The 57,671-nt window shown below is 74.9% G+C and carries 42 protein-coding genes and 3 pseudogenes (1 of these 45 running past the window's edge); 20 read left to right on the forward strand and 25 right to left on the reverse strand.

Translation table 11 applies throughout. From position 1 onward, the window contains the following. Positions 1-73 precede the first annotated feature (73 nt). Both AC1WTP_RS18790 and AC1WTP_RS18795 read left to right on the forward strand, forming a co-directional pair. Positions 74-1,051: a cytochrome ubiquinol oxidase subunit I gene (locus AC1WTP_RS18790; RefSeq protein ID WP_481650564.1), complete on the forward strand. Its 978-nt coding sequence runs from the start codon at positions 74-76 to the stop codon at positions 1,049-1,051. Continuing rightward, positions 1,048-1,818: a hypothetical protein gene (locus AC1WTP_RS18795; RefSeq protein WP_481650565.1), complete on the forward strand. Its 771-nt coding sequence runs from the start codon at positions 1,048-1,050 to the stop codon at positions 1,816-1,818. The genes AC1WTP_RS18790 and AC1WTP_RS18795 overlap by 4 nt, the downstream gene beginning before the upstream one ends. A 51-nt stretch (positions 1,819-1,869) precedes the next feature. On the opposite strand, the pseudogene AC1WTP_RS18800 reads toward AC1WTP_RS18795, so the two are convergent. Together AC1WTP_RS18800 and AC1WTP_RS18805 are read right to left on the reverse strand one after the other, a co-directional pair. Continuing rightward, positions 1,870-2,348: pseudogene (locus AC1WTP_RS18800) on the reverse strand (molybdenum cofactor biosysynthesis protein). A gap of 1 nt (position 2,349) precedes the next feature. Next, the gene (locus AC1WTP_RS18805; RefSeq protein ID WP_481650566.1) at positions 2,350-2,571 is read right to left on the reverse strand and encodes a hypothetical protein; all 222 of its coding nucleotides are present in this window, start codon (positions 2,569-2,571) and stop codon (positions 2,350-2,352) included. A gap of 250 nt (positions 2,572-2,821) precedes the next feature. Between AC1WTP_RS18805 and AC1WTP_RS18810 the strand changes: the two genes are divergently transcribed. The 5 genes from AC1WTP_RS18810 (at position 2,822) to AC1WTP_RS18830 (ending at position 7,181) form a co-directional block, all read left to right on the forward strand. Continuing rightward, positions 2,822-3,553, forward strand: a complete 732-nt coding sequence (locus AC1WTP_RS18810; RefSeq protein ID WP_481650567.1) for a DUF1345 domain-containing protein — start codon at positions 2,822-2,824, stop codon at positions 3,551-3,553. A gap of 312 nt (positions 3,554-3,865) precedes the next feature. Continuing rightward, positions 3,866-4,603 (forward strand): mechanosensitive ion channel family protein, encoded by a 738-nt coding sequence (locus tag AC1WTP_RS18815; protein WP_481650568.1) that lies wholly within the window; start codon positions 3,866-3,868, stop codon positions 4,601-4,603. A 35-nt stretch (positions 4,604-4,638) separates the two neighbouring features. Further along, positions 4,639-5,235, forward strand: a complete 597-nt coding sequence (locus AC1WTP_RS18820; protein WP_481650569.1) for a glyoxalase — start codon at positions 4,639-4,641, stop codon at positions 5,233-5,235. Positions 5,236-5,350: 115 nt separating this feature from the next. Further along, positions 5,351-5,806: a pyridoxamine 5'-phosphate oxidase family protein gene (locus tag AC1WTP_RS18825; protein WP_481650570.1), complete on the forward strand. Its 456-nt coding sequence runs from the start codon at positions 5,351-5,353 to the stop codon at positions 5,804-5,806. 79 nt (positions 5,807-5,885) lie between these two features. After that, positions 5,886-7,181, forward strand: a complete 1,296-nt coding sequence (locus tag AC1WTP_RS18830) for a hypothetical protein (RefSeq protein ID WP_481650571.1) — start codon at positions 5,886-5,888, stop codon at positions 7,179-7,181. Positions 7,182-7,223: 42 nt separating this feature from the next. Here AC1WTP_RS18830 and AC1WTP_RS18835 read toward each other — a convergent pair whose 3' ends face one another. From AC1WTP_RS18835 to AC1WTP_RS18885, 11 genes are all read right to left on the reverse strand, one after another. Further along, on the reverse strand, positions 7,224-12,791 hold the full coding sequence (locus AC1WTP_RS18835; RefSeq protein ID WP_481650572.1) for an amino acid adenylation domain-containing protein: 5,568 nt from the start codon (positions 12,789-12,791) through the stop codon (positions 7,224-7,226). Next, entirely contained in the window at positions 12,788-15,910 is a 3,123-nt protein-coding gene (locus AC1WTP_RS18840; protein WP_481650573.1) for a non-ribosomal peptide synthetase, read from the reverse strand. Before AC1WTP_RS18840 ends, AC1WTP_RS18835 begins: the two co-directional genes overlap by 4 nt. Beyond that, the gene (locus AC1WTP_RS18845; RefSeq protein ID WP_302921344.1) at positions 15,907-16,095 is read right to left on the reverse strand and encodes an MbtH family protein; all 189 of its coding nucleotides are present in this window, start codon (positions 16,093-16,095) and stop codon (positions 15,907-15,909) included. Before AC1WTP_RS18845 ends, AC1WTP_RS18840 begins: the two co-directional genes overlap by 4 nt. After that, positions 16,095-17,048, reverse strand: coding sequence for a TauD/TfdA family dioxygenase (locus AC1WTP_RS18850; RefSeq protein ID WP_481650574.1), 954 nt, complete (start codon positions 17,046-17,048; stop codon positions 16,095-16,097). The genes AC1WTP_RS18845 and AC1WTP_RS18850 overlap by 1 nt, the downstream gene beginning before the upstream one ends. A gap of 27 nt (positions 17,049-17,075) precedes the next feature. Beyond that, positions 17,076-22,547, reverse strand: a complete 5,472-nt coding sequence (locus tag AC1WTP_RS18855) for a type I polyketide synthase (protein ID WP_481650575.1) — start codon at positions 22,545-22,547, stop codon at positions 17,076-17,078. Positions 22,548-22,561: 14 nt separating this feature from the next. Continuing rightward, a complete protein-coding gene (locus AC1WTP_RS18860) occupies positions 22,562-26,074 on the reverse strand; it encodes an amino acid adenylation domain-containing protein (RefSeq protein ID WP_481650576.1) in 3,513 nt (1,170 codons plus the stop codon). Continuing rightward, on the reverse strand, positions 26,071-28,374 hold the full coding sequence (locus tag AC1WTP_RS18865) for a lantibiotic dehydratase (RefSeq protein ID WP_481650577.1): 2,304 nt from the start codon (positions 28,372-28,374) through the stop codon (positions 26,071-26,073). The genes AC1WTP_RS18860 and AC1WTP_RS18865 overlap by 4 nt, the downstream gene beginning before the upstream one ends. A 76-nt stretch (positions 28,375-28,450) precedes the next feature. Beyond that, positions 28,451-31,615: a thioesterase domain-containing protein gene (locus AC1WTP_RS18870; protein WP_481650578.1), complete on the reverse strand. Its 3,165-nt coding sequence runs from the start codon at positions 31,613-31,615 to the stop codon at positions 28,451-28,453. After that, complete coding sequence (locus AC1WTP_RS18875) at positions 31,612-35,082, reverse strand: AMP-binding protein (RefSeq protein ID WP_481650579.1); 3,471 nt, start codon at positions 35,080-35,082, stop codon at positions 31,612-31,614. Before AC1WTP_RS18875 ends, AC1WTP_RS18870 begins: the two co-directional genes overlap by 4 nt. A 331-nt stretch (positions 35,083-35,413) precedes the next feature. After that, entirely contained in the window at positions 35,414-35,815 is a 402-nt protein-coding gene (locus AC1WTP_RS18880; protein WP_481650580.1) for a DUF2267 domain-containing protein, read from the reverse strand. A 123-nt stretch (positions 35,816-35,938) separates the two neighbouring features. Further along, the gene (locus tag AC1WTP_RS18885) at positions 35,939-36,337 is read right to left on the reverse strand and encodes an NUDIX hydrolase (RefSeq protein ID WP_481650581.1); all 399 of its coding nucleotides are present in this window, start codon (positions 36,335-36,337) and stop codon (positions 35,939-35,941) included. A gap of 165 nt (positions 36,338-36,502) precedes the next feature. On the opposite strand from AC1WTP_RS18885, the gene AC1WTP_RS18890 reads away from it, so the two are divergent. Continuing rightward, positions 36,503-36,892 (forward strand): hypothetical protein, encoded by a 390-nt coding sequence (locus AC1WTP_RS18890; RefSeq protein WP_481650582.1) that lies wholly within the window; start codon positions 36,503-36,505, stop codon positions 36,890-36,892. Here the strand turns inward: AC1WTP_RS18890 and AC1WTP_RS18895 are convergent. The 6 genes and pseudogenes from AC1WTP_RS18895 to AC1WTP_RS18920 form a co-directional block, all read right to left on the reverse strand. Further along, complete coding sequence (locus AC1WTP_RS18895) at positions 36,804-38,042, reverse strand: MFS transporter (protein ID WP_481650583.1); 1,239 nt, start codon at positions 38,040-38,042, stop codon at positions 36,804-36,806. The genes AC1WTP_RS18890 and AC1WTP_RS18895 overlap by 89 nt on opposite strands. Before the next feature lie 86 nt (positions 38,043-38,128). Beyond that, on the reverse strand, positions 38,129-39,535 hold the full coding sequence (locus AC1WTP_RS18900; protein WP_481650584.1) for an FAD-dependent oxidoreductase: 1,407 nt from the start codon (positions 39,533-39,535) through the stop codon (positions 38,129-38,131). Between the two features lie 76 nt (positions 39,536-39,611). Then, positions 39,612-40,109: an N-acetyltransferase family protein gene (locus AC1WTP_RS18905; protein WP_481650664.1), complete on the reverse strand. Its 498-nt coding sequence runs from the start codon at positions 40,107-40,109 to the stop codon at positions 39,612-39,614. 18 nt (positions 40,110-40,127) lie between these two features. Continuing rightward, positions 40,128-40,436, reverse strand: a pseudogene (locus AC1WTP_RS18910) (ArsR/SmtB family transcription factor); the annotation flags it as partial. Between the two features lie 18 nt (positions 40,437-40,454). Further along, on the reverse strand, positions 40,455-41,690 hold the full coding sequence (locus AC1WTP_RS18915; protein ID WP_481650585.1) for a M28 family metallopeptidase: 1,236 nt from the start codon (positions 41,688-41,690) through the stop codon (positions 40,455-40,457). After that, positions 41,687-41,959, reverse strand: a complete 273-nt coding sequence (locus AC1WTP_RS18920; protein WP_481650586.1) for a hypothetical protein — start codon at positions 41,957-41,959, stop codon at positions 41,687-41,689. The genes AC1WTP_RS18915 and AC1WTP_RS18920 overlap by 4 nt, the downstream gene beginning before the upstream one ends. A gap of 226 nt (positions 41,960-42,185) precedes the next feature. On the opposite strand from AC1WTP_RS18920, the gene AC1WTP_RS18925 reads away from it, so the two are divergent. Then, positions 42,186-42,557, forward strand: coding sequence for an ArsR/SmtB family transcription factor (locus AC1WTP_RS18925; RefSeq protein ID WP_481650587.1), 372 nt, complete (start codon positions 42,186-42,188; stop codon positions 42,555-42,557). Positions 42,558-42,567: 10 nt separating this feature from the next. On the opposite strand, the gene AC1WTP_RS18930 is transcribed toward AC1WTP_RS18925, so the two are convergent. Then, positions 42,568-43,686 carry a flavin-containing monooxygenase gene (locus AC1WTP_RS18930; protein ID WP_481650588.1) on the reverse strand — a complete coding sequence of 373 codons (1,119 nt, stop codon included), beginning with the start codon at positions 43,684-43,686 and terminating at the stop codon, positions 42,568-42,570. 62 nt (positions 43,687-43,748) lie between these two features. On the opposite strand from AC1WTP_RS18930, the gene AC1WTP_RS18935 reads away from it, so the two are divergent. Both AC1WTP_RS18935 and AC1WTP_RS18940 read left to right on the forward strand, forming a co-directional pair. Further along, entirely contained in the window at positions 43,749-44,099 is a 351-nt protein-coding gene (locus AC1WTP_RS18935; protein WP_481650589.1) for an ArsR/SmtB family transcription factor, read from the forward strand. Between the two features lie 18 nt (positions 44,100-44,117). Next, positions 44,118-44,318 (forward strand): annotated as a pseudogene (locus tag AC1WTP_RS18940) (low molecular weight phosphatase family protein); the annotation flags it as partial. A 43-nt stretch (positions 44,319-44,361) separates the two neighbouring features. On the opposite strand, the gene AC1WTP_RS18945 reads toward AC1WTP_RS18940, so the two are convergent. From AC1WTP_RS18945 to AC1WTP_RS18955, 3 genes are all read right to left on the reverse strand, one after another. Further along, entirely contained in the window at positions 44,362-45,699 is a 1,338-nt protein-coding gene (locus AC1WTP_RS18945; protein ID WP_481650590.1) for an MGH1-like glycoside hydrolase domain-containing protein, read from the reverse strand. A gap of 76 nt (positions 45,700-45,775) precedes the next feature. Beyond that, on the reverse strand, positions 45,776-46,594 hold the full coding sequence (locus tag AC1WTP_RS18950; protein ID WP_481650591.1) for a TIM barrel protein: 819 nt from the start codon (positions 46,592-46,594) through the stop codon (positions 45,776-45,778). Next, the gene (locus tag AC1WTP_RS18955; RefSeq protein ID WP_481650592.1) at positions 46,594-47,631 is read right to left on the reverse strand and encodes a zinc-dependent alcohol dehydrogenase; all 1,038 of its coding nucleotides are present in this window, start codon (positions 47,629-47,631) and stop codon (positions 46,594-46,596) included. Before AC1WTP_RS18955 ends, AC1WTP_RS18950 begins: the two co-directional genes overlap by 1 nt. Before the next feature lie 117 nt (positions 47,632-47,748). On the opposite strand from AC1WTP_RS18955, the gene AC1WTP_RS18960 reads away from it, so the two are divergent. From AC1WTP_RS18960 to AC1WTP_RS18980, 5 genes are all read left to right on the forward strand, one after another. Continuing rightward, positions 47,749-49,143: an ABC transporter substrate-binding protein gene (locus AC1WTP_RS18960; protein WP_481650593.1), complete on the forward strand. Its 1,395-nt coding sequence runs from the start codon at positions 47,749-47,751 to the stop codon at positions 49,141-49,143. Further along, the gene (locus AC1WTP_RS18965) at positions 49,140-50,099 is read left to right on the forward strand and encodes a carbohydrate ABC transporter permease (RefSeq protein ID WP_481650594.1); all 960 of its coding nucleotides are present in this window, start codon (positions 49,140-49,142) and stop codon (positions 50,097-50,099) included. The genes AC1WTP_RS18960 and AC1WTP_RS18965 overlap by 4 nt, the downstream gene beginning before the upstream one ends. Then, positions 50,099-50,965: a carbohydrate ABC transporter permease gene (locus AC1WTP_RS18970; protein ID WP_481650595.1), complete on the forward strand. Its 867-nt coding sequence runs from the start codon at positions 50,099-50,101 to the stop codon at positions 50,963-50,965. The genes AC1WTP_RS18965 and AC1WTP_RS18970 overlap by 1 nt, the downstream gene beginning before the upstream one ends. 225 nt (positions 50,966-51,190) lie before the next feature. After that, a complete protein-coding gene (locus AC1WTP_RS18975; protein WP_481650596.1) occupies positions 51,191-51,805 on the forward strand; it encodes a class I SAM-dependent methyltransferase in 615 nt (204 codons plus the stop codon). 29 nt (positions 51,806-51,834) lie between these two features. Continuing rightward, on the forward strand, positions 51,835-52,437 hold the full coding sequence (locus AC1WTP_RS18980) for a class I SAM-dependent methyltransferase (protein WP_481650597.1): 603 nt from the start codon (positions 51,835-51,837) through the stop codon (positions 52,435-52,437). Between the two features lie 34 nt (positions 52,438-52,471). On the opposite strand, the gene eccB is transcribed toward AC1WTP_RS18980, so the two are convergent. Next, a complete protein-coding gene (gene eccB / locus AC1WTP_RS18985; protein ID WP_481650598.1) occupies positions 52,472-53,860 on the reverse strand; it encodes a type VII secretion protein EccB in 1,389 nt (462 codons plus the stop codon). 124 nt (positions 53,861-53,984) lie between these two features. Here eccB and AC1WTP_RS18990 point away from each other — a divergent pair, with 124 nt between their 5' ends. The 4 genes from AC1WTP_RS18990 (at position 53,985) to AC1WTP_RS19005 (ending at position 57,348) form a co-directional block, all read left to right on the forward strand. Next, positions 53,985-54,254 (forward strand): metal-sensitive transcriptional regulator, encoded by a 270-nt coding sequence (locus AC1WTP_RS18990; RefSeq protein ID WP_481650599.1) that lies wholly within the window; start codon positions 53,985-53,987, stop codon positions 54,252-54,254. 107 nt (positions 54,255-54,361) lie between these two features. Continuing rightward, complete coding sequence (locus tag AC1WTP_RS18995) at positions 54,362-55,762, forward strand: MBL fold metallo-hydrolase (RefSeq protein WP_481650600.1); 1,401 nt, start codon at positions 54,362-54,364, stop codon at positions 55,760-55,762. Positions 55,763-55,849: 87 nt separating this feature from the next. Then, a complete protein-coding gene (locus AC1WTP_RS19000) occupies positions 55,850-56,443 on the forward strand; it encodes a rhodanese-like domain-containing protein (RefSeq protein ID WP_481650601.1) in 594 nt (197 codons plus the stop codon). Further along, positions 56,440-57,348 (forward strand): sulfite exporter TauE/SafE family protein, encoded by a 909-nt coding sequence (locus tag AC1WTP_RS19005; RefSeq protein WP_481650602.1) that lies wholly within the window; start codon positions 56,440-56,442, stop codon positions 57,346-57,348. The genes AC1WTP_RS19000 and AC1WTP_RS19005 overlap by 4 nt, the downstream gene beginning before the upstream one ends. 8 nt (positions 57,349-57,356) lie before the next feature. On the opposite strand, the gene AC1WTP_RS19010 is transcribed toward AC1WTP_RS19005, so the two are convergent. Continuing rightward, positions 57,357-57,671 carry the end of a zinc-binding dehydrogenase gene (locus AC1WTP_RS19010; RefSeq protein WP_481650665.1) on the reverse strand. It continues 690 nt past the right edge of the window, so only the last 315 of its 1,005 coding nucleotides appear in the window; the start codon falls outside the window, past its right edge; the stop codon is at positions 57,357-57,359.

Genomic DNA, 57,671 nt, shown 5'->3' on the forward strand with positions numbered 1-57,671 from the left:
GACACCGGATCCCGACGGGCCTCGACCGCCAATCGAGTCGCACGCTCACGCAGCTCATCGTTGTACTTCTTCGGTGCGGGCATCGCTGGTGTTCCTCCCAGGTTTCGATGTCTCCATCAAACCCGGTGCGGAACACCAGCCCCGCGGGTTCGACCAGACCCTGCACATGATCGTCGCGGCGTTCATGGTGACCGGCTTCGGCATCGCCGGCGTGTACGCGGTGGCCCTGCTGCGCGGCCGTCGCGACCGCTACCACCGGCTCGGCTTCGCCATCCCGTTCACCGTCGCCGCGGTGTTGTCCCCGGTGCAGGTCGTGGTCGGCGACTGGGCCGCGCACTTCGTCGGGGAGTACCAGCCCACCAAGCTCGCCGCGATGGAGGGCCTGGCCCGTACCCAGGCCGGCGCGCCGCTCTCGCTCGGCGGCGTCTACGTCGACGGGGAACTGCGGTACGCGGTCGAGGTGCCCAACGCCCTGTCGCTGCTGGCCAGCTGGGATCCGGACGCCGTGGTCATGGGCCTGGACCAGGTGCCCGACGATCAGGAGCCACCGGTGACGGTGGTCAAGTGGGCGTTCCAGCTGATGGTGGCCATCGGCTTCGGGCTGGTGGCGCTCTCCGCCTGGTGGGCGCTTGCATGGTGGCGGCGCCGGGGTCCGCCGCGCTCGCCGTGGTTCCTGCGGGCCGCCGCCCTGTCCGGGGTCGCCGCGTTCGCCTCCACCCTCTACATCCCGCTGACCCTGGCCGCGCTGGGCATCATCGGTCGTGGCGCAGCCTTCGCCTTCCGCAAGGCCAGTCACACCCTCACCGAGCAACGCCGGGTGACCGCGGCCCTCGCGGTCGCGGCCGTCCTCTGGGCCTGGGGCGCCGCCCAGCACCCAGACCTGCTGCCGCCCGACCTGACCGTCACCGAGGCGGCCGGTGATCCCACCGTGCTCGCCACGGTGCTCGCCGTCCTCGCGGTCGGAGCGCTGCTGCTGGCGCCCTCCCTGCTCTGGCTGTTCGGCATCTTCCAGCGCTCCAAGCCGGCCGCCGGCAACCCACCGCCCCGGTGACGCTCACCCGGGCGGGCAGTCTGTGGGCGGCGCTGGCGGCGGCGGTGGCGCTGGGAGCCCTGCACGTGCTCGCGCCGGCCATCCGCCGGAGACTGCCGGTGCCCACCCACGCGGCGACCTCCCTCGGTGGCGGCATCGCCGCCGCGTACGTGTTCCTCTACCTGCTGCCGCGCCTCGCCGAGGGCAACCAGGCGGTGGCCCACGTCCTGGAGGAGGAGGTCACGGCCACCCCGGCCCGCGGGTTCGTGCTGTTCCTCGTCGCGCTGGTCGGCTTCTTCACGTTCTACGCCCTGGAACGTGTCACCCACCGCTCGCAGCAGCGCCGGCAGGAGCCCACCCGGCTGGTCTTCGGGTTCCAGCTCGGCTTCTTCGCCCTGTACAGCGGCCTGATCACGTACACCCTGGCGACCAAGCTGGACGCGGGGCTCGGGCCGGCGGTGCTGTTCGCCGTCGCCATGGCGCTGCATGTGCTGGCCACCGACGGCGTCCTGGCCGAGCACTTCCCGGTCAGCCTCACCACCGGGTGGCGCCTCGTCCTGGTCGCCGGGGCCGCCGGCGGCTGGGTGACCGCGGTCGCCGTCCAGCCCACCGGCGTGCTGATGAACGTGCTCACCGCGTTCCTGGGTGGCGGGATCCTGCTCAACGTCTTCGTCGACGAACTGGCTCCCGAACGGCACTCCAGCCTCACCTGGTTCACCGTCGGCCTGGTCGCCTACTCCGGCCTGCTCGCCTTCGCGACCTTCACCACCGACGTCGGCGCTGCCTGAGGGCGATCACCGACCGATGCCAGCCGGCCAGTCAGTGGTGGCGGCCGGTTGTCAGCGGCTGACCGTCACGTCGACCGGTCCGGCGCGCAGGGTGCCGTCGTTCAACGGGGTGCAGCGGTCGCCGCCCCTGCGGCGCAGCGCCTTCCAGGCATCGGGGCCGATCGCGACGTCCATCCAGGCGCAGGGGTTCGCCGGGCGGTTGACCCGCAGGCTGGCCGGCCCCGCGCGGAATCCAGGATGAGCACGGCGCCGATCAGCTCGTCCACGGCGATCCCGGTGGTGAGCACGTTGCGCCGGACCTGCCCCAGGTCGGCCCAGGCCGGGAACGACTCCTGCGCGATCACGGTCACGCTCGCCTCGCGGTGGGCCGGCTTGCCGAAGTACCGGTCACCGACGATGCGGAGGCCCGCCCGGAGGCGGATCTCCCCGACCAGTTCGCCGGGTGGGGCCGGCACCGGACCGTCGGCGGGCCGGCCCAGGTAGCGATGCACGGGCGAGGCCAGCAACTGCACGATCTGCGGCTCAGCGATTCTACGGAGCAGCCGGCTGCCGGATCATGCCCTGCTCGGTGGGGTCCTCGCGTTCGGTGGTCGCCTCGGCGCAGATCGCGAGGATGGCGAGGGCGGCCAGGGGGAGGGTCCTGAAGCGGCGCCAGGTGTTCCAGCGGCGGACTTGATGCTGGTCCGGCCCGACCTGGCCCTTGACGGCCTGGAACGCGTCTTCGACGGCCCAGCGGATCCCGGCGACTCGCACGAGCTGGGTGACGCTGGTCGGCTGTGGGGGTCAGCAACGGTAGAAGGCCAGCTCACCAATGGTGGTGTTGCGTCTGATCAGTAGGCTGCGCCGGCCGCCGTCATCGGGTCGGCGTCGGTGGTGACCTCGTCGAGCCAGGCCCAGGCGTAGAGGCGTGGCCCTTCCGACCCGGCACCGGCCGAACGGCGCTGCCACCGCCGTGACGCCGACAACATCGGCGGCTGAGACAGCGTCCCGGGACAGGTCACCGGTGCCGCGAGCCGACCGATCCGAACGGAGCGCGGCATGGCTGGCCGCCCTTTCTCCGACCGCCTGGAATCCTGAGCCCATGGGTCAGGTCAAAATGCGAACGCCGGGCCGGATCCTCTCCGTCCGGCGCCTGTCGATCTCGCTGGCCGCCGGCGCCGTCGTCGCCGTGGCCGTCGCGGTGCTCGGGTTCCCCGAACTGTTTCCGCTGGTCGGTTGGAACGTGGCCGCCAGCGTCGTGCTGGTCTGGGTCTGGCGGATCAGTTGGCATCAGGGGCCGGAGGGCACCGAGCGACTCGCCGAGGAGGAGAGCCGGTCACGCTCCACCGACGGCGCGGTGCTGATCGCCGCGGTGGCCAGCCTCGGCACCGTGGCCTGGGCCCTCGTTCACTCGTCGAGCAACCAGGACGCGCTCGCGGTCACCCTGGTCATCGTGAGTGTGCTCACGGCGATCCTGTCCTGGGGATTGATGAACACCGTATTCGCCTTGAAGTACGCGCGCATGTTCTACCTTGAGGATGGCGGGATCGACTTCAAGCAGAGCGAGCTACCGGCCTACAGCGATTTCGCCTACCTGGCGTTCACCGTCGGCATGTCTTTTGCCGTGTCGGAGAGCGAACCGGCCAGTACGCGGATCCGGAAGACCGCCCTCGGCCATGCGCTGCTGTCCTACCTGTTCGGCACGGTCATCCTCGCCGCGGCCGTGAACCTGGTGACCGGCCTGGGCGAGTCCTGATCAACCTGGCTACACGGGCACGACCCGGCGGCACGGTCGGTCCACGGAGGCGCGACCGTTGGTGATGTGCGCCCCGTCGTCGCCGCTCGGTGTCAAGCTGATGCGGTACCACGAAGTCAGGAGCCGCGAAGGATAGGGACCAGGACCGCAGCGGACGGGATCTCTCGCGCGCAGCGTTGATCACGCTGACCGCGGTCGGCGCGGCCGTGTTGGTGGACCTGTTGACCGGCGTGCTGGTCCGCCGGTTCGCCCGTGGCCACTACCAGTGGCTGCTGACCACCACTGCGCCAGGCCTGCCACCGCCCGACCACGGTGGTGCTGCTGCTCGCGGGGCTGCACGTCGCCGAGGGCGTCGCGTTTAGCCAGCTGCCGCAGGAGACGGTCGCCGACCGCAGAAACCGCCGCGCCCGTACTCAAATCCGCCCGGTACGCCGGCTGACCTCGACTGTCGTCATAGTGGTGGCGGTCGGTCTGATCCTGGTCACCCTCCGGACCGTACGCTCGTTCGGGCTCACTTTCCTGACCTCGGCCGGCGTGATCGGCCTGTCCGCCCGGACCGCGCTCGGCAACGCCTTCGCCGGCATCCAGGTCGCCTTCGCGGACAGTCTGCACGTCGACGACGTGCTGGTGATAGACGGCCACTGGGGCCGGGTCGAGGAGGTGAAGCTGACCAACGTGGTGATTCGTCTCTGGGACGACCCGATGCTCGTCCTGCCCACTACCTACCTCACCGACGCCTTCCAGAACTGGACGCGGCACGAGACTCGGGTGGTCGGCGAGATCCGCATCCAACTGGATCACACCGCCGACCTGGACGACCTCCGGCAGGCGACCAGACGGCTCGTCGAGTCGTCGTCGCGTTCACGGTCGGCTGCTCGTCGCTGGGCACCATCAGCACCTGCTTCACCGAGCTGGTCGGCATGCCGCCGGGCGCCGCCCCGGCGGCGGGCGACAGGCGCTGCGGCGAGGCTGTCGCCGTGTGTCGCGCCGCAGGCGACCAGACCGGTCAGGAATCGAGAAGCACCGGTCGCCGAGCCGCACCTAGCGTGATGGCCATGGCAACCATCGAATCCGTCACCCTCGACGTGGCCGACCCCACGGCCGCCAACCGCTTCTACACCGCCGCGTTCGGTCTGGACACGCAGATCCGCCTGCGGGCCTCGGAGGCGCCGACGACCGGCTTCCGTGGGTTCACGCTGGCGCTCACGGTGTCCCAGCCGGCAACCGTCAACGCCCTCATCGGCGCCGCGCTGGACGCCGGTGCCACGCAACTGAAGCCTGCCGCCAAGTCGCTCTGGGGCTACGGCGGTGTCGTACAGGCCCCGGACGGGACGATCTGGAAGGTCGCGACCTCGGCGAAGAAGGACACCGGCCCGGCCACCCGGCAGATCGACGAGATCGTCCTCCTGCTGGGAGTCACGGACGTGGCCGCGAGCAAGCGGTTCTACGTCGAGCGCGGCCTTGCCGTGGCGCGGAGCTTCGGCCGCATGTACGTCGAGTTCGCCGCCGGGTCGAGTCCCGTCAAGCTGGCGCTCTACCGGCGCCGTGCCCTTGCCAAGGACGTCGGCGTCACTCCCGACGGCACCGGATCGCACCGGCTCGTGATCGGCGGCGACGCCGGCGCCTTCACCGACCCGGACGGGTTCGCCTGGGAGGCCGCATCGCTCGCGCCGACGCCGTGACGCTGCTGCCTGCCCCTACCCGGCCGTCGATCACGGCCGCCGGATGAACCGACCGATGACAGATCAAGCCCCTCCCCTGGAGGAAGGGGCTCGTCACGAAGTGACTGGAGGAAGCATGACGGACGCGCCGCCGCGTGGGCTCGAGGAGAGGCTGCGGGACACTCGCGCGAGACTGGAGAGCGACGTCGATCTCTGGGTCGCGACGTCGGGCTCCCCGGGCGGCGTCCACCTCATCCCGCTCTCGTACCTCTGGGACGGAACGGCGTTCCTGGTCTCGACGCCACGCGCCTCGGTCACCGGCCGCAACCTGCTGGCGGACGGCCGGGTGCGACTCAGCCTGGGGCCGACGCGCGACGTCGTCATCGTCGACGGTGTCGCCGAGCCGGTGGACGTCGCCGACCTGGGCCGGGAGACGGGCGACGCGTTCGCCACCAGGACCGGATTCGACCCGCGCGAGCTCGACGAGCCGTACCAGTACTTCCGGATCCGGCCGCAGCGCATCCAGGCCTGGCGGGAGGCGAACGAACTGTCGGGCCGCGTCCTCATGCGCGACGGCCGCTGGCTCGGCTGACCGCCGTACGGCCCCGCCCCGCCAGTTCCATGGCGAGGTGGTCGTGACGAGGGTGGCGTCGCCCGGGCACAGTGGTGCGATGACTGACATTCGCGGTCCACTCGCCCGCTACGCCGAACGGCTGCACACGGTCGTCGGCGACGGGCACCACGTCGCTTCTCCCCTCGGCGCGTGGCTGCTGCTGGCGCTCGCCGGCCCCGCCGCCACCGGCCCGGACCGTGCCGAGCTGGAGGACGTGCTCGGCACGGACGTGGCCACCGCCGCAGACGCCGTCCAGGCGCTGCTGGAGGCGCCACACCCGCTGGTGGCGGCGGCGACCGCCGTGTGGCACCGCCCGGGGCTCGACGTCGGCGCACTGGACCGCTGGCGTGCCACCCTGCCGGAGCCGACGGCGACCGGCCCGCTACCCGACCAGACGGCGCTGCACGACTGGGCCCGGGAACGCACGCTTGGTCTGATCGACCAGTTTCCGATCTCCGTGACGCCGGAGACGCTGCTCCTGCTGGCCAGTGCGCTGGCCACCCGGATCTCCTGGCAGGATCCGTTCGAGGTGGCGGCGGCCGACGGCCTCGGCCCGGCGAGCCCGTGGGCGGGGCGACTGCGGCGGATCCTGCGCAGCCCGGAACACGGCCACCAGTGCTGGATCGCCACCAGCCGCCGGGCCGGCGACGTGGCGGTACACGCCGCCCCCTCCGGTCAGGTGACGACTGCCGACGGCGAGGCCGGCCTGCTCGTCGTCTCCGTCGTCGCGGCCCCCGACGTCGCCCCCGTCGACGTCCTCGCGACGGCGCACGAGGTGGCCACGGCCGCCGTCGACGGATCGGGCGGGGAGGAACCGCGCGGGAAGCGCCGGCACAAGGCAGCCGGGCCGACGCAACGGCGGTCCCTGTTCGACCTGCCGCTGGGAGACACCGCGCTGTGGACCCTGCGCGAGGAGCCCACCTGGACGTACGCGCCCGACGGTCGGGTGGAGCGGATCTCGGCGGTCCTGCCGTGCTGGTCGGCCGAGAGCCTTCACCGCCTCGACTCGGAGCGCCTCGGCTTCCCCGTCGCCACGTGGGCGTTCGCCGAGTTGCTGGACGCCCCGGACCTGACGGCCGAGGTCGTGCAGAAGGCGGTCGCCCGGTACGGCCGGTACGGCTTCGAGGCGGCGGCGATCACCGGGTGGGCCATGGCGACGAGTCTGCCGCCCGAAGGGGTCGCGCGGGTCGCCGAGCTGCGCTTCGGCCACCCTTACGCGGTGGTGGCGGTCGCCACCGACACCCGGGCCGGCGGCGCGGCCGGGCCGTGGCACGGGGTGCCGGTCTTCTCGGCCTGGGTCGCCGAGCCGGAGGAACTGCCCGAGGCGGACGTCGCCGACCGCCACGAGGCTTGACGGAACGGGGCCTCCGGCCGGTGCCGGAGGCCCCGTCGCGTCTCACACCCCTGCCGGCACCTTCTCCCCGGCGCGGTCGGCGGCGCGGGCGGCGAGGCGCCGCTCCCGCTCCTGCGCGCCGATCAGGTCGTCCGGCAGCGAGTCGGGCACCTCGATGTCGAACCGGCGCAGCAGCCGGATCGCGAACCCGCCGAGGGTGATCAGCACCAGCGCCGCGCCGAAGCAGACGTACGCGAAACCGATGCCGCGGCCCTCGCCGGTGCCGATCACCGCGCCCACCGAGCCGGCCAGCGCCCCGCCCGGGGCGAGCATCGGCTCGAACAGCGCGGTGGCCCCCGGGGCCAGCAGCGCGAAGCCGATCGGCAGGGTCGACCAGGAGATGGTCTGGTTGAGGCTGAACACCCGGCCGTGGAACCGCTGCGGCACCTTGACCTGGACGATGGTGGCGTAGATGGACTGCGCCGTGGTCATCGCCATGGCCAGCCAGAACGCGCCCACGCAGATCATCGCCACCGAGGCGTCCAGGCCGATCAGCACGCAGCCGACCGCGGTGCCCAGGTTGCCGATCAGCACGCCGATCATGCGCCGGTGCCGGGGACCGCCCCAGATCGACATGAGCACGCCGCCGGCGACCGCGCCGCACGCCTCGGCGAGCGCCACCTGGGCCACCTGCGTCGCGGTGCCGAAGGAGAGCACCAGCGGCGTGACGAGCACCAGCGCGGGCGCCAGGAAGATGTTGCCCACCGCGAAGTAGCCGAGCATCAACCGGAAGCCCCGGTGCTGCCAGGAGTAGCGCAGCCCGTTGGCGATGGCGACCAGCAGCCGCTCCTTCGGCCGCCAGCCGAGCAGGTCCGGGAAGCGGACCACCGCCAGCGTCAGCACCGCCACCAGGTAGCTAGCCACGTCGATCAGCAGGATGCCCTTGAGTTCGATGGCGGCCAGCAGCCCGGCGGCGAAGACCGGCATCAGCAGCATCGCGAAGCCGTTGGAGAGCTGGGTGATGCCCATCGCGTGGCCGAGGTAGCGCTTCGGCACCAGCTGCGGCACCGCCGACTGGAACGCGATGCGTTGGAACGACCCGGCGACCTGGCTCAGCGCGACCAGGCCGTAGATGTGCCAGAGCGCCAGGCTGTCGGTCCACAGCAGCGCGGCCAGCACGACCTGCACCGCGCCGGCGCTGCTGCTGGCGATCATCATGATCTTCCGGCGGCTGACCCGGTCGGTGATCGCCCCGGCCACCGGCAGCATCAGCACGCCGCAGATCAGCGCGAGCGCCCAGAGCAGTCCCAGGTTGGCCACCGACCCGGTCTGGGTGAACAGCCAGATCGGCAGGGCGAACGCCGTCAGCGCCGACCCGGTGGTGGAGACCAGCTGCCCGGCGGTGACCGCGACGAACCGGGCCATGCTCGGCTTGACCGCCGTGGCGCCCGCCTGGTCGTCGACGCCGACCCGCTGGTGGGCGGCGAGCACCCAGCCGGCGTCCTCGCCCCGCGCGGCCGGGGTGAGCGCGGCGACGTCACCGGCGGCGACGGCCCGGTGGGTGCGGGTGACGATCTCGGCCAGCTCGTCGGCGCGGTACTTGAGGAAGAAGTGGCCGGCCTGGTCGAGCACCACCAGCGCCAGGGTGTCGCTGAGGAACTGCCACTCCGCGTACCGCTCGGCGTGGTAGTCGGTGACCGGGTCCTCGGAGCCCACCACGGAGATGATCGGGGTGCGCAGCTTCGCCGCCCGCCGGTCGAGCAGGCCGGTGAAGTACTCCTCCGACGCCCGGGAGTCGGCCCGCATGTTGCTGATGATCCGGTCGGCCTGCTCCGGGTCCAGCTCGTCGGTGTCCACGCCCATGGACTTCAGCCAGCTGGCGTAGTGCCGGTTGCTGCGCAGCCGCTCCAGCCGGTTGCGCAGCGCGGCGAACGCGCCCTTCGGCCGGGCGAACGGGAACATCGCGCCGATGTAGAGCGCCTCCAGTTCCCGCCCGGCCGCCTCGACCTTGCGGGCGACCTCGGCGACGATCGCGCTGCCCACGCCGCAGTGGCCGTAGAGGGCGATCGGCCCCTCGATCCGTTCCAGGATCTCCTCGGCGACCCGGGTGGTCAGCTCGTCGAACGGCAGCGCGTCCTCGCTGAGCCCGACGTCGTGGCCGGGGATCGCGAGGGACCAGAGCGCGTGCCCGGCGGGCAGCGCGTCGGCGAGCGGCTGGTAGACGATGGCGCTGCCGCCGCCGTAGGGGACGCAGACGTAGGTGAGCACCCGCTGGGCCGCCGGGATCGGCTTGGTCAGCTCGTAGAGCAGCCGGCGTGGCCCCTCCTGCGCGGCGTCGCCGGACATGAAGGCGGCCAGCTCGCGGATGGTCCGCTGCTGGAACAGGTCCATCACGCCGACCGGCCGGCCGCCGTGCTCCGCCTTGCGGATCTTCGCGACCACCTGGGTGGCGAGCATGGAGTGCCCGCCCAGGTCGAAGAAGTCGTCGTCGATGCCGAGCGTGTCGACGCCGAGCACCTCGGACCAGATCCCGGCCAGCAGCCGCTCGGTGTCGTCGCGCGGCTCGACCAGCGCGACCGACGCCTCCCGGGTGACCACCGGCGCGGGCAGCGCCCGGCGGTCCAGCTTGCCGTTCGGGCTCAGCGGCAGCGCGTCCAGGGTGACGAAGGCGTTCGGCACCATGTACTCGGGCAGCGTCTCCTTCAGCGCCGCCTTCAGCGCCGCGTGCTCGGCCGCGCCGACCAGGTACGCGGTCAGCCGCTTGTCACCGGGGCTGTCCTCCCGGACGATCACCGCCGCCTTGGTCACCCCGGGCTGCTCGCGCAGCGCGCTCTCGATCTCGCCCAGCTCGATCCGCAGGCCGCGCAGCTTGACCTGGTGGTCGATCCGGCCGAGGAACTCGATCACGCCGCGGTCGGCCGCGCCGGGCGCGGTGCGCCAGCGGGCCAGGTCGCCGGTGCGGTAGAGCCGGGCGCCCGGCTCGCCGGAGAACCGGTCCGGCACGAAACGCTCGGCGGTGAGCGCCGGCCGGCGGTGGTAGCCGCGGGCCAGCCCGACCCCGCCGATGTGCAGCTCGCCGGCCACCCCGACCGGGCACTCGTTGCCGGCCGGGTCGAGCACGTGCAGCCGCAGGTTGGCGATCGGCGCGCCGATCGGCACGCTGGTCAGCCCGGCCAGCAGGGCGGGATCGCAGTGCCACGAGCTGACGTCGATGGCCGCCTCGGTGGGGCCGTACAGGTTGTGCAGCCCGCACCAGGGCAGCCGGGCGGTGAAGTCCACCGCCGAGGCCAGCGGCAGCTCCTCACCGGAGCAGATCACCCGGCGCAGCGCCGTCGCCGCCTCGACGCCGTCCTCGGCGAGGAAGACGGTGAGCATCGACGGCACGAAGTGGGCGGTGGTGACCCGCTCGGCGACCAGCAGGTCGCGCAGGTAGCCGGCGTCCTTGTGCCCGCCGGGCTTCGCCACCACCAGCCGGGCGCCCTCGCGCAGCGGCCAGAAGAACTCCCACACCGACACGTCGAAGCTGGCCGGGGTCTTCTGCAGCACCGCGTCGTCGGCGCCGAGCCGGTAGGTCCGCTGCATCCAGTCGAGCCGGTTGACGATGCCCCGGTGGGTGTTCGGCACGCCCTTCGGCCGACCGGTGGAGCCGGAGGTGTAGATGACGTAGGCCAGGTGCTCCGGGCCGGCCGTCGGTGCCGGATCGGCGCTCGGTTGGTCGGCCCAGACGCCCTCGTCGTCGAGGGCGAGCACGGTGGCGCCGGTGTCCGGCAGCACGTCGCGCAGGTGCCGCTGCACCAGCACCACCGGCGCGTCCGCGTCGGTGACCATGAACGCTAGCCGGTCGGCCGGGTACTCCGGGTCCAGCGGCAGGTAGGCGCCGCCGGCCTTGAGCACGCCGAGCAGCCCGGCGACCAGTTCCACCGAGCGCTCGGCGCAGACCCCGACCAGGGTCTCCGGGCCCACCCCGGCGGCGCGCAGCCGGTGCGCGATCCGGTTCGCGGCGGCGTTCAGCTCGGCGTACGTCACCGGGCGGCCGTCGAAGGTGACCGCCACCGCGTCCGGGGTGGCGGCGGCCCGCTCCTCGATCGGCCCGTGCAGGGTCTGCTCGCGGGGGAAGTCGGCGGCGGTGTCGTTCCAGCGGGCCAGCAGTTCCCGCTCGGCCGGCGCGAGCAGGTCGAGCGCGGAGATCGGGGTCTCCGGGGCGGCGACCACGGCGCGCAGCAGCGCGCCGAGCCGATCGGCCATCCGCTCGACCGTGTCCCGGGTGAACAGGTCGGTGTTGAAGACCAGCTTGGCGTAGAGTCCGTCGACGGTCTCCACGGCGTGCAGTTCGAAGTCGAACCGGGTGGCCCGCAGCTCCATCGGCTTCCAGTCGAACGTGACGTCGCTGGCGTCGGAAACCGCGTTGAACCGGCCGATCTCGTAGTTCTGCAGCACGAACATCGCCTGGAACACCGGTGAGCGGCTGACGTCCCGGGGCAGCCCCAGCTCGTGCACCACCTTGGCGAACGGCACCTCGGCGTGCTCCAGCCCGTCCAGCACGCTGCGCCGGGTGCGCTCCAGCAGCTCGGCGAAGGTCGGGTCGCCGGCCAGTTCGGCCCGCAGCGGCACCATGTTGATGAACATGCCGACGACGTCTTCCAGCTCCGGCGCGGAGCGGCCGGCCACCGACGCCCCGACGGCGAAGTCGTCCTGGCCGGCGTGCCGGGACAGAAACACCTGGTACGCCGCGAGCAGCGTCATGAACAGGGTGCCGCCGTAGGAGCGGGTGAGCGCGAGCAGCCCGTCGGTGGCGGCCCGGTCCAGCCGCAGCTCCACGAAGTCGCCGGTGTAGGTCTGGGTGGCCGGGCGGGGCAGGTCCAGCGGCAGCTCCAGCGGGGTGATGCCGGCCAGCCGCTGCTTCCACCAGTCGAGGTGCCGGCGGGCCGCCGGCCCTTCCAGCTCCCGGGCCTCCCAATGGGCGAAGTCGCCGTACTGGACCGGCAGGGCGGGCGGCTCCCCGCCCCGGTAGAGGGTGATCAGGTCGCGCAGCAGCACGTCCACCGACCAGCCGTCGCCCACGATGTGGTGCTTGCCGAGGAACAGCACGTGGTCGTCGACGTTCATCCGGCCCGGAGTGCCGTCCTGCGGCGCGGAGGCCGGACTGTCGTCGTCGGCGGCGAGCCGGATCAGCAGCGCCCGCAGCAGCGGCCCCCGGGCCAGGTCGAACGGCTCGGCCGCGGCCGCCTCCACCAGCGCCTGCGCGGCGGCCTCGTCCGGGGCGTCCACGATGGTCAGCGGAACGGTGACGGCCTCCTCGACCACGACGGTCGGCCGGCCGTCGGCGTCGGCCGGGAACCGGGTGCGCAGCGACTCGTGCCGCTCGGTCAGCCCGGCCAGCGCGGCGCGCAGCGCCGCGACGTCGAGCGGCCCGCGCACCCGCAACGGCACCGCGATGTGGTACGCCGCCTCGCCGGGAGCGATCTGGTCCATGAACCAGACCCGCTCCTGGGCGTACGACAGCGGCACCTCGGCGTCCGCCGGGCGCGGGCCGATCCGGGCCGCGGGCGCGGCGCTCTGCCGCTTGCGCAGCCGCTGGGCGATCAACGCCTGGCGGGCCGCGTCCCGGGCCGGATCCTTCAGGTCGGTCATGAGGGCTTGTCCTTCTCCGCCGCGAGCAGCGCCGCGACCTCGGTTTCGGAGAGCTCGTCGAGTTCGGCGGCGATCCGCTGCTCGATCTGGCCGGCCAGGTCGGCCACGACCGGGCTGCTGAACAGCGCCCGCATCGGCAGGTCCACGTCCACCTCGGCCCGGATCCGGGCCATCGCCCGCATGCCGCGCAGCGAGTTGCCGCCGAGGGCGAAGAAGTCGTCCAGCGCGCCGACCTTGTCCACCTGGAGGATCTCGGCGTACACCTCGGCGACCAGCACCTCGGCGTCGGTGCGCGGGGCGAGGAACCCGTCGGCGGCCGGGACGGCGGCCGGGGCGGGTAGCGCCGCCGTGTCCAGCTTGCCGTTCGGGGTCAGCGGCAGCGCGTCGAGCCGGACGAACGCCGACGGCACCAGGTGCGCCGGCAGCTCCCGGGCCAGGTCGGCGGCGAGCGCCGCCTCGTCGGCCGGGCCGACCAGGTAGCCGACCAGGGTCGGCTCCCCGGAGTCGGTGCGGACCACGACCGCCGCCGCGGTCACGTCCGGCCGGGCCAGCAGCGCCGACTCGATCTCGCCCAGCTCGATCCGCATGCCGCGGACCTTGACCTGGCTGTCGCGGCGTCCGAGGTATTCCAGCGTGCCGTCGGGCCGCCAGCGGGCCAGGTCGCCGGTGCGGTACATCCGCTGCCCGGCCGGCCCGTACGGGCAGGGCAGGAAGCGCTCGGCGGTGAGGGCGGGCCGGCGCAGGTAGCCCCGGGCCAGTTGCTCGCCGGCGACGTACAGCTCGCCGACCACGCCCGGGGGCACCGGGTTCAGCGCCCCGTCGAGCAGGTACGCGCGCGTGTTCCAGGTGGGCCGGCCGATCGGCACCGGCCCGGCCGGCAGCTCCTCCCCCGGCGCGATCCGGGCGGCCACGCAGCCGACGGTCGCCTCGGTCGGGCCGTACTCGTTGATCACCGCGACGTCGCCGTGGGCGGCCCGCCAGCCGGCGAGCTGCTCGCCGGTGAGCGCCTCGCCGCCGATCACCAGGTCGGTGCTGGGCGACAGCTCGGCGTCGAGCAGCGCCAGGTGGCTGGGGGTGACCTTGAGGAAGGTCGGCCGGCCACCGGCCCGCGCGGCCGGCTCGTCGACGGCGGCGAGCCGGACCGTGCCGCCGGCGGTGAGCGGGCCGAGCAGCCCGGTGACGGTCAGGTCGAACGACACCGGCGAGTGCAGCAGCGCCGTCCCGGCCAGCCCCGGGTAGGTGTGCCGGGCCCAGGCCAGATACCCGGTCACCGCCCGGTGCGCCACCACCACGCCCTTCGGCCGGCCGGTGGACCCGGAGGTGTAGAGCACGTACGCCGGGTGCTCCGGGCGCAGCGGGGCGGCCCGGTCGGCGTCGGTCAGGTCGCCGCCGTCGCCCTCGACCGGGCCGTCGAGCACCAGCGCGCCGGCCGGCACCAGGGCCGCGGTGTCCGGGGTGGCCAGCACCAGCGCCGGCTCGGCGTCGGACAGCAGGAAGGCGATCCGGCCGGCCGGGTAGCCGGTGTCCACCGGCACGTACGCCGCGCCGGACTTCAGCACCGCGAGGATGGCGACCACCAGCTCCACCGAGCGGGGCAGCGCCAGCGCGACCCGGGACTCCGGGCCGGCGCCCCCGGCCACCAGCACCCGGGCCAGCCGGTTGGCGGCGGCGTTCAACCGCGCGTACGTCAGCTCGACGCCGCCGTGGACCAGCGCGGGCGCGTCCGGAGTGGCCGCCGCCTGCCGCTCGAACTCCGCCACCAGGGTGCTCGGCGGCACGTCGCGGCCGGTGTCGTTCCAGGTGGACAGCACCAGTTCGCGCTCGGCGTCGGCGAGCAGGGGCAGCGCCGACAGCCGCTGCGCCGGGTCGGCGACGGCGGCGGTGAGCAGCCGGACGTACCGGGCGACGACCGTCTCGGCGGTGGCCCGGTCGAACAGCGCGGTCCGGTACAGCAGCCGGCTGGTGCCGGTGGTGATGTCGAAGGCCAGGTCGTCCTTGGTGGTGCCGAGCGGGGCCGGGTCGAGGCCGGAGTCCGGGATGAAGTTCAGCGCGGTCTGGAAGACCGGCTGCACCGACGGGTCCCGCTGCGGGGCGATCGCCTCGACGATCCGCTGGAACGGCGTGGCGCCGTGCTCGATCGCGTCGACCAGCCGGCCGCGGACCCGGACCAGCAGCTCGGTGAAGGTCGGGTCACCGGCGAGGTCGCAGCGCAGCGCCACCGGGTTGACGAACATGCCGATCAGCCGGGTCAGCTCCGGGGTGTCCCGGCCGGCGGTGGAGACGCCCACCACCACGTCCTCGTCGCCGGAGATCCGGTGCAGCAGCGCGGTGAACGCGGCCAGCAGCACCATGTACGGGGTGGCCGCCGAGCCGGCGGCGAGCTGGCCGACCCGGTCGAGCAGCCCGGCGGGCAGGTCGAAGCGCACCTCGTCGCCGGCGAAGCCGAGCTGCGCCGGCCGGGGCCGGTCCAGCGGCAGACCGGTCACCGCCGGCGCGCCGGCCAGCTGCTCCCGCCAGAACCCCAGCTGCCGGTCCAGCTCCGGGCCGGCGAGCTGGTCGCGCTGCCAGACCGCGAAGTCGGCGTACTGGATGGGCAGCTCGGGCACGTCGGCGGGCGCGCCGGCCAGCGCGGCCCGGCTGAACGCGGCCAGTTCCTCGGTGAACAGCACCGCCGAGTGGCTGTCGAACACCGCGTGGTGCACCACGAACAACAGGCCGAACTGGTCGTCGGTGAGCCGGACCAGCCGCCCCCGCCACAACGGCGGGGCGTCCAGCGGGATCGGCGTGCGGGCCAGCTCGGTCAGCAGCTCGTGGGCGTGCTGCTCCCGCTGCCCCGCCGGCAGGTGCCGCAGGTCGGTCTCGGGCAGCTCGACCGGCGCGGCGGCGCGCACCACCTGGAGCAGTTCGCCGTCGGTCATCCGCAGGTGGGTGCGGAGCGACTCGTGCCGGGCGACGATCTGCCCGAGCACCGCGTCGGCCTGCTCGCGGGTGACGCCGACCGGGAACCGCCACGGGCTGGAGACGTTGTAGACCGGCGAGCCGGCGTCGAGCTGGTTGGCCATCCACACCCGTTCCTGGGCGAAGGAGGCCGGGAAGGTCCACTCGGACGGCTGGGTCATGACGCGGCCTCGCGGACCGACCGCGGACGCATGTCCGTCCAGACCGTGTCGATGTGCGCCAGGCACTCCTCGCGGGTGCCGGCGAAACCGGCCTCGTGCCACCCCGCGGGGAGGTCGCGCTCGGCCGACCAGATCGAGTACTGCTCCTCGTCGTTGCGCACGACCAGGAAACGGGATTCGGCCATCAGTTGTCTCCAGCGCTCTCGGGGGTGTGCGGTTCGGCCATCGCGACGGCGATCTTGCGGGGGCCGGTGAACGGCTCCCGCCCGTGCGCGGCGGTCATGTTGTCCACCACCAGCACGTCGTCGCGCTGGTAGTCGAAGCGGACGCTGGCCGCCCGGTACGCGGCCCGCAGGTGGTCCATCACGTCGGCGGGGATCTCCCCGCCGTCGCCGTAGTAGGTGTTCGACGGCAGCTCGTCGGCGCCGAACATGGCCAGCAGCCCCTCCTGGTAGTCCTTGGGCAGGGTGCTGAGGTGGAAGAAGGTGGCGTGGTTGAACCAGCGCGGCGTGTCCGAGCCGGGCCGGTGGTGCACCACGTCCCGCACCGCCCGGGTCCGCAGCCCGTCCTTGCCGCGCCACTCCAGCTCGATCCGGTTCGCCGCCGCGTACGCCTCGACCTCGGCCCGGTCGTCGGTGTTGAACACGTCCTGCCAGCGGGTGCCGAAGTCGGCATGGAAGTTGCGGACCAGCATCCAGCGCCGGCGCTCGAACTCCTTCCGCACCGCCGGGTCGATCTCGGCGTACACCCGGCGCACGTCGGCAAGCGGGGTCGCGCCCTGCGTCTGCGGCGGGGTGATGCAGTAGAAGAACAGGGTCAGCGGCCAGCGCGCCTGGTACGAGTTCTCGTTGTGCAGGAAGATCTCCTCGTCCGGCGGGTAGTCGGTCGAGGTGTAGACCCGCCCCTTGATGGCGTGCCGGGGCGAGGACCGTTCGGTGTAGACCAGCGGTTCGCCGGACAGCGCCCGCACCACCCGGTCGAAGCCGTCCACCCCGCCCACGTCGAAGCCGCGGAACAGCAGCCCGCCGTGCTCGGCCAGCGCCGCGCGCAGTTCCGCGCGGCGGGCGTCGATCAGTTCGGTCAGCTCCCGGCCGTCGTTCTCGACGACCACCGGCAGGGTGGCGATCGTGTCGCTCATTGCTCTGTCACTCCTGGTTTCTCGTGCTCACGCGCGGGGCAGCCGCGGGATGGCGGGGATGGTGGCCGGGGTGTCCGGCTCGTCGGTGGGCGCGGCGGTGGCCCGCAGCTCCTCGATCCGGGCGGCGAGGCCGGCGACGGTGGGCGTCTCGAAGAGGCTGCGCATCGGCAGCCGCACCCCGGTCGCCTTGCGCATCGCCGCGATCAGCTGCACCGCGACCAGCGAGTTGCCGCCGAGGGAGAAGAAGTCGTCGTCGACGCCGATCTCCGGCACCCCCAGCGCGTCCCGCCACACCCCGGCGATGGTGATCTCCAGTTCGGTGCGCGGTGCGGCCGAGCCGCCCCCGGACGCCGCCGGCGTGGCGACGGTCGCCTCCGGCTCGCTCTCCAGGCTCTCGGTGGTCACCCGGCCGGCCCGGTGGCGGATGTCCGCCACCGTCCGGGTGGCGATGACCACCTGGGCGCCCAGCCCGGCGGTGAGGCTGCGCCGGAACGCCTCCGCGCCGTCCACCGGCCGGATGTCCTCGGTCGGCCCGGCCGGGGCCGCAGCGGCGGTGTCGGCCGGCGCGGCGGCCAGCCCGCCGGTCACCGCGCCCTGGTCGACCCGGCGCAGCACGAAGTCGCTGATCGCGACGAGTTCCCGGCCGGCCGGGTCGCGCAGCGACAGGTCGGCGGCGACCACCTCGTCGGTGGCGCTGGCCCGATGCCGCAGGTGGCTGTGGAACTCCGCCGGCAGCGGCCCGCGCACCACGATCCGTCCGTAGGACAGCGGCAGGTAGGTGCCCGAGCCCTGACCCCGGCCGAACGCGGTCGCCACGTCGAGCAGCGCCGGGTGCAGCCCCCAGGCCGGCAGGTCGCCGACCGCCTCCGCGGGGGCCGCGATCCGGGCCAGTTCCTCGCCGTCGCCGAGGTGGTGCTCGCGCAGCGCGGCCCAGCGCGCCCCGAAGGTCAGCATGCTGGTGCGACCCCGGCCGAACGACGAGTCGTCGTCCACCCGCCGGCCGGCGATGGCCGGCTCCCGGGCCGGTGGCGCCGGCTCCACCGTCCAGCCCGCGGCACCGCGCACGTGGGTACGCGCCTGACCGGCGGCGAGGCTGCGCACCGCGAAGTCGGCGCCGTCCTCACCCGGGGTCAGCTCCACCCGGTACTGGGCGACGCTGCCGTCCGGCACCGAGAACGGCTCCAGGAAGACCACGTCGCGCAGTTCCACGCAGGCGTCCTCGGCCGGGGCGGGCAGCGCGGCGGCCACCGCCGCACGGACCGACTCCAGGTGGGCGGTGCCCGGCACCACCGGCACCCCGCCGATGCGGTGCTCGTCGAGCACCCAGTGGGTGGCCGCGGAGACCAGGCCGTGCAGCACGGTGCGCTCCGGGCCGGTGACCCTGGTGGTGAGCACCGGGTGGTCGACCGGGGTGGTGACGGTGTCCCGGCCGGCGGCCCGGAAACCGGCCGGGGCGTCGGTCTCCACCGCCATGCCCACCTCGGCCCAGCCGCCCCAGTTCTGCGACACCACCGGCGCCCGCCAGCCGAGCCCGGAGCGGGCGTAGGCGTCCAGCGCGTTGTTGGCCGCGCAGTAGTCCACCTGGCCGAACCCGCCGATCACCGCGGTGATCGACGAGCAGAGCACCACGAAGTCCAGCGGTAGGTCGCCGAAGACCTGGGCCAGCGCGAGGGTGCCGGCGAGCTTGGGGGCCAGCACCCGCTCCGCCTCGGCCCGCTCCTTCACCTCGGCCATGCCGCCGCCGGGCAGGCCGGCCGCGTGCACGATGCCGTCGATCCCGCCGTACGCGGCCTCGGCCGCCGCGCGTACCCGGCGCAGGTCGGCCGGGTCGGTGACGTCGGCGGCGAGCACCAGCACCTCGGCGCCGGCCGCCTCCATCCGGCGGATCGCCGCGATCGCCCGGCCGGTGCGGTCCGCGCCGCCGTGCACGCTCAGGTGCGCGTCCCACTCCTCGCGGGCGGGCAGCCCGGAGCGGGCGAGCAGCACCAGCTTCGCCCGGGCCCGCTGGGCGAAGTCCTCGGCCAGGGTGATGCCGATGCCGCCGAGGCCGCCGGTGATGACGTACCGGCCGCCCTCGCGCAGCGCTCCCGGCTCGCTCTCGGCGTCCACGGTGACCTGCTCGTAGCCGGTCACCCAGCGGCGGCTGCCGCGCAGCGCCACCTCGGGGCGCTCGCCATCGACCGGGCGGTGCAGCTCGGCGAGGAGCGCCCGCCCGCCGTCGTCGGCCGGGTCGGCGTCGACCAGCCGGACGGTCAGCCCGGGCAGCTCGACCGGCAGCACCCGGGCCAGCCCGGCCAGCGTGGCGTGCTCCGGCCGGCGCAGGTCGGCGCCGCTGACGTCGCCGATGCCGCTGGTCACCAGGTCCAGCGTGAGTGCCCCCTCGTCGCCGGTCAGGCCGGCGCCGGCCAGCGCCTGCACCAGGTGCAGGGCGCTGAAGAAGCCCCGGTCCTGGGCCGCCCAGGTGGCCGCGATGTCGGTGCCGGCCGGCTCGCCGTCGAGGGTGAACGCGTGCACCAGCCGGGCCGGCACGCCGTCGGCCGCCAGCGCGGCGACCAGCGCGTCGTAGTCGTCCCGGACGCCGGGGCGCAGCCGGTAGCCGGTGCCGGTGGCCGCGAAGGCGTCCCCGGGGCGTACCTCCACCGGGTCGGCGCCGGCGGCGCGCAGGCCGGCGACCAGCGCGTCGCCGCGCGGGCCGTCGACCAGGACCAGGCAGCGGCCCGGCGGCACGGTCCGCGGCTCGGGCGCGGCCTGCCGCCAGACCGGCACCGCGAACCACTCCGGCAGCGGCCGGGGACCGGTCTCCACCGGCCCGGCGACGCCCTGCTCCACCGGGTCCGGGTCGACCCAGTAGCGGCGCCGCTCGAAGGGGTACGTCGGCAGCGGCACCCGCCGGGCGTCCGGGTCGGAGCCCAGCCGCACCGGGGTGCCCTGGCACCAGAGGGCGGCGGCGGCGCCGAGCAGGGTGGCCAGGTCGCCGGTGGCCTCGCCCGGGCCCGGCAGGCTGCCCAGCGGGGTGAGCTTGCGCTGCGCCTCGGACGCCTTGGCCACCTGCATCCGGGCCAGGTTGGCCAGCTGCCTGCCGGGGCCGCACTCGACCAGCTGCCAGGTGCCCTCGGCGAGCAGGGTGGCCACGCAGGCGCCGAAGCGCACCGGCTGGCGCAGGTGCGCCGCCCAGTACGCCGGGTCGGTGGCCTGCTGCTCGGTGATCCAGGTGCCGGTGACGTTGGACAGGAACGGGATCGCCGGCGCCCGCAGCGGCACCCCGGCCATCAGCGCGGTGAACTCGGCGAGGATCGGCTCCATCATCGGCGAGTGGAAGGCGTGCGAGGTGCGCAGCGCCTTGCTCTTGCCCTTGAGCGTCTCGGCGAACGCGGCGACCGCCTCGCTCGGGCCGGCCACCACGCAGGTGCCGGGGCCGTTGACGGTGGCCACGGCCAGCCCCTCCGGCAGCCGCTCGGCGACCACCGACTCGTCCAGCGCGACGGCCAGCATCGCGCCCGGCGGCATGGACTGCATCAGCCGGCCCCGGGCGGCGACCACCCGCAGCGCGTCCTCCAGGCTCAGCACGCCGGCCACGGTGGCGGCGACGTACTCGCCGATCGAGTGGCCGATCATCGCCGCCGGCCGCACCCCGGCGGACTGCCAGAGCATCGCCAGGGCGTACTCGACCACGAACAGGGCGGGCTGGGTGTAGCGGGTCTCGGTGAGCTTCTCCGGCGCCTGCGGGTCGCGGCCGAGGATCAGGTCGCGGATGTCCAGTCCCAGCTCCGCGCGGAGCAGCTCGGCGCAGGAGTCCACGGTGGCCGCGAAGGCCGGCTCCTCGGCGTAGAGCTGCGCGCCCATGCCGGCGTACTGGGCGCCCTGGCCGGAGAAGAGGAAACCGACTCTCGGTGCTGGACCGTCGGTCAGACCGCGGTGTCCGCGCCGCGGATCAAGGAGAGCCGCGGCCGCCGTCTCCAGGTCGGTGGCGACCACGGCGACCCGGTGCGGGTACTCCTGGCGGCCGACCCGCAGCGTGTGCGCCACGTCGGCGAGGTGTTCCGGCCCCCGGTCGGCGGCGGACTCCAGGTGCCCGACCAGCCGCCGCACGGCGGCGTCCAGCGCGGTGGCGGTCTTCGCCGAGACGTGCAGCAGCTGCGCCGGGCGTACCCGGCGGGTGGCGCGGTGCGCCGCCGGGGCCTCCTCCAGCACCACGTGGGCATTGGTGCCGCCGATGCCGAACGAGCTGACCCCGGCCCGCCGGGGCGCCCCGTCGGTGTCCCACTTGGTCAGCGTGTTCGCCACGTAGAACGGGGTGTCGGCGAACTCGATGGCCGGGTTCGGCGTCTCGTAGTTGATGGTCGGCGGGATCAGCCCGTGCTCCATCGCCAGCACGGTCTTGATCACGCTGACGATGCCGGAGGGCTGGCTCAGGTGGCCGATGTTGGACTTCACCGAGCCGATGCCGCACCAGCCCCGGTCGTCGGTGTCCTTGGTGTAGACGGCGGAGAGCGCGGCCACCTCGATCGGGTCGCCCATCGCGGTGCCGGTGCCGTGCGCCTCGACGTAGCTGATGGTGCGCGGGTCGACGTCGGCCATCGCGACAGCCTGGGCGACCGCCTCCGTCTGCCCGTCGACGCTCGGGGCGGTGAAGCCGACCTTGCCGGCGCCGTCGTTGTTGATCGCGTTGCCGAGCACCACCGCGCGGATCGCGTCGCCGTCGGCGATCGCGTCGGAGAGGCGCTTGAGCAGTGTCACCCCGACGCCGCTGCCCCAGACGGTGCCGTTGGCGCCGGCGTCGAACGGGCGGCACCGGCCGTCGGGCGAGGTGAAGCCGTCCATGCCGAGGTAGCCGACGTGCGGCAGTTCGATGTTCACCCCGCCCGCGAGCGCCATGTCGCACTCGCCGTTGCGCAGCGCCTCGCAGGCCAGGTGGAACGCGACCAGCGAGGTGGAGCAGGCGGTGTGCACGGTCAGGCTCGGCCCGCGCAGGTCCAGCCGGTACGACACGTTGGTGGCGACGTAGTTGGGCGAGTTGCTGGTGGCGATGGAGACGGCGCCGTGCGGGCCGCCGCCGACCCGCTTGTTGCGGTACACGTTGCGGTGCAGGTACAGGTTGCCGCCGGTGCCGGCGTACACGCCGATCGACCCGTCGTAGCGGCCGGGGTCGTAGCCGGCGTCCTGCAACGCCGTGTAGCAGGACTCCAGGAACAGCCGGTGCTGCGGGTCGGTGACCTCCGCCTCGCGGGCGGTCATGCCGAACAGCCCGGCGTCGAACTCGTCGTACCCGTCGACCAGCGGCGCGCGGTTGACCCAGCCGGGGTCGTCCACCTCCTCCACGGTGGCGCCCCGGGCCAGCTGCTCCTCCCGGGTCAGCTCGGTGACCGACTCGACCCCGTCGACCAGGTTGCGCCAGAACTCGTTCACGTCGGCCGCGCCGGGCAGGCGGGCGGCCAGCCCGACGATCGCGATCGGCTCGATGCCGTCGCCGGGCAGGTCGGTTGCGGTCGGGTTGCTCATCAGGCTGTCCTTCGTCACGCGGTGCCGCCGGGGCGGCGGGGTGGGTTACGGCGGGTACGGCTGCGTCGGGCGGCGGCGCGCAGTGCGGCGCGGGCCAGCTCCGGCCGGTCGGCGGCGCCGTCCAGGCTGGCGGCGAGCGCCCGGATGGTGGGGTGGCGGAACAGGTCGAGCATCCGGATGGAGCGGCCGGTCGCGGCGGTCAGCCGGGCGTGCACCGCGGCCAGGGCGAGCGAGTGGCCGCCGATGTCGAAGAAGTTGTCGGTGACCCCGACCCGGTCGCGTTCCAGCACCTCCCGCCAGATCTCGGCGATCAGCTCCTCGGTGTCGGTGAGGCCGTCCGGGCCGGCCGGCAGCACGCCGCGCGGCGCCTCGGCGGCCGCCACGGTCATCGCGCCGAGCTGCGGGGTGGCCACGGTCGGCCGGGGCAGCTCGGCGGCCGCCCGGTCGGCGGGGGCGTCCGGGGCGGCGGCCAGCGCGCCGACCAGCGTCGCCAGGTCGGCCAGCAGGCCGTCGACGCGCTCGGCGTCGAACAGGTCGGGGTTGTAGACCACCTCGACGCCGCAGCGGCCGTCCCGCTCGACCACGTAGACGGTGATGTCGAACGGCGACCCGGGCTTGGGCACGGCGACCGGCTCGGCGGCCAGGCCGGTCAGCGCCAGCCGGGGCGGGGCGAAGTTGAGCACGTTGAACAGCACCTGCACCAGCGGGGCCCGGGAGGTGTCCCGGCCCACCCCGAGGGCCTCGACGACCTTCTCCAGCGGCGCTCCCGGGTGGGCGGTCACCTCGTGCAGCTCGGCCGCGCACCGGTCGACCAGCTCGGCGAAGCTCGCCGCGCCGCCGCGTACCCGCACCGGCACGGTGTCGATGAAGAAGCCGACCACATCGTCGAAGGCGGCCAGCCGCCGGTCGGCGACGATCGCGCCGAGCACGTGGTCGTCGCCGCCGGTGAGCCGGCGCAGCAGCTCGCCGAAGCCGGCCAGCAGCACCGCGGCGACCGTGGTGCCGCGCCGCTCCGCCAGCTCGCGCACCGCCCGGTCGGTGGCCTCGGGCAACCGCACGGCCGCCTCGGCGCCGGTGTAGGTGGCCACCGCCGGCCGGGGCCGGTCGCGGGGCAGCTCCAGCACGGTCGGCGCGTCCCGCAGGTGCTCCCGCCACCAGGCGAGGTCCGCCGCGCCGCGGCGGCGGTCCCGCTCGGCGCGCCACACCGCGTAGTCGGCGTACGTGGCGGCCAGCGCCGGCAGCCGCGGGGTGTCCCCGCTGACCGCCTGGGCGTACGCCGCCGCGAGGTCGTCGTAGAGCAGCTTCTCCGACCAGCCGTCGAAGACCGCGTGGTGCAGGGTGATCGCCAGCACGTGCTCGTCCGGCCCGAGCCGGTAGACGGTCACCTGCCACGGTGGCCCGGTGGCCAGGTCGAAGGCGTGCGCCGCGCCGGCCGCCAGCATCCCGGCCAGCTCCGCCCCGGCGTCGGCGCTGCCGGTCAGGTCGACCACCGGGACGGCCACGTCGGTCGGCTCCTCGCAGACCGCGTACGGCACGCCGGCGGTCTGCGGGATCCGCCAGCGCAGCACGTCGTGCCGCTCGGCGACCGCGCGCAGCGCCGCGCCCAGGGCGGCGCTGTCCAGCGGGCCGCGCAGCCGGTGCGCCACCGCGATGTTGTACGGCGCGCTGGACGGGGCGAGCTGGTCGACGAACCAGAGCCGCCGCTGCGGCGGGGAGAGGGTGGGCGGGTTGCCGGTGGTCAGCCCGTCGCCGTCGGCGGGGGCCGCGGCGTGCACCCGGTCGACCAGGCCGGCCAGGGTGCGGCCGGTGAAGACGTCCCGGGTGTCGACCTGCCGGCCCAGTTCGGCGCGGAGGGCGGCGACCAGCCGCATCGCCGCGATCGAGTTGCCGCCGGCGGCGAGGAAGTCGGTCGCCGGGTCGGGGGCGACGCCGAGCAGCCGCCCCCAGATCCGGGCCACCGCCGCGGCCAACGGTTCGTCGGCTCCGGCCGGCACGGCGGGCTCGGCGGCCGGGCGGGCGGTGGCGGCCAGCGCGCGCAGCGCCGCCCGGTCCAGCTTGCCGCTGGTCGGGCTGACCGGCAGCTCGGCCAGGCGGAGCACCCGGGCCGGCAGCATCGCGGCGGTCAACCGGGGCCCGGCGTACGCCCGCAGCCGGTCGTCGTCCGGCGCGTCGGCGGGGGTGAGGAAGGCGACCAGCTCGGCGCCGGCCGGCCCGGGCACCGCCTCCACCGCGACCCGGTCCACCCCGGGCAGGTCGGCCAGCACGGCCTCCACCTCGCCCAGCTCGATCCGCTGGCCGCGGATCTTCACCTGCCGGTCGGCCCGGCCGAGGTAGACGATCCGCCCGTCCGGCTCCAGCCGGACCAGGTCGCCGGTGCGGTAGAGCCGCTCGCCGGGCAGGCCGGAGAACGGGTCGGGCACGAACCGCTCGGCGGTCAGCGCCGGCCGGTTGAGGTAGCCGTCGGCCAGGCCGGGGCCGCCGATCAGCAGCTCGCCGGTCTCCCCCGGCGGCACCGGGCGCAGCTGCCCGTCCACCACGTACGCCCGGTGGTTGGGCAGCGGCCGGCCGATCGGCACCGGGTCGGTCTCGGCGGCGGTCAGCTCGCCGCTGACGGCGAGCACCGTGGTCTCGGTCGGTCCGTAGCCGTTGAGGAAGAGCCGCCCGGGCGCCCAGCGGGCGGCCAGCTCGGCCGGCACCGCCTCGCCGCCGCAGAGCACCACCCGCCAGGCCGGCAGCTGCGCCGGGTCCAGCATGGACAGCACGGTCGGGGTGATGAACCCCCAGTTCACCTCGTGCGCGGCGATGAACCGGGCGAGCCGCACCGGGTCGGCCCGGTCCTCGCTGCCGAGCAGTTGCACCGCCCCGCCGAGCAGCAGCGGGAGGAAGAGGTCCATGGTGGCGGCGTCGAAGCCCAGCGAGGCGATGCCGAGGCTGCGCACCCCGGCGTCGGCGCCGGTCAGCGCGGCGCATCCGGTGACGAACTCGACCACGTTGCGGTGGGTGGTGAGCACCCCCTTGGGCCGGCCGGTGGAGCCGGAGGTGAACAGCACGTACGCCGGGTCGCCGGGGCGCGCCGGGCAGGGCGCGAGGGGGGCCGGGCCGGGCAGCCCGACCGCCGCCACGCCGGCCACGTCGCCGAACTCCGCCCCGGCCGCGTCGCCGACCACCACGGTCACCCCGGCGTCGGCGGCGATCTCGCGCAGCCGCCGCCGCGGCCCGCCCGGCTCCAGCGGCACGTAGCAGCCGCCGGCGAGCAGCACCCCGACCACGGTGACCACCAGGTCGGGGGTGCGGGTGCCGCAGACGCCGACCCGGGTCTGCCGGCCGACGCCGCGCTCGCGCAGCGCGGCGGCCACCCCGGCGGCCCGGGACAGCAGCTCGGCGTAGCTGAGCCGGGTGTCCCACTGGCGCACCGCCACCGCGTCCGGGGTCCGGGCGGCCTGCGCGACGATCAGCTCGGCCAGCGTCGCGTCCGGCCAGGGCAGGCTGTCGGCGTGGACGGCGCTGATGGACAGGATGTCGGTCACCCGTTCACTCCCCGGTGGCTCGCTGGATCGGTGATCTGCAGGCGCAGCTCGCTGACGTAGCCGCGCCCCTGCGCGTCGGTCACCCAGGCGTCGGCCGGGTCCGGCAGCAGCTCGCTGACGGTGACCGTGACGTCCGGGCCGGTCCTCGCGGCGGCGTCGACCATGGCGCAGAGCGACTGGGCGTGCAGCGGGCCGGTGAGGTCGGCGTAGCAGGGCTTGACCTCGGTGCCGACCTTGACGAAGACCCGCTCGGGCAGCCCGAGCCGCGCCCGCCACCGGCGGACCGCGAGGAAGCGCTCGGCCTCGCCGGTGACGCCGGCCAGGCCGGTCTCCGCCACCGTGGTCCGCCAGGTCCGCCGGGCGACGACCAGCCGGTCGATGGTGATCCGGGGCGTGTGCGGGGCGGGAGCGAGCAGCTTGAACGAGTCCAGCAGCAGCGCGCCGAGCAGGTTGGCGAAGATCTCCATCAGTGGCCAGCGGCTCCCGTCGGGCAGCACCGCGACCCACCCGTCACCCTCCGCCTCGACCAGCGCCTCGGTGCCGCGGACCAGCCGGTCGACGTCGGCCCCGCGCGCCGTGTCGATGCCGAACTGCCGGTCGGCGGGGCCGTCCAGCGCGTACGTCATCCGGGTGCTGTGCCGCGGGTAGCTCTCGGGATAGAGCACCCGGGCCCGGGCCGGGCCGAGGTCGGCGTCGAGCGCGGCCCGCAGCGCCGGCCGGTCGGGGTGGAACGGGGTCAGCACCGCGCTGTCGAACGGGACGTAGGCCGGGTGCAGCTCGCCGAGGACGAGCAGGAAGTCGCCCCGGTTGACCGCGTCCAAGCCGGCGGCGCTGAGCTGCACGTCCGGGCTGTGAATCCGGGCCGACGGCCAGCCGGGGCGGTCGGCGGCGAACAGGGCGCGGGCCCGCTCGGCCAGGTCGGCGCTGCGCAGCCGCAACTCGGCCTGGCCCGGGGCCGCCGCGGCCAGACCGACCAGCTCCGCCCAGCGGGCGGTCAGCTCGGCGCCGGCCCGGGCGATCGGGCCGTCCGGGGCGAGCAGCAGCCCCTGCGCGAGGGCCCAGACGTCGGCCAGCCGCACCGGCCCGTCGCCGCGCAGCTCGGCGTGCAGCTCGGCGAGGATCCGCTCGCCGGCGGCGCCGACCTCGGCGGTCAGCCAGCGGGCCGCGGCCAGCACGATCGCCAGCGGCTCGGCCAGGGCGTCCAGCACCCGGGAGCCGACCGTGACGGACAGGTCGCGGGCGGCCTCCTCGTAGCTGACCGTGCGGCCGGCGTACATCTGGCCGGCCTGGCGGGTGGCGGGCCGGCCGGTGACGGCGGTGAACTCGGCGTTCAGCGCGGCGAGCGCGGCGCCGAGCCTATCCGGGTCGCCGGCCGCCGCGGCCACCGCGTCGCGCGCGGCCCGGAGCCGGTCGAACGCGGCGGCCACCTCGGCGCGCACCGCCGGATCGCCGATCGCGGCGATGCGTTCGGCCAGCACACGTTCGGCCGCAGGGCTGACCGGCAGGCCGGCGTCCCAGGTCAGCAGGTCCCGCCCGACCAGCCGGTCGAGCAGCAGGTAGCCGTCGTCGGCGCCGCGCAGCGTCCCGTCCGCGCACAGCCCCCGCACCAGGGTGACCGCCGGGGTACGCCCGTCGCAGGCGGCCAGCAGCCGCGCCTCCACGGCGGTCAGCTCGGTCGGCGGCAGCAGCGGCCGGGTGACCTGCCGGCCGGACAGGCTCAGGTGCGGCGGCAGCGCCGGGGCCCACCAGCGCCGCACCGCCAGGTCGTCGGCGAGCCGGTCGGCGTACGCGATCAGCGCCCACGCCTCGAAGTGGACCTCGCGCCGGGACACCAGTGCCGGACCGGGCCGCAGCCGGGTGGTCGGCTCGTCGGGGTCGAGCCGACCCCAGCAGACCGGGCCGAAGAAGCCGATCGTCTCGGCCTTGCCGCAGTAGCGCTGCCAGTAGCGCAGCAGGCTCAGCTCGCGCTTGCGCCGCCGCACGTTGCGGACCGCCGGGTCGGTGCGCAGCAGGCCGTCCAGCGCGATCAGCATCTCCGGGTTCTGCCAGGTGACCGCCTCGCGCAGCAGCGGGTCGGCGGCGATCTCGCCACACACCGCCGAACTGTCGGCGAGCGCGGTCGCGAGCGCCTTGTCGAACACCTCGGCGGCGCCCTCCCCGGCCAGCAGGGCGTCGGCGGCGGCCGCGGCGTCGGGCGCGGCGAAGGCGTCCAGCCCGGCAGCCGGGAAGCCGGCGGTCCGCAGCACGACGTCGCGCCACACCCACCAGCCGGTGTCGCCGAGCGGGATCCGGTGGCTCATGACGGCACTCCACTTCGCTCCGGGCCGCCATGAGGCACCAACGCGCTGCACCGATGACCCGCTCGCTGACGCTCGCTCATCGGCCGCCCTCCCGCTCGTCGGCGTCCACGATGTGCAGCCGCAGTTCGCTGAAGTAGCGCCGGCCGGCCGCGTCGGGCACCCAGGCGTCCGCGACCGTGGGCAGCATCTCGCTGACCACCAGCGAGGTGTCGTCGCCGCCGTCGGTGCGGGCGGCCCGCACCATGGCGCAGAACATGTTGCTGAACGCCGGGCTGCCCAGGTCCACGAAGCACGGCTTGGTCTCGGTGCCGAGCTTGACGTAGACCTGCTCGGGCAGGCCGAGGCGGCGGCGCCAGTCGCGGACGGCGAGGAACCGGTCCCGCTCGCCGGTCACCGTCGCGAGACCGCTTGCGCCGACCGTGGTGCGCCAGGTCTGCCGCGCCACCACCAGGTCGCCGAGGGTGATCCGGGGGGTGTACGGCGCGGCGGCGACCAGCTTGAACCCGTCGACGGCGTGCGCGCTGAGCAGCGGGGAGAAGACCTCGGTCAGCGTCCAGCGCTGCCCGTCCGGGGCGGTGGCGTGCAGCCGGCCGTCCTGCTCGGTGACGGTCAGCTCCACCGTGGGCAGCACCCGCTCCGGGTCGGCGCCGGGCGCCGGCGCGAAGGCCAGCTGCCGGTCGGTCGGCCCGGCCAGCGCCTCGGCGACCCGGCTGGTGCGCCGGGGCCAGTCGGTCGGGAAGAGCAACCGGATCCGCCGCTCGCCGAGGTCGGCGGTGAGCGCGTCGCGCAGCCGGCCCACGTCCGGGTGCGCCGGGGTGAAGACCTGGCAGTCGAAGGACGCCCAGGCGGCGTGCAGCTCGCCGAGCACGACGGTGTAGTCGCCGCGGGCCAGCGCGTCCGCGTCGGCGGCGCAGATCTGCAGGTCGGGGCTGTGCAGCCGGGCGTTGGGCCAGGCCGGGCGGTCGGCCGGGAAGACCTCGGCGACCCGGGCGGCGAGGTCGGCCACCGGCAGCCGGACCTCGGTCGCCCCGGGCGGCAGCCGGTCCAGGCCGAACAGTCCGGCCCAGCGGGCGGCGAACTCGGCGGCGACCGTGTCGACCGGCCGGGTCCCGTCGCCCCAGAACAGGCCCTGGGCCAGGAACCACAGGTCGGACAGGGCCACCGGGGCGCCGCCCGCCTCGGCGCGCAGCTCGTCGTGCAGCTCCCGGAACGCCGCGTCGTACGCCCGCTCCAGCGCGTCGGCCAGCCAGCGGGCCGCCTGGAGCAGCACCGCGAGCGGGGCGGCGATCCGGTCCAGCAACGGCCTGCCGAAGACCACGTCGAGGTCGCGGCTGGTGTCCTCGTAGCAGAGGGTACGGCCGGCGTACATCTGGCCGGCGCGGCGGCGCGGCGGCTGCCCGGTCAGCTCGGTGAAGGTGGTGTCGAGCGCGTCCAGGGCGGCGCGCAGCCGGTCCGGGTCGCCGGCCGCGGCGGCCACCGCGTCCCGGGCGGCACGGAGCCGGTCGAAGCCGGCGCGGGCCTCCCGCCGGGCGGCCTCGTCCCCGATCGCGTCGATCCGCCGCCGCAGCACGTGCTCGGCTTCCGGGCTCACCGGCAGGCCCGCGTCCCAGGTGATCAGCTCGCGGTCGACCAGCCGGTCCAGCAGCGCGTAGCCGTCCTCGGGGCGACGCAACCCGATCGCCGGGTCGGTGACCAGCTCCCGGGCCGGGCGCCGGCCGTCGGCGGCGGCCAGCAGCGCCGCCTCCACCGGGGTGAGCGGCACCGGCGGCCGGCCGGGCCGGCGGACCGCGCGGTCGGTCAGGCTCAGCTGCGGGCAGAGCATCGGCGCCCACCAGCTGCGCACCGCCAGGTCCTGGCCGATCCGGTCGGCGTAGGCGCTCAGCGCCCAGGACTCGAACCACACCCAGCGGCGGCGAGTCAGGCCCGGGCCGGGGCGCACGTCGGCCGTCTCCGGGCGGGCCGGGTCGAGGGTGACCCAGCAGCTCGGGCCGAAGAAGCCGACGGTCTCGTTCTTGCCGCAGTACCGCTGCCAGTACTTGAGCAGGGCGCGTTCCCGGTCCCGCCGCCGCACGTTGCGGGCCGGGTCGGGTCCGCCGCGCACCAGCCCGTCCAGCGCCACCAGGGCGCCCCGGTTCTGCCAGGTGACGGCCTCCCGCAGCAGCGGGTCGCCGGCCAGCTCGGTGAGCCGGCGACCGGTCGCCGTCATCGCCTCGGCGAACTCCTTGTCGAACTGCTCCGCGCCGGCGCCGGTGGCCAGCAGCTCGTCGGCGGCCGCGGCGGCCTGCGGGGCGGCGAGCTGGGCCAGCCCGTCGGCGGGGAATCCGGTGGTCCGCAGGATGGCGTCGCGCCACACCGACCAGCCGGTGTCGCCGAGCGGCACCCGGTGCCCGCCGGGCACCGGCGCCGCCGCCGCCGCGCCGGCCGTCGCGGATACGGCGTCCGCCGCGGTCAGCGCGACCGGCCCCGCCGCGGGTACGGCGTCCGCCGTCGCGGGCACGGCGTCCCCGGCGGCGAGTGCCGCGTCGAGGTCGGCGCGGATCACCGCGAGCAGCTCGACCAGCCGGTCGTGCAGGAAGAAGTGCCCGCCGTCGATGTCGTGCAGGGTGAAGCCGGCGGCGGTGTGCTCGCGCCACGCCTCGCTCTGCGCCCGGCTGACCGCCCGGTCGTGCCGGCCGCTGAACGCCACGATCGGCACCGGCAGCGGTTCCTCCGGGACGTAGCGGTAGCCGTCCACCCGGCCGAAGTCGGCACGCAGCAGTGGCAGCAGCAGCTCGACCAGCTCGGGATGGTCGAGCAGCTCGGCCGGCAGCCCGCCGCCCTCGCCGAGGCGGCGCAGCAGCTCGTCGTCGTCCACCCGGGACAGGCCGTCGAACACGCTGGGCGCGGTGACGTGCGGGGCGCGGGCGCCGCCGACGTAGAGCCGCAGCGGCAGCGGCCGCCCGGCCCGGCGCAGCTCGCGGACCACCTCGAAGCCGACCCGGCCGCCCATCGAGTGGCCGTAGATGGCGTACCGGCCCTCGGCGCGGTCGGCGATCGCCTGCGCGACGTCGGCCACCCGGAACCGGGGGTCCTCGCTGATCCGGTTCTCCCGGCCGGGCAGCTGCACCGGCAGCACCTCGACGCCCGCGCCGACGCCGTCCTGCCAGCGCCGGAAGGCGCTGGCGCCGGCACCGGCGTAGGGCAGGCAGAACAGCTGGACCGGTGCCGGTTCACGGCGGCCGGCGGAGACGAACCAGTTCACCGCGCGCCTTTCTGAGGGGGGTCGATCCAGTACCGCTGGCGCTGGAACGGGTAGGTGGGCAGCCCGGTGCGCCGGACCGTGCCCTCGGGGTGCAGCGCCGTCCAGTCCACGTCCCGGCCGGCGACCCAGGCCGCGGCCAGCTCGCGCAGCTCCCCCGCCGGGCCGGCGACCCGGGCGTCCGTGGCGAGCAGTTCGTCCAGCGCGGTGACCGCGTCGGCCGGGTCGGCCGCCACCACGGCCGCCCGGCAGCCGAAGGCCCGCCGGCCCAGCGCCAGGGTGGCGGCCACCCCGGCCAGCGCCGGGCTGGCGCCGGCGAGGTGCTGGCGCAGCCGGGTCAGCGCCGCGCGCAGCGCGACCGGGTCCCGCGCCGACACCGGCAGCAGGTACGCCGCGGCGTCCGGGGCGTCGACGGGCTCGGCCGGGGGCGGCTGCTCCACCACCACGTGGGCGTTGGTGCCGCCGACCCCGAAGGAGCTGACCCCGGCGACCCGCCGCGGCGCGTCCGGCCAGTCCCGCGCCTTCGTCGGCACGTAGAACGGGCCGGCGGCCAGGTCGACCTCGGGGTGCGGGCGGGTGAAGTGCAGGTTCGGCGGGATCACCCCGTGCTGCACGGCGAGCACCGCCTTGATCAGCCCGGCGATGCCGGCGGCGGCGTCGAGGTGGCCGATGTTGGTCTTCACCGAGCCGAGCGCGCAGCTCTCCGCCGGCCCGGCACCGGAGTAGACCTCGTGCAGCGCGGCGACCTCGATGGCGTCGCCGAGCGGCGTGCCGCTGCCGTGCGCCTCGATGAAGCGGACCTCGCCCGGCGCGACCTCGGCGGCGGCGAGGGCGCTGGCCACGGCGGCGGCCTGACCGGCCGGCCCGGGCACGGCGAAGCCGGCCCGGTCGCCGCCGTCGTTGGTGACACCCCAGCCGGGCAGCACCGCGTAGATCCGGTCGCCGTCGGCCTGCGCGTCGGCGAGCCGGCGCAGCGCCACCACGCCGACGCCGGAGCCGAAGCCGGCGCCGTTGGCCGCCTCGTCGAACGCGCGGCAACGGCCGTCCGGCGAGGCCAGGCCACCCGGGGTGTGCCGGTAGCGGGGCCAGGTCACGTTCACCCCGCCGGCCAGCGCGATGTCGCACTGGTAGTCGGCCAGGCTCTGCGCGGCGAGGCAGACCGCGACCAGCGAGCTGGAGCAGGCGCTCTGCACGGCGACCGCCGGGCCGGTCAGCCCCAGCCGGTACGCCACCTGCCCGGGCAGGTGGTCGGTGAACTGCCGGCCGACCAGCCGGGCCTCCCAGTCGTCCGGGTCGACGTCGCCGACCACGGCCGGGTTGTCCATGAGGTGGAACAGGAAGTAGCGGTTGGCCGAGGTGGCGACGTAGACGCCGACCAGCCCGGGGAAGCGGGCCGGGTCGTGGCCGGCGTCCTCCAGCGCCTCCCAGGCGGTCTCCAGGAAGAGCCGGTGCTGCGGGTCGGTGCGCGCCGCCTCCTGCTCACCGAAGGAGAAGAACCCGGCGTCGAAGTCGGCCACCCCGTCCAGCCGGCCCGCGGCCTTGACGTGCCGGGGGTCGGCGCGCAGCCGGGGCCCGACGCCGAGGGCGGCCAGTTCCTCGTCGCTGTGGTCGTGGACGGCGTCGACGCCGGCGCAGAGGTTCCACCAGAAGGTGGCCACGTCGGGCGCGCCCGGGAAGCGGCCGGCCAGGCCGACCACCGCGATCTCGTCGCCGGTGTACTCCCGGGCGGCGGTCGTCGGGGCGGCCGGCGGCAGCGCCGGCGCGCGCACCGGTTCCAGCGGCGCGTCGAGCAACCGGGCCTGGGCGGCCACCGTGGGGTGGTCGAAGAGGCGCAGCATCGGCAGACGCACTCCGAACCGCTCCGCCAGCCGCTGCTGCACCTGCCCGAGCAGCAGGGACTGCCCGCCGACGTCGAAGAAGCTGGCGGTGCGGCCGACCGCGTCGCGGCGGAGCACCGCGCACCAGATGTCGTGCACGATCCGCTCGGTCGGCGTGGTCGGGGCCTCGCCGGGTGGCACCTCCCGGGCCGGGTCGGGCAACGCCCGCTCGTCGACCTTGCCGGTCACGGTGAGCGGGAACTGCTCGACCACCACCACCGCGCGGGGCAGCGCGTAGTCCGGCAGCCGCCGGGCCAGCGCCGCGCGCAGGGCCGCCGGGTCGAGCGGCCCGCCGGCGGGCCGGGCGTACGCGAGCAGTTCGCCGTCGCGGGCGATGGCGCGGACCCCGGCGACGCCGGGCTGCTCAGCGAGCACCGCCTCGACCTCGGTCAGCTCGACCCGGAAGCCGCGCACCTTGACCTGCCGGTCGAGCCGGCCGAGGCAGACCAGTTCGCCACCGGGCAGCCGCTCGGCCAGGTCGCCGGTGCGGTAGGTCGGCACCCCGTCGGGGTCGACGCCGAACCGGTCGCTGTGCTGGTCGAGGTAGCCGGGGGCGAGGTGCCGGCTTGCCACCACGAGTTCGCCGTCCGGGGTGAGACGCAGCTGGTAGCCGGGCAGCGCGGCGCCGATCGGCAGCGGCCCGGTGGCGTCCGGGTCCGCCTCGGCCAGCGGCAGCGCGTACCGGGCCGCGAAGGTCAGCTCGGTGGCGCCGTAGCCGTTGACCAGCAGGCAGTCCGGGGCGAACCGGTCGCGGCCGCGGGCGGCGTCGGCGTGGGTGGCCTGCTCCCCGCCGAGCAGCACGACCCGGACGTGGTCGAGCCGGCGCTCGCCGAGGGTGTCCAGCAGGAACCGGTAGACCGTGGGCGTGGAGTGGTAGACCGTGACCCGGTGCCGGGCGAGCTGCTCGACGGCGTGCGCCAGGCCGTGCCGGCGCAGCTCCACCGGGACGACCGCGGCGCCGGTGAGCAGGGCCGGGTAGAGGTCGGGGATGGCCGCGTCGAAGCTGAACGAGGCGAGCAGGCTGAGCCGGTCGGCCGGGCCGAGGCCGAGGACGGCGATCTGGTTGTCGACGACGTGCAGCAGGTTGCGGTGGGTCTGCCCGACCGCCTTGGGCACGCCGGTGGAGCCGGAGGTGAACAGCACGTACGCCAGCGCGTCCGGGTCGACCGGCACCGGGCGCAGCGGGGCGGCCGGCACGGCGTCCACGGTGAGCACCCGGACGTCGGGCCGGTCGGCGGTGAGCCGGTGCGCGGTCTCCGCGTGCTCCGCTCCGGTGAGGACGGTGCCGACCCCGGCGGCGGCGAGCATGTGCCGCAGGCGCTGCTCGGGGAACCCCGGGTCCAGCGGCACGTACGCGCACCCGGCGGCAAGGGTGCCGAGGATGGCCGCGATGCTGGGCGTGCCGTGCGCGGTGAGCAGGGCGACCCGGTCGCCCGGCCGGGTGCCGGCGGCGGTCAGCGCCGCGGCGTACCCGCCGGCCGCACCGGCCAGGTCGGCGTAGCTGAGCTGATCGGCCTCGCCGAGCACGGCCGGCAGTTCGGGACGACGGGCGGCGACAGTGACAAACCGATTGATTACCGTCGATTGATTCATGTCAGACTACGGACGTCGCTCCAGAGCAGGACGGCGCGCAGCATTCGACAAGGCTGATCATGATCCCCCCCAGGACTTCACAATGGAAAGAGCATATGGCTCAATGCCTGGGAAGAGAGATCGTCGATTAGAGTCGGGCCGAAGAGCCGAACTGACCCTCCGACGAGGGACGGAAAAAATCGTCCGATCATCCCTCTAGCGCGTAGAGGAACTACCGCCTAAGCGTTTACCGTCAAGTAATCTTACGGTAGAAGTGGGCTCAGACAGCGAAAGTTCCCGAAATATGGGCGATGTCCACAGTCCGACATGACCCCTGCGGATCCCCGACTGCCTATCCGTCCGACGGCGGCGTCGGCGCGATCGTGCCGCCGAAACCGCGCGGAACCCGGGCCACCATCTCCCGGAACTCGTCGACCGTCACCGCCTGTCGCAGCGTCGCGAATACCGCGCCGGCGCCGGCCCGTGCGGTCGCCTCGTCGACCCCCGCCCGCTCCCCCACCCGGCGCAGGAACTCGGCCGGCCCGAACGCCGCCGTGCGGCCGTCGACCGCGCCGGTGCCGGGTGCCAGGTAGTCACCCAGCGCGTCCGGGAGTTGCCCGGCCAGGTCGTCCGCCTCGCCGCCGGCCACCCGCTCGGCCATCGTCTGCAGCACGGCCCGGGCGACCGCGGCGGCCTGCCCGGGCGGCAGCCCGGAGCGGCGGGACACCGCGTCGACGAAGCGGGGAAACCGCACGGCGCCTCCTGTCGTCACCGGCCCCGCGCTTACCCCCGCCGAGTGCCGGCAAACGACGTGCGCCCGCCGACGGCCGCGCCTGCTGGCCGCCTGGGTGCGGGCCGCACCGCGCCCGGATCGACGTCAGCGCAGCCCGGCGCAGGCCCGCAGGTGGTCGAAGATGAGCTGGTCGACCGGGGAGACCCGGTCGCGGTCGGCATAGCCGAGCCAGGCCGCCTCGGCGATCTCGTTGGCCGGCCGGAGTGCGCCCCGGAAGTCGGCGGCGTAGCAGGTCATCCGCACCAGCGTGCCCGCCGGGTGGCCGTGCGCCTGCGCGGTGAAGGTGCCGAGGTGCACGGCGCTGCCGGGCAGCACGACGACGCTCAACTCCTCGGCGATCTCCCGGCCGAGCGTCTCCAGGTCGGTCTCGCCCGGTTCGCGTTTGCCGCCCGGCAGGTACCAGACATCCTTGCCCCGCGAGCGGGTGCTGAGCACCCGGCCACCCTCGATCCGGATCCAGGCGACCTTGTCGATCTCCGGCACGGCACCTCCTCCGGCCTCCGCTGGGCCCGCCACTATATCCGGCTCGCGGCGACCTGGTCGCGCAGGCGTTTCACCCGCACCCGCCGGCGGGCATGCTGGCTTGGCAGGGCGAGCCAACGCGGCGGTCGGGCCGTCGTGCGGTCCGTCCGGAGGGGACGTGTCGAGATGGGATGGTTGCGGGACCGGCTCGGCCGGGGCCGGCCGGCACAGGACGTGCCCGAGCGGCTGACCAGCCGCGGGCTGTTCCGGGTGACCACCGAGACGGTGCCGCTCACCGATCACGAGACGGTCCGGCGGTGGCTGCGTGACCTGGACCCCGACCTCGGCCAGCAGGTGCACATCCGCCGGTCGTGGGGCGTGGTCGCCGCCGTCACCGACCGCCGGCACCCGGTGGGCGTCGTCATGTCCGACGCCGAGGACCGGTCCTGGGCGGCGTACCCCCCGGGTGCCGACGAGCGGGCGGACCTCACCCCCGACCAGGTCGAGCACGTGATGCTGGACGCGCTGACCGCCACCGAGCGGCCCGCCTGGCCACGGTGGCGCCGGCTGGACTGACGGCGGGACCCGCGAGGATGCCCGCGGCGGCGACGGCGCAGCAGCCGGCGACGGCGACGAGCAGCGGGCCGTACCCTCCCGTCCGGCTCAGCAGCGCCGCCGCGGCCAGCGGTGCGGTGGCCTTGGCCAGCGTGACGGGCGCGGCCAGCACGCCGGCGATGCTGGCGTAGCCGACGGTGCCGTAGCGGGCGACGAGCAGGGCCGGCGTCGCGAGGCTGGCGACGCCGAACCCGAGCCCGAAGCCGATGACACCGACGACGGCCCCCGGGCGGGAGCCGCCGAGAGCGGTGAGGGTGAGTGCGGCGGCGGCCTGGATCGCGAAGATTCCGGCGAGGATCGCCGGCACGGGCAGTCGTCGCCGGGCCCCGGTGAGGACGAGCCGGCCGGTGACCGAGAGGACGCCGAGCAGGCCGGCGACGACGGCGGCGAAGGTGGCGGTGTGGCCCCGGTCGGCGAGGAAGCCGACGAGGTGCACGGCCATGGTGCTGGTCGCCGCGCCGTGCGCGAGCAGCGCCGCCACCAGGACCCAGAACCGCGCGTCGCGGGTCGCCGTCCGCACCACGGCGCGCCGCCGGTCCGGTTGCCGGCTCCGCGCGGGCTCGGCGTCGCCCGGGCGGGCACCGGGCGACCGCCGCACCGTCCCGGCGTGCAGCGGCACGGTGGTCAGGCCGTGCACGGCGGCGAGCACGAGCAGCGCGCCCCGCCAGTCGAGGTGCGCGACGAGCAGGCCGGTCAGCGGCAGGAAGATCGTGCTGGCGAACCCGGCGACGATGGTGACGGCGAGCAGCGCCCGGTCGCGGCGGGGTGGCGGATACCAGGAGACGATGACGGCGAAGGCCGGTTCGTACAGGACCATCGCGCCGGTGGCACCGATGCCGATCATCACCACGTAGAGCTGCCAGATCGTCTCCACCTGGGACCAGGCGAGCAGCAGCGCGGTGGCGGCCAGCGAACCCCCGGTCATCAGGCCGCGCCCGCCGTGGCGGTCCAGCCACCGTCCGACCGGGACGGCGGCGAGCGCCCCGGCGATCACGGACGCGGTCAGCGCGCCGGTCACCGCGGCGGTGGACGCGCCGAGCGCGGTGGCCATCGGCTTCAGCAGGACCGCGTACGAGTAGTAGAGGGTGCCGTAGCCTACGGTCTGGGTCACCGCCAGCGCGGCGACCAACCGGCGCGGCCGCCCGGCGGGGCGCCCGCCGATCGTGGCATCGGCGGGCGCCCCGGTGGCCGCGGGCATCAGCTGCCGCAGCAGCCGGCGTCGCCGGGAACGGTGGCCAGCGGAATCAGGCCGACCGGGGCGGCGAGCAAGCCACCGCTGACGCCGGTGGCCAGACCCCGGCCGGCCGGTGCGGCGGGAGCGGGACCGCAGCAGCTCTCCCCGCCCGCCGACTCCGCGGGGTTGCTGTTGCACACGCCGGTCTCGGGGAGTTCGAGCTGCACGTCCCGGGCCGCCGCCCAGTCGCCGGCCAGCGCGGCGACCACCGAGCGGACCTGCTCGTAGCCGGTGGCCATGAGGAACGTCGGCGCGCGGCCGTAGCTCTTCATGCCGACGGCGTAGTAGCCGGCCTCCGGGTGGGCGAGCTCGTCGGCGCCGTGCGGCGGAACCGTGCCGCAGGAGTGCTCGTTGGGGTCGATCAGCGGGGCGAGCGCCCGGGTGGCGCCGAGCACCGGGTCGAGGTCCAGGCGCAGCTCGGCGGCGATGGAGTGGTCGGGCCGGAATCCGGTGGCGGCGACGATCCGGTCCACCACGACGGACTCCTCGCCGCCGTCGGCGGCGCGTACGACCACGGCGACCCGGCCGTCGGCCGGGGTGAGGGCGTGCACGGAGAATCCGGTGAGCAGCCGGATCCGGCCGGCGTCGACGTGCTCGCGCAGCCGGGAGCCGAGGGCGCCGCGGGCGGGCAGCGCGTCCGCGTCGCCGCCGCCGTAGGTGCGGGCCGGGCTGGTCGAACGGATCGCCCAGGTCACCTCCGTGCCGGGCGCGGCGGCCGCCAGCTCGGCCAGGGACAGCAGCGTGTTGGCCGCGGAGTGGCCCGCCCCGACGACCAGGGTGTGCCGGCCGGCGAACCGGTCCCGGTCGGCGCCCAGCACGTCCGGCAGCGCGTGCTCCAGGTGGGACGCGGCCTCGGGCTCGCCCCGGGCGGGCAGCCCGGACGCACCGAGCACGTTCGGGGTGCCCCAGGTGCCGGAGGCGTCGATCACCGCGCGGGCGAGCAGTTCGTCGCCGTCGGCGAGCCGGACCAGGAACGGGGTGTGCTCGCGGCCGGCGGTGCGCAGCCGGTCCAGGCCGAGCCGGCTGATCGCCACCACCCGGGCCCGGTAGCGCAGGTGCGGCTTGAGCTGCGGCAGTTCGGCCAGCGGCTGGAGGTAGTCGGCGGCGAGGCCGGCGCCGGTGGGCAGGTCGTCGAGGTCGGGGGCGACCCAGCCGGCCGCGTCGAGCAGCCGGCGGGCGGCCGCGTCCAGGTTGTACCGCCACGGGGAGAACACCCGCACGTGGCCCCACTGGCGCACCGCCGCGCCGGCGCTGTCGCCGGCCTCCAGCACGGTGAAGGGCAGTCCTCGCTCGTGCAGGTGCGCGGCCGCGGCGAGCCCGACCGGTCCGGCGCCGATCACCACGACGGGCAGTTCGTCCAGGACGTTCATCAGGAAACTCCTTTGTCTTGACAATTTTCGAAACAACAGGGCGGACGGCGGCCCGCTCCGGCGGGCCGCGCGGCGGTCAGGTGATGACCGGACTGCGGCGTTCCAGCAGCACCACGTCGCGCCACCGGCCGTGGTGCCGGCCGACCCGCTCCCGGACGCCGATCACCCGGAAGCCGGCCCGCTCGTGCAGGGCGAGACTGGCCGTGTTCTCCGGAAAGATGCCGGACTGGATCGTCCAGATGCCGGCCGCCTCGGTCGAGGCGACGAGCGCGTCGAGCAGCAGCCGGGCCACCCCGCGCCCCTGCGCGGCGGGGTCGACGTAGATCGAGTGCTCCACCACGCCGGCGTAGACCGCCCGGGTGGAGGTCGGGGTGACCGCGACCCAGCCGAGGACCCTGTCGTCCCCGTCGACGGCCACGAAGCGGTGCGCGGGCAGCCGGCCGGCGTCGAACGCGGCCCAGGTCGGCGCGACGGTCTCGAAACTGGCGTTGCCCCCGTCGAGGCCCGCCTGGTAGATCGCCAGGACCGCGCCGGCGTCGTCGGGACGCATCGGTCGGAGGGTGAGGTCGCCCATCTCAGCAGGCTCCGTTCGGGCTGGGGCCGGTCGGCCCATGACCACGTCGGCGGCGGACGGGAAGCAGCCGACGCAGGCCTCGTTGACGCGGTAGTGCCGGGCGGTGCCGACCGGCTCGGCGAGCACGAACCGGACCTCGGTGAGGATCTTCAGGTGCTGGGAGACGGTGGACTGGGCCAACCCGATCGCCGCGACGATCTCCCCCACGCTCATCGGCCGGGCCTTGCGGGCCAGGTACTCCACGATCTGCACCCGGGTCGGGTCCGCCAGGGCCCTGAACCACGACGCGTACCTCTGCGCCGTCGCCCGATCGAGCAGCTCGCCCACGATCCGCTCCCTTTATCGTTAATCGCCGATTGACGATGAAAGTCTAGCGGACGACGACGCGGCCAGCCGCACGGTGGCGACCACCAGGCGCGCCAGGGCGGTGAGGGTGGCCGGATCGACCCGGTCGGCGGTGTCGGCGGGGCTGTGGTAGCCGGCCATGCCGGCGCCGATGCCCACGGCGGCGAACCCGGCGGCCCCGTAGCGACGGTTGTCCGAGGCCACCGGCCCGGCGACCAGGGGTACGCCGACGTGTCGGCCGGCCTGGTCCAGCACCGCCAGCAGCCGGTGGGCCGGCCCGCCCGCCTCGACGGCGGCGGCCCGGTCCAGGCGTCCGGCGCCGTCGACGTTGAGCACGAGCGGGTTGGCGCCGCCGGCGCGCAGCCGACGCGCGTGGTGGGCGGAGCCGAGGGCCCCGATCTCCTCGGCGTCGAGCAGGGCGACGGAGAGCCCGGCTCCGGCTTCGGCGGCCAGGATCCGGGTCGCCTCGAGCACCACCGCGACCCCGCTGGCGTTGTCCGACGCGCCCGGCTGCCGCAGGCCGGGATGGTCGCCCACGCCGTCGTAGTGCGCGGTGAGCAGCACGTCGACCGCGCCCGGTGCCGGCCGGCGGACGGTGGCGTGGATGTTGGTGCCGGTGACGTCGAGCCGCCGCAGCGGGGCGTCACCGGCCAGCCAACCACCCTCGGCGGCCGCGACGAGGACCGCGCGGTGGGTGGCGGGGTCGAGGGTGAACACCGGCAACGGCCCCGGGTCCGGGCCGGCGAGGGTGGTGTACTGCCAGCCGTCGGCGTCCACGGGGCGGCTCAGGACCAGCCCCGCGGCGCCGTGGGCGTGCCCGTAGGCGTCGAAGAGACTCATTTCCGCCGGCACGACGAGCCACCGACCGGCCGGGTCGTCCGCGCCGGCCACGCCCAGCGCGCCCCGCCGGACCTCGGTCGTGTGGGCGGAGGCGAGATGGACGCCGACCTCCCGACCGAAGGTCAGCCGGTGGGCGGTGGCGTCGCCACCCCAGGTCACCGTGGGCGCCGCGGACAGGTCGGGCACCGCCCGGACGGGAAACCCGTCGGTGTGCACCGTCGCGCCGAGCGCGGCGAGGTGATCGGCGAGCCGGGCCCGGGCGGCGATGCCGCCGGCGGAGCCGACCCGCCGACCGGCGAAGCCGTCCGCGGCCAGGGCGGCGACGGTCGCGGCCATCCGGCGGCCCGAGACCTCTTCGCGCTGGACCGGGGCGTGGACGGGTGGGTCCGGGATCATCCGCAGCACCCCTGTCCCGCGTCGACGGCGGCGGCCTTCGCCTCGGCGCCGCAGCACCCACCGGCGGCCGCGGCGGCCTCCTGGGTGCCGCAACACGGGCCCGCCGGCACGGACGCCCCGGCGGGCGGCAGGATCGAGCCGACCGCCTGCGCGGGGCTGCCGCAGCAGGCGCCGGAACCGGTGACCGCCAGGGCGGCGGCCGGGCCGCCGGCGAATCCGCCGGTCGTCTGGATGTTCTCGCTCATCGTGGTGGCCGTCCCGTCGCTCATCGCGGGCTGATCAAGGTGTGGACGGCGGCGCGAACGCTGTCGTAGCGGCGCTCCGCACGCTGGGCGGCGGTGGACACCTGGGCGCACGAGTCGCAGAAGCGCACTCCCGTCCCGGCCGACCGCCGAGCCTTGCCGAACATGACGATCCCCTTCCCACGGAGGCCTGTCTTGACGTCCGTCTAAGCAGAGACTTGCACGCTGATTAGAGAGATGTCAACCTAGAGGCATGTCGAAGCAACCGAGGCCGCCGACCGTGCTGAACGCCGACGCGCCCTGCTGCGAGCCACTGGCGCAGCGCCGGGTGCCGGCGCGGACGGCCGCCGTCCTCGCGCCCGCGTTCAAGGCTCTCGGCGACCCGGTCCGGCTGCAGCTGATGTCGATGATCGCCTCTGCGGAGGGCGGCGAGGCCTGCGTCTGCGACCTCACCCCCGCCTTCGACCTCACCGGGCCGACCATCTCCCACCACCTGAAGACCCTGCGCGAGGCGGGCCTGGTGGACGCGGAGCGGCGCGGCACCTGGGTCTACTACCGGGCCCGCCCACACGTCCTGCGCCAGCTGGCGGCACTGCTCACCGTCGAGACCACCCCCGTGGCCTAGCGGGTACGGCTCAGGACCGGCCGCCGCCGGCGGCCCGTCGGGCGGGCGCCGTCGGGCGCCTGCGCCGCGGCCGGCCGGACACCTGCGCGGCGAGCGCGGCCATGACGTACGCCGCGTCGCGTCCGACCCCGCGCAGGGTGTTCGACGAGAACGAGCGCTGGAACTCCAGGCCGAGGTAGCCGAGCCCGGGATGGGTGGTGGAGATTCCGCCGCGTTGCCGGGGTGCGCCGCGCTCGACGGTCCGGAGCGGTTCCAGGTAGTCGAGGTGCGGGCGGTAGCCGGTGGCGAAGATGACGGCGTCGACCCGCTCGACGCCGCCGTCGCCCCAGACGACGCCGTCCTCGGTGAAGGCGGTGAACATCTCCCGGCGGGCGGGCGAGCCGGAGGCGATGGCGTCGCGGTAGCTCCCGGCGTCGATCACGGCAGCGTGCCGCACCAGCCTGGTGAGCACCGGACGGGGCAGGCGGTCCGCGCCGGTGACGCGGAGCCAGTGGTGCAGGTCCCGGCCGCGGACGCGCTGCGGCAGGAACCGGACGGGCGCCCGGGTGGCCAGGGTGACGTCGGCCTGCGCGGCGATCTCGTAGGCCACCTGCACCGCGGAGTTGCCGGCCCCGACGACCACGACCCGTTTCCCCGCGTACGGGTCGGGCCGGCGGTAGTCGGCGACGTGGCGCAGGTCCCCCGCGTACCGGTCGCGGCCCGGCAGGACCGGCAGGTACGGGTTGCCGAACGACCCGCTGGCGGCGACGACACCCGCCGCCGCGAACTCGTCCCCGGCGTCGGTGCGGACGAGGTACCCGCCGCCGGGACGCGATCGCACCGCGGTGACCCGGACGCCGGTGCGGATCTCCGCGTCGAGCCGCGCGGCGTAGCGGCGCAGGTACGCCACCACCTCGGCCCGGCTCGGGTAGCGGTCCGGATCCCCGCCGAAGTCGAGGCCCGGCAGGGCGCTGTAGCGCGCCGGGGAGAACAGGGTGAGGCTGTCGTAGTAGTCGGGCCACGAGCCGACGGGCTCCGCACCGGCGTGCAGGACGACGGGACGAAGGCCGGCGGTCAGCGCGACGCGGGCGGCAGCGAGGCCGGACTGGCCGCCACCGACGATGATCACGGGTTCGGACTGGGTAACCACATCGCCATCATATCGTCGTTTCGTTGAATGACAATATGATGGCGATGCGGAAAGGTGGAGGCATGACGCAGGCGACCTCCGGGCAGGCGGCACCGCCGCCCTCGACCACGAGCCAGGTCGACGCCGGATCCGTGCTGGCGCCGCAGACCCAGGACTTCCTCAAGGCGCTCGGCAGTCCGACCCGACAGCGGATCATGATGCTCTTCGCCCGGGGGGCCGAACTGTCGGTGGGAGAGGTGGCCGAGCGCGTCGGCATCAGTCAGGCCACGGCATCCCAGCAGCTGATGCTGCTGCGCAGAGGGCGGGTCGTGACCTCCCGGCGCGACGGGAAGACGGTCTACTACCGGGCGGACCGTGACGGCGCCCTGGCGGCCCTGACCGAGCTGCAGTCGTACCTGGCAACCTGCTGCTGACCGGGCGCCCGACACCACAGCCGCTCCCCCGCCGAGTCCTCCGACGTCATCGTCACGATGGGCTGCGGCGACGCCTGCCCGGTCTTCCCCGGCAAGCGGTACGAGGACTGGAAGCTCGACGACCCGGCCGGCAAGGGCGTGGCGGCGGTGCGCCCGATCCGCGACGAGATCCGGGCGCGGGTGGAGCAGCTGCTCAGTGAGCTGACCGCCGGCCGCTGACCGCCGCCACGGTGGCCCCGCTCAGCCGGCCGGGTGGCCCCGGTCAGCCGGCCGGGCCGTCGGCGAGCACGTCGAGCAGCAGGGCGGCCGTCCAGCCGAACGCCGGCGAGCCCAATCCGGCCCCGGTGTCCGGGTGGAAGTACTCGTGGCAGCCGGCCCCGGCCACCAGCTCGACCATCGACTCGCGCAGCCCGGCGGCCAGGTCGGGGCGGTCGTGGGTGAGCATCCCCCGCCGCACCAGCCAGGTGGTGTTCAGCCAGCTCGGGCCGCGCCAGTAGCGCAGCGGCTCGAAGTCCGGGGCGGTCCGGTCGTAGCTGGGCAACGGCCGGTCCATCCGGCGGGCCACCCCGAACCGCGCCGAGCGCGCCTCCACCACCAGCGCGTCGACCTGCCGGGCGGGCAGGTCGGGCAGGACCAGCGGGGCGAGGCCGAGCACCGTCCGGGCCGGGACGAGCCGGCCGGTGCGCAGGTCGCGCGGCCGGAAGGTGCCGGTCGTCGGGTCGTACAGCCGCCGGACCAGGGCCTCGGTGATCCCGGCCGCCCGTTCCCGGTGCGGGCCCGGGTCGGCGCCGACCACGGTGGCGATCCGGGCCAGCGTGTGCTCGGCGAGACCCAGCGCCGCGTTGAACAGCGGGCACTCCACCAGGAACGGATGCCCGGCGGCCAGGTCGTCGTCGCGGTAGCCGTGGTCCCGGTAGGCGGTGACGATCGCGAGGTAGCGCGCGTAGTCCAGGTCGGTGGGGCGGTGCGCGGCGTCGGCGTGCGCGGTGTCGTGCCGGCGGTACGCGCGCATCACCGCCGCGTCGGCGGGCACCGCGGCCATCGGCTCGTCCCACGCGGGGCTGTTGTCCAGCCCGGACTCCCACGGATGCACCACGCAGGCCAGCCCACCGCCCCCGATGTCGCGCCGCCCGGCGAGGTAGCGCTGCTGGGCGACCAGCCGCGGATAGAGCCGGCCCAGCGCCGCCCGCCCGGCCTCGGTGGGGGCGCGCCGGTGCACCAGCCAGGCCGCGAGCGCGTGCACCGGCGGCTGGACCAGCCCGGAGGTGGCCACGGCCGGCGCGCCCGCGGCCACCTCCGTACGCCAGAGATCGGGCCCGGGGAAGTACGCGCCGACCCGCAGCGTCGGGTTGAACACGATGTGCGGCACCCGCCCGTCGGCCCACTGGGCCCGGAACAGGCTGTCCAGCTCCCGCCAGGCGCGCTCCGGACGCACCCGCGCCAGCCCGATCGCGATGAACGCCGAGTCCCAGCTCCACTGGTGCGGGTAGAGCGTCCGCGAGGGCACCGTGTGGTCGTGCTCCCAGTTGTCCTCAAGGGTGGCCAGCGCGAGGGCACGCAGTCGGGTGAGCGTGCCCGCGCCGGCCGTGCCCGCGCTCATGCCGGCACTCCGCTTCGCTCCGTGCCGGCCTGAGGCACGACCGCGCCGCACCGGTGATTCGCTCGCTGACGCTCGCTCACGCCGCCGCCCGCCGGGGCTGAGCGTGCCGCAGCACCGTGGCGGCCTGCTGGAGGGCGCGTACCGGGTCGCCGCGCAGCCGGCACTCCAGCGCCAGCCAGCCCCGGTAGTCGATCTCGAGCAGGGTCCGCAGCAACGCCGGCCAGTCGAGGTGGCCGGCGCCCGGCTGGTACCGGTTGGAATCGCTGACCTGCACGTGCCCCAGGTACGGCGCGGCGCCGCGCAGCGCCCGGTGCACGTCGTCCTCCTCGATGTTCATGTGGAAGGTGTCGGCGACCACCCGCACCGAGGGCAGCCCGACGGCGGCGCAGAGCGCGACCGCCTCGTCGAGCCGGTTGACCATGTGGTCCTCGTACCGGTTGAGCGGCTCGAGGAAGAGGGTGACCCCCTCGGCACGGGCATGCTCGCCCAGCTCGCCGAGGGCGTCGACGAGCAACCGCCGGTCGCCGGCCGGCGAGCGGGGCGGCTCGAACGGCGGCAGTCGCCGGGAGAACATCCCCCACGCCGCCGGGGTCATCACGCCGGCGCCACCGAGTTCGGCGATCACCGACAGTTGGGAGCGCAGGTTGCGCACCGCGTCCCGGGACCGCTCGGCGTCGAAGTCACCGATGAAGTGGTCCATCTCGACGCAGACGGTCGGCATCACCACCCCGCCGGCACGGGCCCGGCGCAGCTCGGGCAGCCGGCGGGCGAGGGCGAGGTCGCCCCGGCCGCGCAGCTCGATGCCGTGGTAGCCGAGCGCGGTGGCCAGGGCGTACTTCTGGATCAGGTCGGTGCCCGGCAGGAGCTGCTCCTGGCAGGCGATCGGGATGGTCATCAGAACCTCAGCACGACTTGGAGGGCGTCACCGTCACCGCGGTCGAGCAGCGCCAGCGCGTCGGCCACCGCGCTGGCGTCGACGACGTGGCTCACCAGCGGCAGCGGGTCGACGCTGCCTTCGGCCACCAGGTCCATGAAGGTCTGTGCGACGCGGGCACCGGTCCACCGGCCGGCCATGCCGGGCGCCGGGGTCGGCCCGGAGACCTGGGCCGCCACCAGCTGGATCCGGTTGTGGTGGAACTCCTCGCCCAGGCCGAGCCCGTCGGCCTGGCCCTGGTAGAAGCCGGCGGCCACGACGCGGCCGGCGTGGGTGGTGGCACGGATCGCCTCGTGCAGCGCCGGGTACGCCCCGGACAGCTCCAGGCAGACGTCCGCGCCGTTGCCGCCGGTGGCCCGCCGCAGCACGTCGGCGGCGGACTCGGTGGCCGCGTCGACGACCAGCCGGGCGCCGAGCCGCCGGGCGTGCGCCAGCCGGCCGGCCACCCGGTCGACGGCCACCACCCGGGCGCCGGAGAGGGTGGCGAGCCGGGTGGCGAGCAGCCCGATCACGCCCTGCCCGAAGACCCCGACCCAGTCGCCGAGGTGCAGGTCGCCGGCGAGCACGGCGGTCAGCGCGATGGCGCCGGGGCGGGCGAAGACGGCGGCGAGCGGGTCCAGCCCGGCGGGCAGCGGGTGCACCGCGCCGGCCGGCACCACCGCCTCGGCCCGGTGCCCCCAGATGCCCCAGACGAGCTGCCCGGGGCGCCGGTCGGCGACGTCCGGGGCGACCTCGACGACCTCGCCGACCTCCTCGTAGCCGAAGCCGACCAGCGGATAGGGCACGGCCGCCTGCCGGGGCACGAACATCCGGGTGACGTCGTCCCAGTCCTTGCTCAGCCGCGGGTTGCTGCCCCGGTAGAGGGTGAGCTCGGTGCCGGCGGAGATGCCGGAGTAACAGGTGCGGACCCGGACCTGGCCGGGCCCGAGCGGATCCGGGGGGCAGGGTTCGAGGCTGATCCTGCGGGGCCCGGCCAAGGAGACAACCCAGTTGACCATGAGTCACATCCCGGTAGCACTGGGCTCCATCGTAGAACAAAAAATCGGCATATGTCTTGTAATTGATCAATCGACGGCGTTGAATCCGTCATGTACCCTTCGAGAGGAGTGCCACCGATGTCAGCACCTCCGATGCGGATGCTCGCCGCCACCCTGATCGTGACACTCGCCGGGGGCAGCCTGCTGGCCTGCGGCGACGACGATTCCGGCGACGACAGCAAGAAGATCACCGTCTGGAGCCTGGAGGACGTCGCCGACCGGGTCACCGCCACCAAGGCGATCATCGCCGACTTCACCGCCGAGACCGGGATCACCGTCGACCTGGTCACCGTCAACGAGGACCAGTTCCCCTCCCTGATCGCCTCCAGCGCGGCCGCCGGCGAACTGCCCGACGTGGTCGGTTCGGTGTCGCTGGCCGGCATCCGCACGCTGGCCGGCAACGAACTGCTGCACCCCTCGGCGAACGCGGAGGTGGTGGAGCGGCTCGGCCGGCAGACGTTCTCGCCCCGGGCGCTGGAGCTGACCTCCGACGACGGCAGGCAGCTCGCCGTGCCCAGCGACGGCTGGGGCCAGCTGCTCGTCTACCGCAAGGACCTCTTCGCCGCCGCCGGCCTGCCCGTCCCCGACACGTACGAGAAGATCACCAACGCCGCGCGGACGCTGCACCGCGACGGCGTCGCCGGCATCACCGCGGCCACGGCCCCCGGCGACGTCTTCACCCAGCAGACCTTCGAGCACCTGGCGCTGGCGAACAACTGCCAGCTCACCGACGACTCCGGCGCGGTGAGGCTGGACTCGGCCGAGTGCGTCGAGGCGTTCCGCTTCTACGGCGACCTGATGCGCACCTGGTCGGTCAGGGGCGGCCAGGACGTGGACACCACCCGGGCCACCTACTTCGCCGGCAAGGCGGCCATGCTGGTCTGGTCGCCGTTCATCCTCGACGAGTTGGCCGGGCTGCGCAACGACGCCAGACCCACCTGCCCGCAGTGCCAGGCCGACCCGACCTTCCTCGCGAAGAACAGCGGCTTCGTCACCGGCATCCAGGGCCCGAACGGCACCGGGCCGGCCCAGTACGGCGAGATCAGCTCCTGGGCGGTGCTCGACGGCGCCGCCGCCGACCCGGCGAAGTCCTTCGTGTCCCACCTGCTCGACGAGGCGTACCCGCGCTGGTTCGGCATGTCGCCGGAGGGCCGCTTCCCGGTCCGCAAGGGCACCCCGGCCGAGCCGGAGAAGTTCCTCACCGCCTGGAACACCAGCCAGGCCGGGGTGGACGCGAAGAAGCCGCTCGCCGAGGTGTACGGCGACGAGGTGCTCGCCGAGCTGCGCCGCAGCCCGGACACCTTCCAGCGCTGGGGCCTCATCCAGGGCCAGGGCAAGCTGGTCGGCGCGATCCTCGGCGAGCTGCCGGTGCCCAAGGCGCTGAACGACGTGGTCTCCGGCAAGTCGGACGCGGCCGCCGCCGCCGGCCGGGCCAAGAAGGACGTGGAGGCGATCAAGGCGGGCGTCAATTGACCACCACCGCCCCCGGCACCGGCCGCTCCCCCACCCGGGACCGGCCGGCGCCGGCCCGCCGCCGCAAGCCGCTCACCCTTCGCCGCCGCGAGTCCCGCGCCGGGCTGGCGCTGGTCGCACCCACCCTGCTCGTCGTCGTCGCGGTGATCGGCATCCCGATCGTCTGGACGGTCGTGCTGGCCTTCCAGCGGGTCCGCCTGGCCACCCTGCGCCGGACCGGGCTGTTCGGCGAGTTCACCCTGGACAACGTCGAGCGGGTGCTGAACACCCCCGGCTTCGCCGACACCCTCTGGACCACCCTGGTCTACAGTCTCGGCGCCACCGCCGGCTCGATCGTGCTCGGCCTGGTGGCGGCGCTCGTCGTGCGCCGGCCGTTCCGGGGCCGCACGCTGGTCCGGGCGTCGATGCTGCTGCCGTATGTGGCCCCGGTGGTCGCGGTCACCTTCGTCTGGCAGGTCATGCTGGACCCGCAACTCGGCATCGTCAACGACTGGGGACGGCGGTTCCTCGGCTGGGACACCCCGGTGCCGTTCCTGTCCCAGGAGTCGACCGCGCTGGCCACCGTCATCGCCTTCGAGGCGTGGCGCTACTTCCCGTTCGCGTTCCTGTTCCTGCTCGCCCGGCTCCAGGCGGTGCCCGGCGAACTGGAGGAGGCCGCCCGGGTGGACGGAGCCACCCCCACCCAGCGCTTCCGGCACATCCTGCTGCCCCAGCTGATGCCGGTGCTCGCCCTGCTCGGCGTGCTGCGGTTCATCATGACGTTCAACAAGTTCGACGACGTCTACCTGCTCACCGGGGGTGCGGCCGGCACCGAGGTGGTCAGCGTCCGGGTCTACGAGTTCCTCACCGCGCGTACCGACATCGGCGCCGCCGCGGCCCAGGCCGTCGTGCTGGCCGTGGTGCTCGTCGTGTTCGTGCTGATCTACCTGCGCTTCTTCGGACGGAGGGTCGGCTGATGGACCGGGACCGGGTCGAGACGGTGAGCCTGCGTTGGCTGCGCCGGCTGGTGGTCGCGGCGTTCCTGCTGGTCACCGTCTTCCCCTTCTACTACATGCTGGTGCTGTCGGTGCGCCCCATCGAGCGGCTGCTGCTCGACCCCGGCTCGCTCGTGGTCGGCCTCGGCGAGCTGACCGTCAGCACGTACGCCGAGGTGCTGCGGGCCACCGACGACGGCGGCCAGGGATTCCTCACCTTCATGCGCAACAGCGGCCTGGTGGCCGTCGCGGCGACCCTGCTCACCCTGCTGGTGTCGATCCCCGGCGCGTACGCCGTCTCCCGGCTGCGGTTCTTCGGCCGCCGCCAGGTCGACTTCCTGTTCCTGGCGGTCTACCTGTTCCCGTCCATCGTCATCGCGATCCCGCTCTTCGTGGTCTTCACCCGGGCGGGGCTGCGCGGCTCGCTGCTCGGCCTGATCCTGGTCTACATCTCGCAGACCCTGCCGGTCTCGGTCTACATGCTGAAGAACTACTTCGAGACCATCCCGGTCAGCCTGGAGGAGTCCGCGGCCATCGACGGCGCCGGCCGGCTCGGCATCATCCGGCGGGTCAGCCTCCCCCTCGCCGCTCCGTCGATCATGGCGGTCGCCCTCTACGACTTCATGATCGCCTGGAACGAGTTCCTCTTCGCGCTGCTCTTCCTGGTGGACAAGCCGAACCGGTGGACCGTGTCGCTCGGGCTGGCGCAGTTGGCCGACGGGGTCGAGGTGCCCAAGACCGTGCTGATGGCCGGCTCGGTCATCCTCACCCTGCCCATCGTGATCCTCTTCTTCGCCAGCGAACGGCTGCTCACCGAGGGCCTCACCAGCGGCGCGGAGAAGGGCTGACGGCCCGCTCCGGAGCCACCCGCCGTGACGCCCCGCAGACCGCCCGGTCACCGGGCGCACACCTGCACAAACTGGCCAGTCAGTTACCCCACAGGGCGCCCCGGAGGCCGTAGCATCGGGGCCGGCCCGGCCCCCGGCCAAGGGGGGAACCCGGTTGAACCGCCGTGCGCGGATCGGCCGCAGGCGCACACCACCTCCGTACCGACGCAGGCAAAGGATCCGGCGATGAGTCAGACAGGGCAGGAGAACACCACGGGTACGGCAGGCGAGGACTACACCCGCCGGCTGCAGCGGTTGGGCGGCGCGCGATGGAAGCAGCTGCTCGACGTGCAGGCGCCCTACCGGTGGAACCTGCGCCGGCTCCAGCTGGGCCGCACCCTCGACGTCGGCTCCGGCCTCGGCCGCAACCTGATCAACCTGGGCGGCGACAGTGTCGGCGTGGACCACAACCCCACCTCGGTCGCGCACTGCCGTGAGCTCGGCCTGGAGGCGTACACCACCGAAGAGTTCTTCTCCACCGAGTACGCCCAGCCGGCCGCGTTCGACTCGATGCTCGCCGCGCACCTGCTCGAGCACATGCCGGCCGAGCAGGCCCGCGAGGTGATCTCGATGTACCTGCCGTTCGTCCGTCCCGGCGGCCGGGCGGTGTTCATCACCCCGCAGGAGCGCGGTTACCGCAGCGACGCGACGCACGTCCGGTTCGTCGGCTTCGCCGAGGCGGCGGAGACCTGCCGCGAACTCGGCCTGACCGTGGAGCGGCAGTACTCGTTCCCGTTCCCCCGGGCCTTGGGCAAGATCTTCACCTACAACGAGTTCATCACGGTGGCCCGGCTGCCGTGACCCTCCGGGGCCCCCGCTAGCGTGGGGGGATGGCCAATCCGACCCGCTGGGCGACCGACACCGGCCCGGAGCACTCGCAGTGGTACATCGACCGGTTCCGCCGGCTGGCGGCCGAGGGGGCGGACCTGGCCGGTGAGGCCCGGCTCCTGGACGCCATGGTGGCGCCCGGCTCCCGGATCCTCGACGCGGGCTGCGGCACCGGCCGGCTCGGTGCCGCGCTCGCCGCCCGCGGGCACACCGTGGTCGGGGTGGACGCCGACCCCGCGCTGGTCGAGGCCGCCCGGGTCGACCACCCGGGGCCCCGGTGGCTGGTCGCCGACCTGGCCGAGCTGGATCTGGCCGCGGCCGGCGAGCCCGAACCGTTCGACGCCGCCGTGGTCGCCGGCAACGTGATGGCCTTCGTCGCTCCCGGCACCGAGCGGGCGGTGCTGCGCCGGATCGCCGCGCACCTGCGCCCCGACGGCGTGGTGGCGGTCGGCTTCGGCACCGACCGGGGCTACCCGCTGACCGACTTCGACGCCGACGCGGTGGCCGCCGGGCTGCGCCTGGAACACCGCTTCGCGACCTGGGACCTGCGCCCCTGGCGCGACGACAGCGACTTCGCGGTCAGCGTGCTGCGCCGCCCGGCCTGAGCCGACGGCGCACGCCGGGCCGCACCATCCGGGCTCAGGCCGGTGCGGCCACCACCCGGGCCGCCGCCGGATCGAGGGCGGCGCCGGCGGGCACCAGGCTGACCAGGCCGGCGGGCAACCGGGCCGGGCGGACGTCGCGGTAGCCGAGCATGCCGAGCACCTCGCCGCCGGCGAGCACGTACCGCCGGCCCAGGTCGGTGACGACGGAGACCGCCCCGCCGGACGCGCCGGGCGCCGCGACCGACTCCACGACCGCGCCGCGGCCCGGCTCGACCACGACGTGGTCGGCGCGCACCCCGCCACCGGCCGGGGCCGGCGTCCGCGGGCTGGCCCCGAGGTCGGGCAGGGCGGCGCCGAGCCGGACGTCGACCACCGCCCCGTCGTCGCCGAACCGGGCGCAGAGCGCGGCCCCGTCCAGCGCGGCCAGCCTCGGCGGTACGGTCGGCGGCGCGGCCGGGCCGGTCGGCGCGAGGTCGGGCAGTTTCGGCAGCGCGGCGAACCGGCCCAGGGTGATCGGCTCCGGCTCGCCCTGGCCGGTGCGGGCGAGCAGCAGGCCGGCCTGCAGTTCGGTGATGCCGGCCAGCCCGTCCCGCAGCGCGACGGCGTACTGCCGTCCGCCGCCGGAGTTGCGCACCAGGTAGACGTCACCGATCCGGGCGCCGGAGACCCGCTCGGCGGGCTCGCCCTCGTCCGGCAGGGCCAGCGGTGCCAGGTCGGCGCCGGCCGGCAGGACGTTGAGCAGCGCCGGGGCGACCGGCACCGCGCGGGCCCGGGTGGTCGCCAGCGCCGCGAGCACCCGGTTGGCATCCCGGACGAGGTGCCGCCGGTGGTGCCAGAGCAGGTGCAGCGCGCCGTCCGGGTGCCGCAGCAGCAGCGCGTCCTCGCCCAGCGGACGGCCGCCGGCGGCGTCGACGCCGACCAGCAGCGCGGAGCGGGGCGCTGCCGGCGCCGTCCCGGCCGGGGCCGCCGAGCAGACCGTCCACGGCGCGGTGACCAGCCGGCCCGGCGCGGGCAGCGAGTCGGGGGCGTCGGCGATGCCGAGTGGCAGGCCGCGCGGCACGCCGTCGATGGAGCGGCGGGAGACCAGCACGGTCTTCGGCCGGTCCGCCCCGATGATCAGCAGCGCGGAGGCGTAGTTGAGCACCGGGTGCAGCTTCTGCTCCCGGTAGACGAACCGGGCACCGGACTCCTTCTCCACGATCACCGCGCTCGCGTCGCGCCACTTCGTGCCGCCGCCGGCGAACAGGCCGTAGAGCGCGGAGCCGCCCACCCCGATGGCCGCGACCAGGACGCTGGCCAGCGCGGCGCCGGCCAGCCGCCGGAACGGCGACTGCGCCGGGTCGGTCTCGCGCAGCACCAGCGCGGCGACCGCCCGCTGGACGGTGAACTGGTAGGAGTGCAGCTGGTCCTGCCGCGACGGCATGGGATCCCTTCCGGCGATTCGGTCGGGGCACAGGATAAGCGCTGCGTCGATGTCCCGACGACCCTCCGTCGCGACCTTCGGCGAGTGATTGGCGACCAGGTACCCCCCGGGGTATGCTTGCGACGTGAAGCTACGGCCCGAGATGACGGCGGACGCGCTGACCCGGCTCAAGCGGGCCCGCGGGCAGCTCAACGCCGTGATCGAGATGATCGAGACCGGTCAGGACTGCCGCGACACGCTGACCCAGCTGGCCGCCGTCTCGAAGGCGCTGGACCGCGCCGGCTACAAGCTCATCGCCTCCGGGATGCGGCACTGCAGCACCGCGCGTGAGCGCGGCGAGCAGCCGGAGATGACCGAGGAGGAGCTGGAGAAGCTGTTCCTCGCCCTGTCCTGATTCGCCCTCCGCCCGACCTCCCGGTGTGACTCCGCCGGGAGGGAGTAGCCGACGGGCGGAGTCTGCCCACCACATACCCCCAGGGGTATTTCCGAAAGGATCCGGCAATGACCGTCCAGGTGTCCGTCATCACCACCTCGTCGCTCGGTGACCGCAGTTACCTGGCCCACGACGGCGAGGTCGCGGTGGTCGTAGACCCGCAGCGGGACGTCGACCGGGTGCTGGCCCTCGCCGGCCGGCTCGGGGTCCGGGTGACCCATGTCGTCGAGACGCACCTGCACAACGACTACGTCTCCGGCGGCCGGCAGCTGGCCCAACTGACCGGTGCCCGCTACCTGCTGGCCGACGCGGATCGGGTGGACTTCGACCGCACGCCGGTGACCGACGGCGACGTGCTGCCGGTTTCGCACCGGATGCGCCTGCGGGTCGTCGCCACCCCCGGCCACACCTTCCACCACCTGTCGTACGTGCTGGACACGGCCCACGACGGCGGCTGGTCGCCGATGGGCGTGTTCACCGGTGGTTCCCTGCTCTTCGGCACCACCGGTCGCCCGGACCTGCTCGGCCAGCAGCACGCGCACGACCTGGCCCGGCGCCAGCACGCCTCGGCCCGCCGGCTGGCCGACCTGCTGCCAGACGGCGCCCAGATCTGGCCCACCCACGGCTTCGGCAGCTTCTGCTCGGCGACCCAGGCCGACGCGCCGGAGTCGACCATCGGGCGGGAAAAGCAGGTCAACCGCGTGCTGTGGCTGGCCGCCGACGAGTTCGTCACCGAGATCCTGGCCGGGCTGGACGCCTACCCGGCCTACTACGCCCACATGGGGGTCGCCAACGCCGCCGGGCCAGCACCGGTCGACCTCACCCCGGCCACCCGAGCCGACGCCGCCGAGCTGCGCGACCGGATCGCCGCCGGGCAGTGGGTGGTCGACCTGCGCAACCGAAAGGCGTACGCGGCGACGCATCTGGCCGGCACGGTCAGCCTCGGCCTGGACGGGCCGATGTCGACCTGGCTCGGCTGGCTGATCGACCGGGGGATGCCGGTCACCCTGCTCGCCGAGACTCCCGAGCAGCTCGCCGACGCCCAGCGGGAGCTGGTCCGCATCGGCATCGACCGGCCGGCCGCCGCCGCGACCGGCGGGCCCGCCGAGTGGGCGGCCGACCCCACCGACCTGCGGGAACTCCCCACCGCCGACTTCGCCGCGCTGGCCGCCGCGCAGGCCGGCCGGGCACCCGACGGCCTGCCCGCGCCCGACCTGGTGCTCGACGTCCGGATGACCAACGAGTGGCGGGCCGGCCACCTGGCGGGTGCGGTGCACCTGCCGCTGCCGGACCTGCCGAAGCGGCTGGCCGACGTGCCGGCCGGCGCGGTCTGGGTGCACTGCGGCTCGGGCTACCGGGCCACCGCCGCCGCCTCACTGCTGGCCAGGGCCGGCCGGCAGGTGGTGGTCATCGACGACGGGTACGCCGCGGCCGAGAGCGCCGGCGTCCCGATCGTCCACCCGGCCTGACGCCCCCCGCGGATCGCCCGAACCGTTCCGCCCACCCGACCTGGCCCCGCTCCCGCCGACCGGCGGGGGCCGACCTGACGAGGAGACATGGACGCCTTCCCCGCCACCCTGGACGCCGCCACCCTGCGCGAGCTGATCGAGAGCGGTCGCCCACCCCGCATGCTCGACGTACGCACCCCGGCCGAGTTCCACACCGCGCACGTCCCGGGCGCGTACAACGTGCCACTGGACCTGCTCCGCGAGCACCGCGCCGAACTGCGGGCGCACCTCGACGACGACGTCGTGCTGATCTGCCGCTCCGGCACGCGCGCCGCCCAGGCCGGGCAGACCCTGGCCGGGGCGGGCCTGCCCAACCTCCGGGTGCTGGACGGCGGCATGCTCGCCTGGCAGGCCGCCCGGGCACCGGTCCGGCTGGGCCGGGCGCGGTGGGACCTGGAGCGGCAGGTACGCCTCGTCGCCGGCACGATCGTGCTGACGAGCGTCCTCGCCTCGGTCGTGCTGCCCGGCGCGAAGTGGGTGGCCGCCGCCATCGGCGCCGGGCTCACGTTCGCCGCGGTCACCAACACCTGCGCGATGGGCATGCTGCTGAGCAAGCTGCCGTACAACCGGGGCGCCAGCTGCGACCTCGAAACGGTGGTCGGCCAGCTGCGCGACGGTGCGCCCGGCGCGGGCCGGTCGTGACCGGCCTGGTCCTCACCGTCGCCGGCGCGGTGCTGATCGGGGTCAGCCTGGGGCTGCTCGGCGGCGGCGGGTCGATCCTCGCCGTACCGCTGCTGGTCTACGCCGCCGACCTGCCCGCCCGGGAGGCGATCGCCACCTCGCTGCTGGTCGTCGGGGTGACCAGCGGGGTGGCCGCCGTGCCGCACGCCCGGGCCGGCCGGATCCGCTGGCGCACCGGCCTGGTCTTCGGCGCCGCCGGCATGGCCGGCGCGTACGCCGGCGGCCGGCTCGCCGCGTTCGTCCCGCCCTGGCTGCTGCTCACCGGGTTCGCGCTGATGATGCTGGCCACCGCGACCGCGATGATCCGCGGCCGGCGGGACGCCGCGGGGGCTGAGCCTCGGGGCCAGCTCTCACTGGCGCGGGTGGTCGCCGACGGCCTCGTGGTCGGCCTGGTCACCGGCCTGGTCGGCGCGGGCGGCGGATTCCTGGTGGTGCCCGCGCTGGTCCTGCTCGGCGGCCTGCCGATGCCGGTCGCGGTCGGCACCTCGCTGGTCGTCATCGCACTGAAGTCCTTCGCCGGCCTGGCCGGCTACCTGGCGAGCGTCACCGTCGACTGGCGGCTGGCCGCCGTGGTGACCGCCGCGGCGGTCACCGGCAGCCTCGCCGGCGCCCGCCTCGCCGGGCGGCTCCCCGCCGACGTGCTACGCCGCGCCTTCGGCTGGTTCGTGCTCGTGATGGGCGCTCTCGTGCTCGGTCAACAGCTTCCCGCGCCGGTACGCGGCGACCCGCTGCTCTGGGTCGCCCTCGGCGGCACGGCGCTGCTGGCCGGGTACGCCCGGCTGCTCGTCGCCGAGTGCGGCGGGCGCCGGCGCGGCCGGACCACCGCGCCGGTGTGCCGCGCCCTGCGGGCTCTCGCCGCCCGGTGACGCGCGGGTCAGGGTCGCAGGATCAGCCGGATCGGGTTGCCCTGCTTGGTCCGCACCCGCCGCACCGCCTGTTCCGCCTCGGCCAGCGGCAGCACGTCGCTGACCGACGCGGACAGGTCCAGCCGCCGCTGCCGGGCCAGCGACACCAGCTGCACCACGTGCTCGGCCTCCGAGCCGTAGTGCCCGAGCACGGCCTGCTGGAGGTAGTTGAACGGGCTGTCCGAGGCGATGGTCACCGGCTTGTCGGCGATGCCCGCCAGCACCAGCCGCCCCCGCCGGCCGAGCACCGTGAGCGCCTGTTCGCGCACCGCGGTGACGCCGGC

It is taken from the genome of Micromonospora sp. R311, assembly GCF_056780015.1.

What these genes read in the sequence shown, in the direction of transcription:
- AC1WTP_RS18825 (WP_481650570.1), top strand. Translation starts at nt 5,351, where the DNA reads ATGACGGACGCGCCGCCGCGTGGGCTCGAGGAGAGGCTGCGGGACACT.
- AC1WTP_RS18830 (WP_481650571.1), top strand. Translation starts at nt 5,886, where the DNA reads ATGACTGACATTCGCGGTCCACTCGCCCGCTACGCCGAACGGCTGCAC.
- AC1WTP_RS18835 (WP_481650572.1), bottom strand. Translation starts at nt 12,791, where the DNA reads ATGACCGACCTGAAGGATCCGGCCCGGGACGCGGCCCGCCAGGCGTTG.
- AC1WTP_RS18840 (WP_481650573.1), bottom strand. Translation starts at nt 15,910, where the DNA reads ATGACCCAGCCGTCCGAGTGGACCTTCCCGGCCTCCTTCGCCCAGGAA.
- AC1WTP_RS18845 (WP_302921344.1), bottom strand. Translation starts at nt 16,095, where the DNA reads ATGGCCGAATCCCGTTTCCTGGTCGTGCGCAACGACGAGGAGCAGTAC.
- AC1WTP_RS18850 (WP_481650574.1), bottom strand. Translation starts at nt 17,048, where the DNA reads ATGAGCGACACGATCGCCACCCTGCCGGTGGTCGTCGAGAACGACGGC.
- AC1WTP_RS18855 (WP_481650575.1), bottom strand. Translation starts at nt 22,547, where the DNA reads ATGAGCAACCCGACCGCAACCGACCTGCCCGGCGACGGCATCGAGCCG.
- AC1WTP_RS18865 (WP_481650577.1), bottom strand. Translation starts at nt 28,374, where the DNA reads ATGAGCCACCGGATCCCGCTCGGCGACACCGGCTGGTGGGTGTGGCGC.
- AC1WTP_RS18875 (WP_481650579.1), bottom strand. Translation starts at nt 35,082, where the DNA reads ATGAATCAATCGACGGTAATCAATCGGTTTGTCACTGTCGCCGCCCGT.
- AC1WTP_RS18890 (WP_481650582.1), top strand. Translation starts at nt 36,503, where the DNA reads ATGGGATGGTTGCGGGACCGGCTCGGCCGGGGCCGGCCGGCACAGGAC.
- AC1WTP_RS18900 (WP_481650584.1), bottom strand. Translation starts at nt 39,535, where the DNA reads ATGAACGTCCTGGACGAACTGCCCGTCGTGGTGATCGGCGCCGGACCG.
- AC1WTP_RS18905 (WP_481650664.1), bottom strand. Translation starts at nt 40,109, where the DNA reads ATGGGCGACCTCACCCTCCGACCGATGCGTCCCGACGACGCCGGCGCG.
- AC1WTP_RS18915 (WP_481650585.1), bottom strand. Translation starts at nt 41,690, where the DNA reads ATGATCCCGGACCCACCCGTCCACGCCCCGGTCCAGCGCGAAGAGGTC.
- AC1WTP_RS18920 (WP_481650586.1), bottom strand. Translation starts at nt 41,959, where the DNA reads ATGAGCGACGGGACGGCCACCACGATGAGCGAGAACATCCAGACGACC.
- AC1WTP_RS18925 (WP_481650587.1), top strand. Translation starts at nt 42,186, where the DNA reads ATGTCGAAGCAACCGAGGCCGCCGACCGTGCTGAACGCCGACGCGCCC.
- AC1WTP_RS18935 (WP_481650589.1), top strand. Translation starts at nt 43,749, where the DNA reads ATGACGCAGGCGACCTCCGGGCAGGCGGCACCGCCGCCCTCGACCACG.
- AC1WTP_RS18945 (WP_481650590.1), bottom strand. Translation starts at nt 45,699, where the DNA reads ATGAGCGCGGGCACGGCCGGCGCGGGCACGCTCACCCGACTGCGTGCC.
- AC1WTP_RS18950 (WP_481650591.1), bottom strand. Translation starts at nt 46,594, where the DNA reads ATGACCATCCCGATCGCCTGCCAGGAGCAGCTCCTGCCGGGCACCGAC.
- AC1WTP_RS18955 (WP_481650592.1), bottom strand. Translation starts at nt 47,631, where the DNA reads ATGGTCAACTGGGTTGTCTCCTTGGCCGGGCCCCGCAGGATCAGCCTC.
- AC1WTP_RS18960 (WP_481650593.1), top strand. Translation starts at nt 47,749, where the DNA reads ATGTCAGCACCTCCGATGCGGATGCTCGCCGCCACCCTGATCGTGACA.
- AC1WTP_RS18970 (WP_481650595.1), top strand. Translation starts at nt 50,099, where the DNA reads ATGGACCGGGACCGGGTCGAGACGGTGAGCCTGCGTTGGCTGCGCCGG.
- AC1WTP_RS18975 (WP_481650596.1), top strand. Translation starts at nt 51,191, where the DNA reads ATGAGTCAGACAGGGCAGGAGAACACCACGGGTACGGCAGGCGAGGAC.
- AC1WTP_RS18980 (WP_481650597.1), top strand. Translation starts at nt 51,835, where the DNA reads ATGGCCAATCCGACCCGCTGGGCGACCGACACCGGCCCGGAGCACTCG.
- eccB (WP_481650598.1), bottom strand. Translation starts at nt 53,860, where the DNA reads ATGCCGTCGCGGCAGGACCAGCTGCACTCCTACCAGTTCACCGTCCAG.
- AC1WTP_RS18995 (WP_481650600.1), top strand. Translation starts at nt 54,362, where the DNA reads ATGACCGTCCAGGTGTCCGTCATCACCACCTCGTCGCTCGGTGACCGC.
- AC1WTP_RS19000 (WP_481650601.1), top strand. Translation starts at nt 55,850, where the DNA reads ATGGACGCCTTCCCCGCCACCCTGGACGCCGCCACCCTGCGCGAGCTG.